General features: G+C 75.6%; 55 protein-coding genes (1 of these 55 only partly in view). 30 read left to right on the plus strand and 25 right to left on the minus strand.

Features of this window, described 5'->3' with window-relative positions:
• Positions 1-38: 38 nt before the first annotated feature.
• The 8 genes from FHN55_RS07450 to FHN55_RS07485 all read left to right on the plus strand — a co-directional run bounded on the left by FHN55_RS07450 (position 39) and on the right by FHN55_RS07485 (position 8223).
• Entirely contained in the window at positions 39-1190 is a 1152-nt protein-coding gene (locus tag FHN55_RS07450; protein ID WP_139711691.1) for a hypothetical protein, read from the plus strand.
• Between the two features lie 18 nt (positions 1191-1208).
• Positions 1209-1769, plus strand: coding sequence for a DUF4126 domain-containing protein (locus tag FHN55_RS07455; RefSeq protein WP_139711692.1), 561 nt, complete (start codon positions 1209-1211; stop codon positions 1767-1769).
• Entirely contained in the window at positions 1766-2443 is a 678-nt protein-coding gene (locus FHN55_RS07460) for a GntR family transcriptional regulator (RefSeq protein WP_139711693.1), read from the plus strand. The genes FHN55_RS07455 and FHN55_RS07460 overlap by 4 nt, the downstream gene beginning before the upstream one ends.
• A 74-nt stretch (positions 2444-2517) precedes the next feature.
• A complete protein-coding gene (gene atzF / locus FHN55_RS07465; protein ID WP_218974434.1) occupies positions 2518-4284 on the plus strand; it encodes an allophanate hydrolase in 1767 nt (588 codons plus the stop codon).
• A gap of 21 nt (positions 4285-4305) precedes the next feature.
• Entirely contained in the window at positions 4306-4989 is a 684-nt protein-coding gene (locus FHN55_RS07470; RefSeq protein WP_139711695.1) for a cysteine hydrolase family protein, read from the plus strand.
• Positions 4990-4999: 10 nt separating this feature from the next.
• Positions 5000-6655: a regulator gene (locus FHN55_RS07475; RefSeq protein ID WP_218974435.1), complete on the plus strand. Its 1656-nt coding sequence runs from the start codon at positions 5000-5002 to the stop codon at positions 6653-6655.
• A gap of 39 nt (positions 6656-6694) precedes the next feature.
• Positions 6695-7591 (plus strand): DMT family transporter, encoded by an 897-nt coding sequence (locus FHN55_RS07480; protein WP_139711696.1) that lies wholly within the window; start codon positions 6695-6697, stop codon positions 7589-7591.
• Positions 7588-8223, plus strand: coding sequence for a GntR family transcriptional regulator (locus FHN55_RS07485; RefSeq protein WP_139711697.1), 636 nt, complete (start codon positions 7588-7590; stop codon positions 8221-8223). The genes FHN55_RS07480 and FHN55_RS07485 overlap by 4 nt, the downstream gene beginning before the upstream one ends.
• Here the strand turns inward: FHN55_RS07485 and FHN55_RS23645 are convergent.
• Both FHN55_RS23645 and FHN55_RS07490 read right to left on the minus strand, forming a co-directional pair.
• Positions 8210-8422 (minus strand): hypothetical protein, encoded by a 213-nt coding sequence (locus tag FHN55_RS23645; RefSeq protein WP_257570773.1) that lies wholly within the window; start codon positions 8420-8422, stop codon positions 8210-8212. The two genes, FHN55_RS07485 and FHN55_RS23645, sit on opposite strands and share 14 nt — an antisense overlap.
• The gene (locus FHN55_RS07490) at positions 8395-8793 is read right to left on the minus strand and encodes a cyclase family protein (RefSeq protein ID WP_257570774.1); all 399 of its coding nucleotides are present in this window, start codon (positions 8791-8793) and stop codon (positions 8395-8397) included. Before FHN55_RS07490 ends, FHN55_RS23645 begins: the two co-directional genes overlap by 28 nt.
• Positions 8794-8811: 18 nt before the next feature.
• Between FHN55_RS07490 and FHN55_RS07495 the strand changes: the two genes are divergently transcribed.
• Genes FHN55_RS07495 through FHN55_RS07505 form a run of 3 tightly spaced genes read left to right on the plus strand, consistent with a single transcriptional unit; the run spans position 8812 to position 11610 of the window.
• Positions 8812-9714, plus strand: coding sequence for a 3-methyladenine DNA glycosylase (locus FHN55_RS07495; protein ID WP_218974436.1), 903 nt, complete (start codon positions 8812-8814; stop codon positions 9712-9714).
• Entirely contained in the window at positions 9711-10763 is a 1053-nt protein-coding gene (locus tag FHN55_RS07500; protein WP_139711699.1) for an alpha-hydroxy acid oxidase, read from the plus strand. The genes FHN55_RS07495 and FHN55_RS07500 overlap by 4 nt, the downstream gene beginning before the upstream one ends.
• Entirely contained in the window at positions 10756-11610 is an 855-nt protein-coding gene (locus tag FHN55_RS07505; RefSeq protein ID WP_139711700.1) for a DNA-formamidopyrimidine glycosylase family protein, read from the plus strand. The genes FHN55_RS07500 and FHN55_RS07505 overlap by 8 nt, the downstream gene beginning before the upstream one ends.
• Here FHN55_RS07505 and FHN55_RS07510 read toward each other — a convergent pair.
• The 8 genes from FHN55_RS07510 to FHN55_RS07545 all read right to left on the minus strand — a co-directional run bounded on the left by FHN55_RS07510 (position 11597) and on the right by FHN55_RS07545 (position 20976).
• Complete coding sequence (locus FHN55_RS07510; protein WP_257570775.1) at positions 11597-11941, minus strand: helix-turn-helix transcriptional regulator; 345 nt, start codon at positions 11939-11941, stop codon at positions 11597-11599. The two genes, FHN55_RS07505 and FHN55_RS07510, sit on opposite strands and share 14 nt — an antisense overlap.
• Positions 11942-12063: 122 nt before the next feature.
• Positions 12064-12576 carry a CinA family protein gene (locus FHN55_RS07515; protein ID WP_139711702.1) on the minus strand — a complete coding sequence of 171 codons (513 nt, stop codon included), beginning with the start codon at positions 12574-12576 and terminating at the stop codon, positions 12064-12066.
• Positions 12566-13159, minus strand: coding sequence for a CDP-diacylglycerol--glycerol-3-phosphate 3-phosphatidyltransferase (pgsA, locus tag FHN55_RS07520; RefSeq protein ID WP_139711703.1), 594 nt, complete (start codon positions 13157-13159; stop codon positions 12566-12568). The genes FHN55_RS07515 and pgsA overlap by 11 nt, the downstream gene beginning before the upstream one ends.
• Positions 13156-14622, minus strand: a complete 1467-nt coding sequence (gene rimO, locus FHN55_RS07525; protein ID WP_139711704.1) for a 30S ribosomal protein S12 methylthiotransferase RimO — start codon at positions 14620-14622, stop codon at positions 13156-13158. The genes pgsA and rimO overlap by 4 nt, the downstream gene beginning before the upstream one ends.
• A 33-nt stretch (positions 14623-14655) precedes the next feature.
• On the minus strand, positions 14656-17406 hold the full coding sequence (locus tag FHN55_RS07530; RefSeq protein ID WP_139711705.1) for a DNA translocase FtsK: 2751 nt from the start codon (positions 17404-17406) through the stop codon (positions 14656-14658).
• 55 nt (positions 17407-17461) lie between these two features.
• Entirely contained in the window at positions 17462-19186 is a 1725-nt protein-coding gene (locus FHN55_RS07535) for a ribonuclease J (RefSeq protein ID WP_139711706.1), read from the minus strand.
• Positions 19183-20046, minus strand: a complete 864-nt coding sequence (dapA, locus tag FHN55_RS07540) for a 4-hydroxy-tetrahydrodipicolinate synthase (RefSeq protein ID WP_139711744.1) — start codon at positions 20044-20046, stop codon at positions 19183-19185. The genes FHN55_RS07535 and dapA overlap by 4 nt, the downstream gene beginning before the upstream one ends.
• A 66-nt stretch (positions 20047-20112) precedes the next feature.
• Positions 20113-20976: a 1-acyl-sn-glycerol-3-phosphate acyltransferase gene (locus FHN55_RS07545; protein ID WP_139711707.1), complete on the minus strand. Its 864-nt coding sequence runs from the start codon at positions 20974-20976 to the stop codon at positions 20113-20115.
• 77 nt (positions 20977-21053) lie between these two features.
• Here FHN55_RS07545 and FHN55_RS07550 point away from each other — a divergent pair, with 77 nt between their 5' ends.
• On the plus strand, positions 21054-21839 hold the full coding sequence (locus tag FHN55_RS07550) for a carboxylesterase (RefSeq protein ID WP_139711708.1): 786 nt from the start codon (positions 21054-21056) through the stop codon (positions 21837-21839).
• Entirely contained in the window at positions 21836-22384 is a 549-nt protein-coding gene (locus tag FHN55_RS07555; RefSeq protein ID WP_139711709.1) for a hypothetical protein, read from the plus strand. Before FHN55_RS07550 ends, FHN55_RS07555 begins: the two co-directional genes overlap by 4 nt.
• A 9-nt stretch (positions 22385-22393) precedes the next feature.
• Here FHN55_RS07555 and FHN55_RS07560 read toward each other — a convergent pair whose 3' ends face one another.
• A complete protein-coding gene (locus tag FHN55_RS07560) occupies positions 22394-23374 on the minus strand; it encodes an ROK family glucokinase (RefSeq protein ID WP_139711710.1) in 981 nt (326 codons plus the stop codon).
• Between the two features lie 79 nt (positions 23375-23453).
• Here FHN55_RS07560 and FHN55_RS07565 point away from each other — a divergent pair, with 79 nt between their 5' ends.
• The gene (locus FHN55_RS07565; protein ID WP_257570776.1) at positions 23454-25283 is read left to right on the plus strand and encodes a long-chain fatty acid--CoA ligase; all 1830 of its coding nucleotides are present in this window, start codon (positions 23454-23456) and stop codon (positions 25281-25283) included.
• Here FHN55_RS07565 and FHN55_RS07570 read toward each other — a convergent pair.
• The gene (locus FHN55_RS07570; protein WP_139711712.1) at positions 25265-26431 is read right to left on the minus strand and encodes a glycosyltransferase family 4 protein; all 1167 of its coding nucleotides are present in this window, start codon (positions 26429-26431) and stop codon (positions 25265-25267) included. The two genes, FHN55_RS07565 and FHN55_RS07570, sit on opposite strands and share 19 nt — an antisense overlap.
• Positions 26428-27885, minus strand: coding sequence for a hypothetical protein (locus FHN55_RS07575; RefSeq protein WP_139711713.1), 1458 nt, complete (start codon positions 27883-27885; stop codon positions 26428-26430). Before FHN55_RS07575 ends, FHN55_RS07570 begins: the two co-directional genes overlap by 4 nt.
• 69 nt (positions 27886-27954) lie before the next feature.
• Between FHN55_RS07575 and FHN55_RS07580 the strand changes: the two genes are divergently transcribed.
• The gene (locus tag FHN55_RS07580; protein ID WP_139711714.1) at positions 27955-29688 is read left to right on the plus strand and encodes a DEDD exonuclease domain-containing protein; all 1734 of its coding nucleotides are present in this window, start codon (positions 27955-27957) and stop codon (positions 29686-29688) included.
• A 16-nt stretch (positions 29689-29704) separates the two neighbouring features.
• Positions 29705-29986 (plus strand): Lrp/AsnC family transcriptional regulator, encoded by a 282-nt coding sequence (locus FHN55_RS07585; RefSeq protein WP_139711715.1) that lies wholly within the window; start codon positions 29705-29707, stop codon positions 29984-29986.
• Positions 29987-30000: 14 nt separating this feature from the next.
• Here FHN55_RS07585 and trpD read toward each other — a convergent pair whose 3' ends face one another.
• Positions 30001-31080, minus strand: coding sequence for an anthranilate phosphoribosyltransferase (gene trpD / locus FHN55_RS07590; RefSeq protein WP_257570777.1), 1080 nt, complete (start codon positions 31078-31080; stop codon positions 30001-30003).
• A gap of 147 nt (positions 31081-31227) precedes the next feature.
• Between trpD and FHN55_RS07595 the strand changes: the two genes are divergently transcribed.
• The 4 genes from FHN55_RS07595 to FHN55_RS07610 all read left to right on the plus strand — a co-directional run bounded on the left by FHN55_RS07595 (position 31228) and on the right by FHN55_RS07610 (position 35551).
• Positions 31228-31860, plus strand: coding sequence for a heme-copper oxidase subunit III (locus tag FHN55_RS07595; RefSeq protein ID WP_139711717.1), 633 nt, complete (start codon positions 31228-31230; stop codon positions 31858-31860).
• 91 nt (positions 31861-31951) lie between these two features.
• On the plus strand, positions 31952-32740 hold the full coding sequence (locus FHN55_RS07600) for a c-type cytochrome (RefSeq protein ID WP_218974442.1): 789 nt from the start codon (positions 31952-31954) through the stop codon (positions 32738-32740).
• Positions 32741-32801: 61 nt separating this feature from the next.
• A complete protein-coding gene (locus FHN55_RS07605) occupies positions 32802-33872 on the plus strand; it encodes a ubiquinol-cytochrome c reductase iron-sulfur subunit (RefSeq protein WP_257570778.1) in 1071 nt (356 codons plus the stop codon).
• Positions 33869-35551: a cytochrome bc complex cytochrome b subunit gene (locus FHN55_RS07610; RefSeq protein ID WP_257570779.1), complete on the plus strand. Its 1683-nt coding sequence runs from the start codon at positions 33869-33871 to the stop codon at positions 35549-35551. Before FHN55_RS07605 ends, FHN55_RS07610 begins: the two co-directional genes overlap by 4 nt.
• Positions 35552-36051: 500 nt before the next feature.
• Here FHN55_RS07610 and FHN55_RS07615 read toward each other — a convergent pair whose 3' ends face one another.
• The 7 genes from FHN55_RS07615 to FHN55_RS07645 form a co-directional block, all read right to left on the minus strand.
• The gene (locus FHN55_RS07615) at positions 36052-36450 is read right to left on the minus strand and encodes a cytochrome c oxidase subunit 4 (RefSeq protein WP_139711718.1); all 399 of its coding nucleotides are present in this window, start codon (positions 36448-36450) and stop codon (positions 36052-36054) included.
• A gap of 7 nt (positions 36451-36457) precedes the next feature.
• Positions 36458-38188: a cytochrome c oxidase subunit I gene (ctaD, locus tag FHN55_RS07620; protein WP_139711719.1), complete on the minus strand. Its 1731-nt coding sequence runs from the start codon at positions 38186-38188 to the stop codon at positions 36458-36460.
• Positions 38185-39165 (minus strand): cytochrome c oxidase subunit II, encoded by a 981-nt coding sequence (coxB, locus tag FHN55_RS07625; RefSeq protein WP_218974437.1) that lies wholly within the window; start codon positions 39163-39165, stop codon positions 38185-38187. The genes ctaD and coxB overlap by 4 nt, the downstream gene beginning before the upstream one ends.
• 145 nt (positions 39166-39310) lie before the next feature.
• Positions 39311-39922 carry a leucyl/phenylalanyl-tRNA--protein transferase gene (gene aat, locus FHN55_RS07630; RefSeq protein WP_218974438.1) on the minus strand — a complete coding sequence of 204 codons (612 nt, stop codon included), beginning with the start codon at positions 39920-39922 and terminating at the stop codon, positions 39311-39313.
• Positions 39923-40029: 107 nt separating this feature from the next.
• Positions 40030-40380 carry an iron-sulfur cluster assembly accessory protein gene (locus FHN55_RS07635; protein ID WP_139711749.1) on the minus strand — a complete coding sequence of 117 codons (351 nt, stop codon included), beginning with the start codon at positions 40378-40380 and terminating at the stop codon, positions 40030-40032.
• A 79-nt stretch (positions 40381-40459) separates the two neighbouring features.
• Positions 40460-41608, minus strand: a complete 1149-nt coding sequence (locus tag FHN55_RS07640; RefSeq protein ID WP_139711721.1) for a glycerate kinase — start codon at positions 41606-41608, stop codon at positions 40460-40462.
• 1 nt (position 41609) lies between these two features.
• A complete protein-coding gene (locus tag FHN55_RS07645) occupies positions 41610-43028 on the minus strand; it encodes a M20/M25/M40 family metallo-hydrolase (RefSeq protein WP_139711722.1) in 1419 nt (472 codons plus the stop codon).
• A gap of 66 nt (positions 43029-43094) precedes the next feature.
• Here FHN55_RS07645 and FHN55_RS07650 point away from each other — a divergent pair, with 66 nt between their 5' ends.
• Together FHN55_RS07650 and FHN55_RS07655 are read left to right on the plus strand one after the other, a co-directional pair.
• Positions 43095-44138, plus strand: coding sequence for a cation diffusion facilitator family transporter (locus FHN55_RS07650; RefSeq protein ID WP_139711723.1), 1044 nt, complete (start codon positions 43095-43097; stop codon positions 44136-44138).
• A 14-nt stretch (positions 44139-44152) separates the two neighbouring features.
• A complete protein-coding gene (locus FHN55_RS07655) occupies positions 44153-44752 on the plus strand; it encodes a DUF3043 domain-containing protein (RefSeq protein WP_139711724.1) in 600 nt (199 codons plus the stop codon).
• Between the two features lie 12 nt (positions 44753-44764).
• Here the strand turns inward: FHN55_RS07655 and FHN55_RS07660 are convergent, their stop codons facing one another.
• Complete coding sequence (locus FHN55_RS07660) at positions 44765-45007, minus strand: hypothetical protein (protein WP_139711725.1); 243 nt, start codon at positions 45005-45007, stop codon at positions 44765-44767.
• A gap of 36 nt (positions 45008-45043) precedes the next feature.
• Here FHN55_RS07660 and FHN55_RS07665 point away from each other — a divergent pair, with 36 nt between their 5' ends.
• The 4 genes from FHN55_RS07665 to FHN55_RS07680 are packed head-to-tail and all read left to right on the plus strand — an operon-like array spanning position 45044 to position 49556.
• Positions 45044-45661: a hypothetical protein gene (locus FHN55_RS07665; protein ID WP_139711726.1), complete on the plus strand. Its 618-nt coding sequence runs from the start codon at positions 45044-45046 to the stop codon at positions 45659-45661.
• A 7-nt stretch (positions 45662-45668) separates the two neighbouring features.
• Positions 45669-47315, plus strand: a complete 1647-nt coding sequence (locus FHN55_RS07670; RefSeq protein ID WP_139711727.1) for an ABC-F family ATP-binding cassette domain-containing protein — start codon at positions 45669-45671, stop codon at positions 47313-47315.
• Positions 47315-48034: a M50 family metallopeptidase gene (locus FHN55_RS07675; protein WP_139711728.1), complete on the plus strand. Its 720-nt coding sequence runs from the start codon at positions 47315-47317 to the stop codon at positions 48032-48034. The genes FHN55_RS07670 and FHN55_RS07675 overlap by 1 nt, the downstream gene beginning before the upstream one ends.
• Positions 48035-48059: 25 nt before the next feature.
• Positions 48060-49556 carry a leucyl aminopeptidase gene (locus tag FHN55_RS07680; protein WP_218974439.1) on the plus strand — a complete coding sequence of 499 codons (1497 nt, stop codon included), beginning with the start codon at positions 48060-48062 and terminating at the stop codon, positions 49554-49556.
• Here the strand turns inward: FHN55_RS07680 and FHN55_RS07685 are convergent.
• Positions 49553-49909, minus strand: a complete 357-nt coding sequence (locus FHN55_RS07685; protein ID WP_139711729.1) for an oxidoreductase — start codon at positions 49907-49909, stop codon at positions 49553-49555. The genes FHN55_RS07680 and FHN55_RS07685 overlap by 4 nt on opposite strands.
• Positions 49910-50004: 95 nt before the next feature.
• On the opposite strand from FHN55_RS07685, the gene lpdA reads away from it, so the two are divergent.
• From lpdA to FHN55_RS07700, 3 genes are read left to right on the plus strand one after another with little or no spacing between them, the layout of a single operon-like run.
• On the plus strand, positions 50005-51381 hold the full coding sequence (lpdA, locus tag FHN55_RS07690; protein ID WP_139711730.1) for a dihydrolipoyl dehydrogenase: 1377 nt from the start codon (positions 50005-50007) through the stop codon (positions 51379-51381).
• A gap of 54 nt (positions 51382-51435) precedes the next feature.
• Positions 51436-53343 (plus strand): 2-oxoglutarate dehydrogenase, E2 component, dihydrolipoamide succinyltransferase, encoded by a 1908-nt coding sequence (gene sucB, locus FHN55_RS07695; RefSeq protein WP_139711731.1) that lies wholly within the window; start codon positions 51436-51438, stop codon positions 53341-53343.
• Between the two features lie 16 nt (positions 53344-53359).
• Positions 53360-54250, plus strand: coding sequence for a TIGR01777 family oxidoreductase (locus FHN55_RS07700; protein ID WP_139711732.1), 891 nt, complete (start codon positions 53360-53362; stop codon positions 54248-54250).
• Between the two features lie 18 nt (positions 54251-54268).
• On the opposite strand, the gene FHN55_RS07705 is transcribed toward FHN55_RS07700, so the two are convergent.
• Complete coding sequence (locus tag FHN55_RS07705) at positions 54269-55675, minus strand: protein kinase (RefSeq protein WP_180357699.1); 1407 nt, start codon at positions 55673-55675, stop codon at positions 54269-54271.
• Between the two features lie 69 nt (positions 55676-55744).
• Between FHN55_RS07705 and FHN55_RS07710 the strand changes: the two genes are divergently transcribed.
• Positions 55745-57028, plus strand: coding sequence for an NAD(P)/FAD-dependent oxidoreductase (locus tag FHN55_RS07710; protein WP_218974440.1), 1284 nt, complete (start codon positions 55745-55747; stop codon positions 57026-57028).
• On the opposite strand, the gene FHN55_RS07715 is transcribed toward FHN55_RS07710, so the two are convergent.
• Positions 56997-57429: the final stretch of a Gfo/Idh/MocA family protein gene (locus tag FHN55_RS07715; protein ID WP_139711734.1), read on the minus strand. 605 nt of this gene lie beyond the right edge of the window; 433 of the gene's 1038 nt are visible here — the last part of the coding sequence; its start codon lies beyond the right edge, outside the window — the gene reads right to left on this strand; its stop codon occupies positions 56997-56999. The two genes, FHN55_RS07710 and FHN55_RS07715, sit on opposite strands and share 32 nt — an antisense overlap.

Genomic DNA, 57429 nt, shown 5'->3' on the forward strand with positions numbered 1-57429 from the left:
ACCAGCCTGATCAGCCTGATCAGCCTGATGAGCGCACGTTGGGTGCTCACTGCTTCGACGCCGCGGTCAGCGCCCTGGCCGGTGCGCGGCCGGCGGCGTTGGACGCCACCAGCGCGGGGTGGACTGCTGGCACGAACGTGGAGATCCGCATCAGCCTGCCGGGGCTGGTCGGGGTGGAGGATGACCCCGGCTACATCGAGGGGTACGGGTGGGTGCCGGCGTGGCTGGTGCGCACCGTGCTGGGCTGGGGGCGGTGCCGGTTGCGGCGGGTGCTGACCGATCCGTTCACCGGGGACCTGGTCGCGGTGGACGGGCACACCTACCCCGCTTCCTGGCTCACCGACCCCGGTGACCCCGACCCCGGCTCCGAGGAGCCCGACGACACCGGTGGTCCCGGCTCCGACGACGCCGGCGGCCCTGGCCCGCAATCCGGCGCTCCCCGTGGCGGCGACGGCGCCGGAACCCATCCCGGTCGTGACGCCGGTGCTGGTGCGGGCCTCGGCAAGACCCGCTCACCAGCACCGGGGGCTGCCCGGCCACCGGGGGCTGCCCAGCCACCGGGTGGTGCACGGCCGGGGTTGTTCAAGGGCCGGCCCCTGCAGCAGCTGCCACCACCACCGGCGGGCCTGGGCCCCGACCTGCCCGACGACCTTGAAGACCTCGCCGGTGACCCCGGCGACCCGTGCACCGCGGGGACCTGTGAGCCGGTCGACCCCGCCGCCTGCCCGCTGGGCGCCATCGGTGGTGGACTGCACGACCCGCCCGAAGCGCTGCGCCGTCACCTGACGGCGTTGTGGGGCACCTCCACCGGGCCCGGTGACCGCCTGCCCGCGCACCGGGCCGACCTGGACCACGTCACCCCCTGGGGGTCCCTGCCCGGTCAGGGTGGCAGCACGTGCGGGTGCAACCTGGACCCCAAATCCCGCCGCTGGCACCGGCGCAAGCACGCCGGGGATGCCCGCAGTGCTGCCAGCGTCCCGTGGTCGGCGCGCTGGCAGCACTGGCGCTGCAGCGCTGGGCACGCCCACTGGCGCTCCCCGCTGGGCCTGGACCACATCACCCGCCCGAAGCCCTACACCGACCCGATCGCGCGCTACCGCCCCTGGGCGCCGCCGCCGCGGGTGCAACCGCCCCGGCCGCCCAAGACCACCAGCAGCGCGCTGCGCTTCACCGAGCCGCCACCCTTCTGAAGCGCGCAGGATGGTGGCGTGGAGGTGCTCGTCGGCCTGGGCCTCGCGTCAGCCGCAGGGCTGAACGCGTACCTGCCGCTGCTCCTCCTCGGCGCGCTCGCCCGCTTCACCGACCTCGTGCCGCTCCCGCCGGAGTGGTCGTGGCTCTCCGACCCGGTCGCCCTCACCGTCCTCGCCCTCCTCCTGGTGGTGGAGGTGGTGGCCGACAAGGTCCCTGGCGTCGACCACCTCAACGACGTGCTCGGGGCCGTGGTGCGCCCGGCCGCCGGTGGCATCGCCGTCGGGGCGGGCACCGCCAGCACCAGCGGGGACGGCCAGTGGTGGTCCGTCGTCCTCGGCGCCGTCGTCGCCCTCGTCGTGACCGTCGCGAAGTCCGCGGGACGGGCCGCCGTCAACGCGACGACGGTCGGCACCGGAGCTCCCGTCGCCTCGACACTGGAAGACGGCGCGAGCCTCGCCCTGACCCTGTCCGCCCTGCTCGCACCGGTCCTGGTGCTCGTGGCGCTGGTGGCCTCGGCGCTGGCGATCGGGTTGGCCGTCAGACGCGTCGCTCGGCGCCGCTCTACGATCGCCCGGTGAGCGCAGCGGCTGAGGGCCTCTCCCAGCCGAGCCTGGTCGAGCTGGCCACCGCGCGCCTGCGCGAGGAGATCCTCTCGGGGCACCTCGCCCCCGGCGAGCGCATCGTCGAGGAGCAGGTGACCGCCCGGTTCGGCACCAGCCGTGCGCCGGTGCGCGAGGCGCTGCGGCTCCTCGCCGAGCAGGGCCTCGTCGAGCACCTCCCGCGCCGCGGTGCGCGCGTCGCCGTCTGGTCCCCCGAGGACGTGAGCCAGCTGTTCGAGGTGCGTCACGCCCTCGAGCAGTACGCGGTGCTGTCGGCGCTGCCCCTGCGCGACCGCGGGACCGGCAGCGCGACCGGCACCGACCCCCTCGCCCGCGTCCGGGAGCACCTGGCCGCGATGGAGCGCGCCGAGGACGCCGGGGACGCCCTCGCCAAGGACGACGCCCACCGCGCCTTCCACGCCGCCGTCGTCGGCCTGGCCGGCAACCGCCAGCTCGAGCTGGCACTGGCCCCGGTGCTGCTGAAGCTCCAGCTCCCGATGGCGGTCAACCTCCGCCGGGAGGCCCAGGCCGCCTCCCCCGAGCGCGGCCTCGCGCGCCACCACGCGCTCCTCGACGCGCTGGAGACCGACGACCCCCAGCGGGTGCTCGCCGCTCTGCGCGACCACGGGGAGCTGACCTACCTGCCGCTGTGATGCGCACACAGACGTAACACGACCGTTCCACGCGCGTCACCAGCCACTCGCCACGTTTGTCGGCAATCGACCGCGTGCTCACCACCGCGACGCTGCTGGCCGACCTCCGCGCCGGACGCACCACCCCGGCGGCCGTCGTGGAGCAGGCGCTGGACCGCATCGCCGAGCGCGGCGACGACGGCACCTGGATCACCGTCCAGCAGCGCGACGTGCTCCTCGCCCGCACCGCCGCCCTCGAGGCAGACCCCTCCGCACGCCGCCTCCCCCTGTACGGCGTCCCCTTCGGTGTGAAGGACTCCATCGACGTCGCCGGGCTCCCCACCACCCTGGCCTGCCCCGCCTACGCCGACTCGCGCGGCGTGCCCACCACCAGCGCCGAGGTCGTGCTCCGCCTCGAGGCCGCCGGCGCGGTGTGCCTGGGCAAGACCAACCTCGACCAGTTCGCCACCGGCCTCAACGGCACCCGCACCCCGTACACCGTGCCGCGGAGCACCTTCGGCGGCGGCCTCATCAGCGGCGGCTCCAGCTCCGGCTCCGCGCTGGCGGTCGCAGGCGGGGTCGTCGCCTTCGCCGTCGCCACGGACACCGCCGGATCGGGCCGCGTGCCGGCAGCCCTCAACGCCGTCCTCGGGTACAAGCCCTCGCGCGGCCTCATCAGCACCGTCGGCCTCGTCCCCGCGTGCCGCTCCCTCGACTGCGTGACCCTCATCGCCAGCTGCGCCGACGACCTCCGCCGCGTCATGGACGTCGTCGCGAGCGCGCCGGACCAGCGCGACCCCTGGAGCCGGCCCCGCTCCTCGGCCCGCCCGCCGCGCGTCCGCATCGGGCTGCCGGACCCCGCCGACCTCCCCTTCGGCCACGCCGGGCACGACGACGGCGACCTTCGCGCCGCCCACGTCGCCGCGACGGGGGCGCTGGAGGCCGTCGGAGACGTCGTCCCCGTGACCCCGGACCCGTTCCTCCAGGCCGGCGAGCTCCTCTACGCCGGCCCGTGGGTGGCCGAGCGGACCCTGGAGTTCTCCAGCTTCCTCACCGAGCACCGCGACGACGTCCTCGACGTCGTCGCGGGCATCATCGACAGCGGCAGCCGCTTCAGCGCCGTCGACGCCTTCGCCGCCCAGTACCGCCTCGCCGAGCTGAGGGCGGCAGCGGCCCGCACCTGGGAGCAGGTCGACGTCGTCGTCCTCCCCACGATCCCCACCACCTTCACCGTCGAGCAGGTGCTGGCCGACCCGGTGGCGACCAACACCACGCTCGGCACGTACACGCAGTCGGGCAACCTGCTGGACCTCTGCGGCGCCGTGGTCCCCGCGCCACCCACCGCTGACGGCCGGCCGGTCGGTCTCATGGTGCTCGGCCCGGCCCTCGCCGACGAGGCCGTGCTCCACGTGGCCGAGCGGCTCGCGGAGCTCTTCGGGCCGCAGGCGCCGGTCGAGCGGACGGACCTCCTCGTGGCCGGGCACCACCTCGCCGGCGGCCCGCGCAACCACGAGCTGACCGAGCGGGGCGCCCGCCTGGTCACCGCCACGCGCACCGCCCCCAGCTACCGGCTGCTGCGGTTCGACGACGACGCCGGCCGCAGCGTGCCGGCCCTGCTGCGCGACGCCGGGTCGCCGTCGCAGGACAGCGGCGGCATCTCGGTGGAGGTGTGGTCGGTGCCCACCGACCAGCTGCCCGGGTTCCTCACCGGCGTCCCCGACGTGCTCGAGCTCGGCGAGGTCGAGCTGGCCGACGGCCGCACGGTCGCCGGGCTCGCCTGCGCTGCTGGCGCCGACCCGGCCTCCGCCACCGACATCACCGCCGACGGCGGGTGGCGCGCCCACCTCGCCCTGACCGCCTGAGCCCCACCGAGGAGGAGCCCGATGCCCACCGTCCCGGCCGAGCCCGGCCCGTTCCCGTTCGAGGTGGGCAGCACCGCGCTGCTCGTCATCGACATGCAGCGCGACTTCCTCCTGCCCGGCGGGTTCGGGGAGTCGCTCGGCAACGACGTCGGGCAGCTGGCCCGCGTGGTCCCGCCGCTGGCGGCCCTGCTCGCCGCGGCCCGCGAGGCCGGGATGCTCGTCGTCCACACCCGGGAGGGCCACGAGCCGGACCTGTCCGACTGCCCGCCCGCCAAGCTGCGCCGGGGCGCCCCCAGCCTGCGGATCGGCGACCCCGGCCCCTACGGCCGGATCCTCGTGCGCGGCGAGCACGGCCACGACATCGTCGACGAGCTCGCCCCGCTGCCCGGCGAGGTGGTGCTCGACAAGCCCGGCAAGGGCGCCTTCTACGCCACCGACCTGCAGCAGCTGCTCACCGGCGCCGGGGTGACCCAGCTGCTCGTCACCGGCGTCACCACCGAGGTGTGCGTGCACACCACCGTCCGCGAGGCCAACGACCGCGGCTACGAGTGCCTCGTCGTCTCCGACTGCGTCGGCTCGTACCTCCCGGAGTTCCAGCGGGTCGGCCTCCAGATGATCGCCGCCCAGGGCGGGATCTTCGGCTGGGTCGCGCCGTCCTCCGCCGTCGTCACCGCACTGTCCCCCGCCACAGCGACCGTCGCCTAGGAGCCCCGCCATGTCGAGCACCGCCGTGTCGAGCACCGCCACTGCCAGCCGGGTCCCCCTGTGGACCCGGGGTGACACCAACGCCTTCTTCGGGCTGGCGTTCAACATCCTCGTCAACGTGCTCACCCTGACGGGGCTCATGATCGCCGTCGTCGGGCTCGCCGCCGACGACGTGCTCGGCACGGTGCTGCCCGCCATCGGCGTCGCGATGGTGCTCGGCAACGTCTTCTACACGGTCCTGGCGCTCCGGCTGGCCAAGCGCGAGGGCCGCTCGGACGTCACGGCGCTGCCGTACGGGCCGAGCGTGCCGCACATGTTCATCGTCGTCTTCGTCATCATGCTGCCCATCGCCCTGGCGACCGGCGACCCCGTGAGGGCGTGGGAGGCGGGCCTGGCCTGGGCGTTCGTCATCGGGATCATCGTGCTCATCGGCGCGTTCGTGGGGCCGTGGATCCGCCGCGCCACCCCGCGCGCGGCCATGCTCGGCACCCTGGCGGGCATCTCCCTGACCTTCATCGCCATGCGGCCCGCCGCCCAGATCTGGGAGGCCGCCTGGATCGGGCTGCCGGTGCTGGCGGTCATCCTCATCGGCTTCGTCGCCGGGGTGCGTCTGCCGGGCGGGGTGCCCGTCGGGCTGGCGGCGCTGCTGCTCGGCACGGCCATCGGCTGGATCGGCGGGTACATGTCCGTGCCGGACGTCACCGCCGCCGCCCGGGACATCGCCCTCGCCGTGCCCCACCAGCGCGTCGACCTGCTGCTCGCCGGGCTGTCCGACCTCGCCCCGCTGCTCGCCACCGCCATCCCCCTGGGCGTCTACAACTTCACCGAGGCCATGAGCAACGTGGAGTCCGCCGCGGCTGCCGGTGACGACTACGACCTGCGCAGCGTGCTCCTCGCCGACGGCGCGGGCGCCGTGGTGGGCGCGGCGCTCGGGTCCCCGTTCCCCCCGGCCGTCTACATCGGGCACCCCGGTTGGAAGGCCGCCGGCGGTCGGGTGGGGTACTCCATGGCCAGCGGCCTGGTCATCGGCCTGCTGTGCTTCCTGGGCCTCTTCGGGCTGCTGTCGGCCCTGCTGCCGCTGCCCGCCATCGTGCCGATCCTGCTCTTCATCGGTCTGCTCATCGGCGCCCAGGCCTTCCGCGCGACCCCGAGGGTCCACGCGGCGGCGGTGGTCATCGCCATCGTCCCGAACGCGGCGTCCTGGGCGTCCGGCCTGGTGGACAACGCCCTTGCCGCCGCTGGGACCAGCGCCGCCCAGGTCGGCAGCGCCGCGCTGGCCAGCGCCGGCGTCGTCTACGACGGCCTCCTCACCCTCGGCCACGGCGCCGTGCTCGCGGGCATGGTGATGGGCTCCATCACCGTGTTCCTCATCGACCGGCGCTTCGCCGCCGCGGCGGTCGCCTGCGGGGTGGGCGCCCTGCTGAGCTTCGTCGGGCTCATCCACGCCGCCCAGGTCGGGTGGGCCGCGGCTCCCGCCGTGGCACTGGGCTACCTGCTCTTCGGCCTCGTGGCGGCGGGGTTCTGGTGGCTGCAGAAGGCCCGCGGCGAGCAGCCGACCCCGGCGCCGGAGGTGGACGAGAACGGCGACCCGGTGGTCCCGTCCCCGCGCGGCGAGGTGGACCTGACCGCCGGCCGCGACCGGGAGACGGCACCCGCCGGCCCGTGACGCCGGGGACGCACCCTTGGATTGTGTAACAATCCAGGGGTGCGTCCCGTCGTGCTCGTGCTGCTCGCCGCCGTCTGCTTCGGCTCCACCGGCACCGCGGTGGCGCTCGGCGCGTCCGGCTCCTCGCCCCTCGCGGTCGGCGCGGCCCGCATCGCCGTGGGCGGTGCGCTGCTCGCGGCGGTCGCGGCGTGGCCGCTGCTGCGGCGCGGCAGCGGCGTGACCGCTCCCTCCGCGCGGCTGGTGGGCGTCGTGGTGGTCGGGGCGGTGGGGGTGGTCGCCTACCAGCCGCTCTTCTTCGCCGGCACCCGCACCAACGGCGTCGCCGTCGGCACGGTGGTGGCGCTGGGGTCCGCACCGCTCGTCACGGGCCTGCTGGCGTGGGTGCTCACCGGCGTGCGTCCCGGTCGGCGGTGGACCGCCGCCACCGCCGTCGCCGTCGTCGGGCTGGCGCTCCTCGCCGTCAGCGCCGGCGAGGACGCCGCCGCCTCGCCGCTGGGCCTGCTGGCCTCGGTGGGAGCAGGCGCCAGCTACAGCGTCTTCGCGCTGGTCACCAAGCGCCTCCTCGACGCCGGCTGGGGCCCCACCGGCAGCGTCGGGGCGGTCTTCGGCCTGGCCGCTGTGCTGAGCGTCCCGGTGCTCCTCGTGACCGGGGTCCCCGCCGGCGCGGGCGGCCTGGCGGTGGCCCTGTGGCTGGGAGTGGTCACCACGGCCCTGGCGTACGTGCTGTTCTCCACGGGGCTGCGGGAGCTGACCGCGCCCACCGCGGCCACGCTGACGCTCGCCGAGCCGCTCACCGCCACCCTGCTCGGCCTGCTCGTGCTCGGCGAGCACCTCACCGCGGCGCAGGCCGCCGCGCTGCTGCTGGTCGCCACGGGCCTGGCGGTCCTCGCCGCCCCCACGAGCCGTCGGCCCCGCCGTGCCAGGGTGCCGGCGTGAGCCCGCGCCGCGCCGACGACCTGCACGCCGTGCTGCGCGACCGGGTGCTCTCCGGCGAGCTGCCCCCCGGCACGCCGCTGCGCGAGGAGGCGCTGGCCGAGGAGCACGCCGCCAGCCGGCACACCGTCCGCACCGCGCTGGCAGCCCTCGTGGCCGAGCGGCTGGCCAGCGCCGCCCCGTTCGCCGGGGTGCGGGTGGCCGCGCTGGACGACGACGACGTGCGCTCCCTGCAGGACCTGCGCCGCGCCGTCGAGTCGGAGGCGGTCAGGCTCGCGGGCGAGCGCTGGGGCAGCGCGTGGCCCACCGAGGTGGTCGCGGTGCTGGACGAGCGCGCGGACGCCCTCGAGCGCGCCGTGCGGGGGGCAGCGGCGGAGCCGCTGGCGGTGCTGCGCGAGCACGCGGCGCTGCACGAGGCGCTCGTGGCGGTGGCCGGGTCGCGTCGGCTCACCGAGGCGGCTGCCGCCCTGGGGGCGGAGGTGCGGCTCTTCACCGCCCACCTGCAGCTGCACCGCTCCCCCGCTGCGCTGGCCGAGCAGCACCGCGCCTACCTGCGCGACGTCCGCGAGCGCGGGCCGGTGGCGGTGCGCGAGCACCTGGCGGCCTCGCAGGACGCCCTGCTCAGCGGCCGGTAGCCACGGCCCGGACGGGGGCGCCGTCACCGCGGGCGAGGCGCAGCGGGAGCAGGTGCACCTGCGGGTCGGTCAGCCGGGCGAGCTCCCCGAGGCCCCGGAGGTTCTCCGCGAGGACCCCTCCCGCGCCCAGCCACGCCCGGTGGAAGTCCAGGTGGTGGAGCGGGTCCGGGCTCAGGGTGTCGACGCCGAGGGTGCGCACGCCCGCTGCCAGCAGGCGCCCGGCGGTGCCGGGCGCGAGGTGCGGGTGCCGCTCGCGCCGGCCGCGAGGGCCCCGGCGTGGGGCGCGAACGGCTCCCAGCCCACGGCGGCGCCGGGCGCGTGACCGCGGGCGTCCACGACGAGCGCGGGACCGGTGAACAGGGCCAGGTCCAGCTCGTCGAGCGTGGGCCCGCCGGGCACCACGTGGGAGGGCGCGTCGACGTGGGTGCCGCTGTGGGAGCCCAGGTGCAGCGACGTCACGGCGCACCCGTCGGCGGCGAGGTCCAGCGCGGGCGCCAGCGAGACGGCCGGGTCGCCGGGGAAGACGGGCATGCCCGTGGTGACGGGGTGGGTGAGGTCGACGACGCGCACGTCAGCGATCCTGGACCCGTGGAGGTGGCGGACTGGCGCGAGCGCGCCGCGGCGCACGGTGCGCGCGCCGACGCCCTCACCGCCGGGCGCCGCGCGCGCCGCTCCCACGGGGCGTCGGCCGGCTCCGTCGACGCCGTCGACGACTTCCTCTACGACTACTACTCCCTGCGGCCCGGCCAGCTGCGGCGCTGGCACCCCGGCGCGGGCGCCGTGCTGGTGGACGCCGCGGACGCCCCGCACGCGGACTGGCGGTGGTACGTCCGGGTGGGCACCGGGCGCGTCGCGCTCGACGTCCAGGGGTTCGGGGCGGACCGCGGTCGCGCCGTGGCGACGACCCACCGGCTGCTGGGCGCCCTGCGGGACCGGACACCGCACCTGGGGTGCTTCGGCCTGCACGAGTGGGCCATGGTCTACCGCTCCGGCGACGCCGTGGGCGGTCCGAGCACCGGCGGGGCGTCCCCGGCGGGGCGCCGGCACGCGCTGCCGCTGCGCCTGGGCCAGGCCGGCACCGACGCCGTGGTGGAGGCGCACCCGCTGCGGTGCAGCCACGTCGACGCCTACCGCTTCTTCACCCCCGAGGCCGTGCCCCGCAACGCCGCGGTGCTCACGCGGGAGACCCAGGCGGCGTCCGACCAGCCCGGCTGCGTCCACGTGACGATGGACGTGCTGCGCCACGCGGTCGCGCTGGGCCCCGCGTGCCCCGGCGACCTGCTGCTGGACTGCTTCGAGGCCGCCCGGTCCGCGCGGGAGGTCGACATGCGCGCCTCCCCGTACGACGTGTCAGGCTCGGGCCTGGCCCCGATCCGGATCGAGACCCGCGACGGCAAGGCGGCCTACGCCGCCGCCCAGCGCGAGCTGGCCGCGGCCGCGGCGCCGCTGAGGGAGCGTCTGCTCCGCGTGTGCGAGGAGGTCCTGGCATGAGCACGACGACGACGGCGCTGTTCGCCGAGCTCGAGGCGCAGGCCCGGCCGCTGCTGCCCGCCCACGTGGCCGGGTACGTGGCCGCGACGGCCGGCGCCGGCCAGTGCCACGCCGAGGGGCTGCGGGACTGGGCCGCGGCACGGCTGGTGCCCCGCGTGCTGCAGGGCCGCGAGGTGCCGGACGCCGAGCTCGCGGCGACGACGGTGCTCGGGACGCCGCTGCGGACCCCGGTGCTCGTCGCTCCGATGGCGCAGCAGGTGGCCGCCCACCCCCGCGGGGAGGCCGAGACCGCCCGCGCCGTGGCCGCGGCGGGGTCGCTGCTCGGGGTGTCCACCAACACCGCGGTCCCCTTCGACGCCGTCCAGGCCGCCGGGGCGCCCTGGTGGTACCAGGTGTACGTGCTGCGCGACAGGTCGCTCACCGGGCTGCTGGTGGACCGCGCGGCCGCTGCCGGCGCCACCGCGCTGGTGCTCACCGTGGACACCACGGCCCTGACGGACGTGCGCCCCGGTGAGCAGAGCATCGAGCCGACCGCCTGGCCGCAGGGACCGGGACGCGCACGGCTCACAGCGCTGACCAGCGCTGACCTCGGCGACAGGGAGGCGGGGGCCGCGTCCCCGGCCTTCGACGTCGGCCTCGACACGATCGGCTGGCTCGCCGAGAGGACCGGCCTGCCGGTGGTGGTCAAGGGCGTGCTCCACCCCGACGACGCGCGCGCCTGCGCCCAGGCCGGGGCCGCCGGCGTCGTCGTCAGCACCCACGGCGGACGGCGGCTCGGGGAGTCCGTCACCTCCGCGGCGGCGCTGCCCGGCGTGGTCGCCGCCGTCCGCTCCGTCAGCGACGAGGTCGAGGTCTACGCGGACTCCGGCGTCCGCAGCGGCGCAGCGGTGGCGTGGGCGCTGGCGCAGGGCGCTCGCGCCGTCTTCGTGGGCCGGCCCGCGTGGTGGGGCCTGGCGGCGCGCGGCGCCGACGGCGTCGCCGCCGTGCTCGACGCGGTCACGAGCGAGCTGGTCACGGTGCTGCGCCAGTGCGGCGACGTGCGTGCCTGAGGGCGACGTCGTCTGGCGCTCCGCCCAGCGCCTCCACGCGGCGCTCGCCGGGCGCCGCGTCGTGCGGAGCGACCTCCGCTGGCCGTCGCTGGCCACCGTCGACCTGACGGGCCGGGTGGTGGCGGAGGTGGTCAGCCGGGGCAAGCACCTGCTGGTGCGCCTGGGTCCTGGTGGAGGGTCCGAGCAGCCGCTCACGCTGCACAGCCACCTGCGCATGGAGGGCTCCTGGCACGTCCACGCCACCGGGCAGCCGTGGCGCACCGCGCGGGCCGCGCACGGCGTGCGGGCGGTGCTCGCGAACGCCGAGTGGACCGCCGTGGGCCACCGGCTCGGGATGCTCGACCTCGTCCCGACGAGCGAGGAGGCGCGGCTCGTCGGCCACCTCGGGCCGGACGTGCTCGGGCCCGCCTGGGGCCCGGACGCGGTGGCCGCGGTGGTGGGCGCGCTGCGCGCGCGGCCGGCGCGGGAGGTGGGCGAGGCCCTGCTCGACCAGAGCGTCCTCGCCGGCGTCGGCACCTACTTCATGGCCGAGGCCCTGTTCCTGCGCGGGCTGTCGCCGTGGACACCGGTGGAGGCGCTGGACGACGACGCCCTGCGGGCGCTCGTCGAGCTGGAGCGGCGGCTGCTGCTCGCCGGGACGAAGGACGTCGCCCACGGCTCCCTCGGGTACGTCCACGCCCGGTCCGGTCTCCCGTGCCGGCGGTGCGGCACCGCGGTGCGGGTGGCCCCCATCGGCCGGGCGCCGCAGGAGCGGTCCGCCTTCTACTGCCCCCGCTGCCAGCCGGGGCCAACACCCACGGACGACGGGTCGCCGCAGGCGCCCCTCGGCGCGGTCAGGCGGCGCTGACGAGGCCGTCGCGGGTGATGACCACCGGCGGGATGCCCAGGTCGGCGACGGGTGCGGCCGGGACGGTGGCGACGGCGGACGCCGGGGGTGCGAGGCCCTCGGCAGCGGCCACGCGGTCGCTGACAGCGCGCAGCACGGTGGACATCGGCACGGCCAGCGCGTCGCAGATGGACGACAGCAGCTCGGAGGAGGCCTCCTTCTGGCCGCGCTCCACCTCGGACAGGTAGCCCAGGGAGACGCGGGCGGCGCCGGAGACCTCGCGCAGGGTCCGGCCCTGCTGCTGGCGGGCGGAGCGCAGCACGTCGCCGATCTCGCGTCGCAGCAGTGGCACCTGGCGCCTCCCGTCCGTGTTCGGCGGTGACGCCGAGAGACCACGGTACCCCGTCGGGGCCGAGGGCGGGCGGCTGGAGGAGGGACGGCGGGTCGGAGGGCGGCGGACCGAGGTGCTGGTCATCAGTTCTTCCAACGCTCCGGGGTCCCGTCTCGTTCCTCACGGTCCGTGAGCACCCGGGCCAGGAGGTCGAGGGCTCCCCGCACGGCGCCCTCCCGGACCGCGGCGCGGTCGCCGGGCAGGCGCAGCACCTCGGCGGCCAGGCCCGCGGAGCTGGACACGGCGACGACCACGGTGCCGGCGGGGTGTCCGTCGTGCGGGCCGGGGCCCGCGACGCCCGTGGTGGCCACGCCGACGTCGGCGCCCAGCAGACGGGCCGCGCCGCTGGCCATGGCCTCCGCGACGGCGCGGTGGACGGGCCCGGTGCGCTCCAGCTGGTCAGCGGACACGCCGAGCACCGAGGCCTTGACCTCCGTGGCGTAGGAGACGACGCCGCCGCGGAGCACGTCCGAGGCACCGGGCACGTCGGCCAGGCGCGCGCTCACGAGACCGGCGGTGAGGGACTCGGCGGTGGCGACGGTGAGCCCGGCCTCGCGCAGCAGCGCGACGACGCGGTCAGCGCCCTCAGCGTCCACGCCGCACCAGCCGGTAGGCGCGGACGAGGTAGTCCACGCCCGTGACCAGCGTCACGGCGGCGGCGGCCAGCACCAGCACCAGCAGGACCCCGTCGACGACGTCCAGCGGGGTGCCGGACAGCCAGGAGGCCCACGGCAGCAGCAGCAGGCCCGCCGCAGCGATCTGGAGCACCGTCTTGAGCTTGCCGCCCGGCGAGGCGGCGATGACGCCGTAGCGGATCACCACGAAGCGCAGGAGCGTGATGCCCACCTCGCGCACGAGGATCACCACGGTCACCCACCACCACACCTCCCCGAGCAGGGAGAGGCAGATGAAGACCGCGCCCAGCAGCAGCTTGTCGGCGATGGGGTCGGCGATCTTGCCGAAGTCGGTCACCAGGCCGCGGGCCCTGGCGATGTCGCCGTCGATCTTGTCGGTGATGCTCGCGGCGGCGAAGGCCGCGAAGGCCCCCAGCCGGAACCACGCGTCGTCGCCGTCGCGGGCCAGCAGCAGCCACACCACCAGCGGCACCAGCACGATGCGGAGCACCGTGAGGTAGTTGGCGATGTTCCACGGCGAGACGCGCGCCGGCTGCGTGGTCATCGGGGCCGGGCGATCAGGTCGACGCCCTCGCTGCCCGTGATGACGACGGGGACGAGCGCGCCGACGGGCGGCAGCTCGCCACCGGGCGCGAGCTCGAGCCGCGTGGTGCCGTCGACGTCGGGCCCCTGGAAGCCGGTGCGTCCGACCGCGTGGACCTGCCCGCCGTCGTCGTCGTGCTCCTCGACCAGGACGACGTCGCGGGAGCCCACGCGCTGCGCGGCCCGCTCGTCGACCAGGGCCTCCACGAGCCGGGAGACCCTGTCGACGCGCTCGGCCACGACGTCGTCGCTGAGCTTGCCGTCGAGCCCCGCGGCCTCGGTGCCGTCCTCGTCGGAGTAGCCGAAGACCCCCACCACGTCGAGGCGGGCGGCCTCGAGGAAGCGCTCGAGCTCGGCGACGTCGTCCTCGGTCTCCCCCGGGAAGCCGACGATGACGTTGGAGCGCACGCCGGCCTCGGGCGCGAGGGCGCGGACCCGGTCCAGCAGGCCGAGGAACTCCTCGGTACCGCCGAAGCGGCGCATCCGCCGCAGCAGCGCCGGCGCGGAGTGCTGGAAGGACAGGTCGAAGTAGGGCACCACGCCGGGGGTGCCGGCGATCGCCTCGAGCAGCCCGGGGCGCACCTCGGCGGGCTGCAGGTAGCTCACCCGCACCCGCTCGAGCCCGTCGACGGCGGCCAGCTGCGGCAGCAGGGACTCCAGGGCGCGCAGGTCGCCGAGGTCCTTGCCGTAGGAGGTGGAGTTCTCGGAGACGAGGAACACCTCCTTCACCCCGTTCTCGGCGAGCCAGCGGGCCTCGGTGAGGACGTCGGCCGGCGGGCGGGAGACGAAGCTGCCTCGGAAGGCGGGGATCGCGCAGAACGAGCAGCGCCGGTCGCAGCCGGAGGCCAGCTTGAGCGGCGCCCACGGGGCGGAGCCGAGGCGGGCGCGGACCACGGGCGGACCGGAGTCGGGGACCTTCTCCAGCTGGGAGCTGCTGAGCTCCCCCAGCCCGGGCAGGGCCACCGCGCCGCTGCGCGCGGCGGCCTGGCGCTTCGCGGGGCTGACCGGGAGCAGGGTGCGGCGGTCCCGCGGGACGTGGGACTCCGGCCGCTCGCCGTGGAGGATCCCCTCGAGGTGGGTGGACAGGTCGGTGTAGCTGTCGAAGCCGAGGACGGCGTCGACCTCGGGCAGCTCCTCGGCGAGGTCCTTGCCGTACCGCTCGGACATGCAGCCGACCGCCACCACGGCCTGCGTGCGCGAGGCCTCGTCGTCGCGGAGCTCGGCGACGTCGAGGAGCACGTCGACGGAGTCCTTCTTCGCCTGCTCCACGAAGCCGCAGGTGTTGACGACGGCGACGTCGGCGGCGGCCGGGTCGTCCTCGAGGCGCCACCCGGCGGCGGCCAGGCGGCCGGCGAGCTCCTCGGAGTCGACCTCGTTGCGGACGCACCCGAGGGTGACCAGAGCTACCGACCTCACGGACGGCAAGGGTACGGGGCTCCCCGACCGCCGGCTGCTGGCTCAGTACCTGTCGGTGAGCTGCCAGGCGTCCTGGGAGTCCTCGGAGGGCTCGTCCACGCCGTCGTCCCAGCCGTCGCCGTCCGCCAGGTCGACGACCTGGGTGGCGCCGTCCGGCACGTGCACGGGCTCGCGGGCCGCGTCTCCGCGCAGGCGGGCCAGGGCCTCGTCCATGTCGTCGGGCTTGACGTAGACGTCGCGGGCCTTGGAGCCCTCCGAGGGGCCCACCACGCCGCGCTGCTCGAGCAGGTCCATGAGCCGGCCCGCCTTGGCGAAGCCCACCCGCAGCTTGCGCTGCAGCATCGAGGTGGAGCCGAACTGCGTGGTGATGATGTGCTCGGCGGCGGCCAGCATGAGCTCGAGGTCGTCGCCGACGTCCTCGGCGATCTTCTGGGCGTTGCTGGGGGCGACGACGTCCTGCACGTAGTCGGGCGCGGCCTGCGCCTTGACGTGCTGGACCACCTTCTCGACCTCGGACTCGCTGACCCAGGCGCCCTGCACGCGGGCCGGCTTGGAGGAGCCCATCGGCAGGAAGAGGGCGTCGCCCTGGCCGATGAGCTTCTCGGCCCCCGGCTGGTCCAGGACCACGCGGGAGTCGGCGAGGGAGGACGTCGCGAACGCCAGGCGCGAGGGCACGTTGGCCTTGATGAGGCCGGTGACCACGTCCACCGAGGGGCGCTGCGTGGCCAGGACCAGGTGGATGCCGGCGGCGCGCGCCAGCTGGGTGATGCGGACGATGGAGGCCTCGACGTCGCGCGGGGCGACCATCATGAGGTCGGCCAGCTCGTCCACGACCACCAGGAGGTACGGGTAGCGGCGCAGGGCGCGCTCGCTGCCCTCGATCGGCTCCACGCGGCCCTCGTCGATGGCGGCGTTGAAGTCGTCGACGTGCTTGAACCCGTACATCGCCAGGTCGTCGTAGCGGCGGTCCATCTCCTGGGTCACCCAGTCGAGCGCCTCGGCGGCCTTCTTGGCGTTGGTGATGATCGGGCTGAGCAGGTGCGGGATGCCCTCGTAGGCGGTGAGCTCCACGCGCTTGGGGTCCACGAGGATCATCCGGACCTGGTCGGGCGTGGCCCGCATGAGGATCGACGTGATCATGGAGTTGATGAAGCTCGACTTGCCGGCGCCCGTGGCACCCGCGACGAGCAGGTGCGGCGTCTTGGCGAGGTTGGTGATGACGTAGCCGCCCTCGACGTCCTTGCCGATCCCCATGACCATCGGGTGGGTGTTGCGCTGCGCGACGTCGCTGCGCAGCACGTCGCCCAGGACGACGACCTCGCGGTCGGTGTTGGGGATCTCCACGCCGATCGCCGACTTGCCGGGGATCGGGCTCAGGATGCGCACGTCGGCGCTCGCCACGGCGTAGGCGATGTTCTTGGACAGGGCCGTGACCTTCTCCACCTTGACGCCGGTGCCCAGCTCCACCTCGTAGCGGGTGACCGTCGGGCCACGGGTGAAGTCGGCGACGCGCGCGTCGATCGAGAAGTTGTCCAGGACCGCGGTGAGGGCGTCGACCACGCGGTCGTTGGCCTCGGTGCGGGTGGCGTGGCCCTCGCCGTGCTTGAGGACGTCGTCCGGCGGCATCTCGTAGCTGCCGGTGAAGGCCAGCGCCATCTGCTCCACCCGGTGGGGCAGCTGCGTGGTGGGCGGCGCCTGGAGCGCCGGGGCCGGGGAGGGCGCGGAGCCGCGGGCGTGCGCGGTGACGCCCGCGGCGCTGGAGCGGCGCGGGGCGTCCGGCTCGGGCTCGTCGTCCTGCTCGACGGCGACGGCCGCGGTGGGCTCGCTGCCGAAGTCCTTGAAGGGGTCGAAGACCTCGTCCGGGACGGCCGGGGCGGCCGGGGCCTCCTGCTCGGCGAAGGCGGGCCTGTCGTCCTCGACGGCGCCGCGCCTGCGGCGCTTCGGCTTGGGCTCGGCCTCGCGCTCCATGGCCTGCTCGTAGGCCTCGTCGCCGTGGCGGTCGCCGCGGGCACGGCCCAGCTGGCGGCGCTCGAGCTCGCCGTCGGGGTCGTCCTCTCCGCCGGCCCAGCGGGAGCCGTGCACGTCGTCGCCGCCGGTGAGCGTGCGGTACAGCAGGCCCAGGCGGTGGGGCACGAGGTGCACGGGCGTCGCGGTGGTCACCAGCACGCCGAACACCGCGAGGATCGCGAGCAGCACGTACGTCAGCGCCTCGCCGACGGCGGCGTGCACGGGGGTGGCCACGAGGTAGCCGAGCACGCCGCCCGCCTCGCGGATCCTCTCCAGCGCGCTGACCGGGCTCGCGCCGATCGCCCCGCCGAGGTGGAGCATGCCCGCCACCGCCACGGTGATGGCCCCCAGCCCCACGACGACGCGGCTGTTCTCGCTGCCGGCGTCGGGGCGCAGCAGCAGGCGCAGCGCCAGCAGGAAGAGGGCCAGCGGCAGGGCGAGGCTGACCTTGCCGACGGTGCCCGCGACGACCGCGTGGACGACGTCGCCGAAGGTGCCCGGCATGCCCCACCACTCGCGGGCGGCCACGAGGATGCCCGCGGCGAGCAGCGCGAGGCCGATGCCGTCGCGGCGGACGTCCGGGTCCAGCTCGGCGCTGTCGGGGCGGCCCTTGCGGGCGCTGCCGCCCACGGCGTGGGCGAGTCCCATCCAGGTGCCGCGGACGGCCCGCACGGGCCACGGCGCGCGGGTCCGCGCGTGGGCGGCGCCGCGCGCACCGCCCTTGGGGGCGGCCTTGGCCCCGGCGCGAGGCTTCGCGGGGGTGCGCGACGACGTGCGGCTGGCCATGCGGCCACGCTATCCGCTCGTCACATCCCTCACACAGGCCCCACGCCGGGAGGAACTACGCCTCGACGACCACCGGGATGATCATGGGGCGGCGGCGCAGCGACGTGCCGGCCCAGCGGCCGACCACCCGGCGCACCACCTGCTGCAGCTGGTGGGTGTCCACCCCGCCGCCGCCCTGGGACGCCTGCGCGACGGCCTGGGCGAGCGCGTCGGCGACCCGCGGCACGATCGACTGCAGCGTGCTCGTGTCCTCGGCCACGCCCCGGGCGTGCACCTCCGGACCCGCCACGACCTTGCCGGTGGAGGAGTCGACGACGGCGAAGACCGAGATGAAGCCCTCGTCGCCGAGGATCCGGCGGTCCTTGAGGTCCGCGTCGGTGATGGAGCCGACCGACGAGCCGTCCACGTACACGTAGCCGCAGGGCACCTGGCCGGTGATCTTCGCCCGGCCGTCGCGCAGGTCCACCACGGTGCCGCAGTCGGTGATGAGCACCCGCTCGCGCGGCACGCCGGTCTTGACCGCCAGGTCGGCGTTGGCGTGCAGGTGGCGCACCTCGCCGTGCACCGGCATGGCGTTCTTCGGCTTGACGATGTTGTAGCAGTACAGGAGCTCGCCGGCGCTGGCGTGGCCGGAGACGTGCACCCGGGCGTTGCCGGAGTGGACCACCGTGGCGCCCAGGCGCATGAGGCCGTTGATGACGCGGTACACGGCGTTCTCGTTGCCCGGGATGAGCGAGGAGGCCAGGACGACCGTGTCGCCCGGGCCGACCTGCACGCGGTGGTCGTGGTTGGCCATCCGGCTCAGCGCGGCCATGGGCTCGCCCTGCGAGCCGGTGCACATGAGCACGACCTTGGCGTCCGGCAGGTCGTCGACCTGCTTGAGGTCGACCAGGACGCCCTTGGGCACCTGCAGGTAGCCGAGGTCGGCAGCGACGCCCATGTTGCGGACCATCGAGCGCCCCACGAAGGCGACCTTGCGGCCGTGCTTGTGGGCGGTGTCGAGCACCTGCTGCACGCGGTGCACGTGCGAGGCGAAGCTGGCCACGATGAGGCGGCGCTGCGCCGTCGCGAAGACCCGGTCCAGCACCGGGGTGATCTCGCGCTCGGCGGTGGTGAAGCCGGGCACCTCGGCGTTGGTGGAGTCGACCATGAACAGGTCGACGCCGCGCTCGCCCAGCCTCGCGAAGGCGCGCAGGTCGGTGATGCGGCCGTCCAGCGGCAGCTGGTCCATCTTGAAGTCACCGGTGTGCAGCACCGTGCCGGCGCTGGTGCGCACGGCGACCGCCAGGGCGTCGGGGATGGAGTGGTTGACCGCCACGAACTCGCACTCGAAGGGGCCGAGCTGCTCCACCTGGCCCTCGGAGACCGCGAGGGTGTACGGCTGGATGCGGTGCTCCTTGAGCTTGGCCTCCACGAAGGCCAGCGTCAGCGTGGAGCCCACCAGCGGGATGTCGGGGCGCAGGCGCAGGAGGAACGGCACCGCGCCGATGTGGTCCTCGTGGCCGTGCGTGAGGACCACCGCGACGACGTCGTCGAGGCGGTCGGCGATGTAGCTGAAGTCCGGCAGGATCAGGTCGACGCCGGGCTGGTGGTCCTCGGGGAACAGGACGCCGCAGTCGATGACCAGCAGCTTCCCGTCGATCTCGAGGACGGCCATGTTGCGGCCGACCTCCCCCAGACCGCCCAGCGGGACCACCCGCAGGGTGCCGCGGGCGAGCTTCGGCGGGAGCCCGAGGGGCTGCGCCTCGGTCTGGGTGGGCTGGGCGGTGGGTGCTGTCACAGCAGGTCTGCTCCTCGCAGGTCGGAGCTGAGCTGCTCGACCTGCTCGTCGGTGGCCTCCACGAGGGGCAGGCGCACGTGGCGGTTGGGGATGGCTCCGGTGAGCTCCAGCGCCGCCTTCACCATGATCGCGCCCTGCGTGCGGGTCATGATCGCGGTGACGGCGGGGAGCAGCCGGGTGTGCAGTGCTCGTGCGGCGGGCAGGTCGCCCGCGTCGACGGCCGCGACCATCGCGGCGTACTGGGCGGCCGCCACGTGGGCGACCACGGAGACCATGCCGGCGGCGCCCTGCGCGAGGTGCGCGAGGTTCAGCTGGTCGCTGCCGGAGTAGTAGGCCAGGCCGCCCTCGCCGCCGGCGGCGGCCATGACCTGGGACGAGGCGAAGAGGTCGTCCTTGGCGTCCTTGACGGCCACCAGGCGCGGGTGCTCCGCCAGGCGCAGGAGCACCTCGGTGGAGACCGCGGTGCCGGTGCGGCCGGGGATGTCGTAGACCATCACCGGCAGGCCCGTGGCGTCGGCCACGGCCGTGAAGTGCCGGTACAGGCCCTCCTGCGGGGGCTTGTTGTAGTACGGGGTGACCACGAGCAGGCCGTGCACGCCGGTCTTCTCGGCCGCGCGGGCGCGGCGCAGGGTGTGGTCGGTGTCGTTGTTGCCGCAGCCGGCGATGACGTGGGCCCGCGAGCCCACCGCCTCGACGACGGCGGCGAGCAGCGCGTCGTGCTCGTGCTCGGCCAGCGTCGGGGACTCCCCCGTGGTGCCGGCGACGACGAGGCCGTCGTTCCCCTCCTCGACGAGCCGCTCCGCGAGCGCCTGCGCGGCGGGGACGTCCAGCGCGCCGTCGGCGGTGAACGGCGTCGCCATCGCGGTGAGCACCGCCCCGAACGGCCGGTGGACAGCGGGGGCGGTCGGGTCGGGCACCGGGAGAGGCTACCGGGCGGCGTCCGCCGGGGGGTCCGCGGGCAGGGCCGTGCCGACGTCGCCCAGCTCCTCCGGCCCGAGCTCCGGCTCGTGGGCCCGGCGCGTCGTGGAGTCGGCCGTCGGACCGGCGCCGAGCACCTCGGGCCCCGCGGTCTCGGGCTTCATCGCCTTCGCGGCGGCGCGGCGCTCCTTGGCCGTGGCCGACAGGCGGTCCTTCATCGTGGTCGCGTAGACGTCGACGTACTCCTGGTTCGACAGCCGCATGATCTCGTAGGTGATCTCGTCGGTCACCGAGCGCAGCACGAACCTGTCGTTCTCCATGCCCTGGTAGCGGGAGAAGTCGAGCGGGGCGCCGATGGTGATGCCCACCCGGCGGATGCGCGGGATGCGGCGCCCGATGGGCTGCACGACGTCGGTGCCGTGCATGGCCACCGGGAGCACCGGCACGCCGCTGGTCAGCGCCACGCGGGCCACGCCGGTCTTGCCGCGGTACAGGCGGCCGTCGGGGCTGCGCGTGCCCTCGGGGTAGATGCCGAACAGCTCGCCGCGGTCGAGCACCTGCAGCGCCAGGTCGATCGCCGCCTGGCTGGCCTTGCCGCCGGAGCGGTCCACCGGGAGCTGCCCGATGCCCTTGAAGAAGCCCGCCGTGAGGCGGCCCTTCACACCGCGGCCCGTGAAGTACTCGGCCTTGGCCATGAAGCTCACCCGCCGCGGGACCACCAGCGGCAGGAAGAAGGAGTCGGACACCGACAGGTGGTTGCTCGCGAGCACCGCCGGCCCCGTCAGGGGCACGTGCTCCAGACCCTTGACCTCCGGCCGGAACAGCGACGTCAGGACGGGGTAGAGCACCGCCTTGAACAGCCAGTAGAGCACCCGTCCTCCTCGTCAAGCGGTTCTGGCTCAACCATAGGGGCGGCCTCGACCGGCCCGCAGCGTGCGACGATGGTGGCGTGGGTGTGCTGGCCGGCGCTGAGGCCTTCTCCTCCGGCGGCGCGGCCGGCGCGCAGGCCCCCGCCTCGCCCGCGGTCCTGCTCTGCCACGGCTTCACGGGCAGCCCCCAGGGGCTGCGCGGGTGGGCCGAGGACCTGGCCGCCGCCGGGGTCGCGGTGAGCCTGCCCCGGCTGCCCGGGCACGGCACCCGGTGGCAGGAGCTGGCGCGCACCGGCTGGGCGGACTGGTCGGGCGCCCTCCGGGCGGAGCTGGAGCGGCTGCGCGGGCTCGGGCACCGCGTCGTCGTCGGCGGTCTCTCGATGGGCGGCGGCCTGGCGCTGCGGCTCGCGGCCGACCACCCCGCCGACGTCGCCGGCCTGGTGCTCGTCAACCCCGCCGTGCGCCTCGGCGACCCGCGGACGGCCTCGCTGCCGCTGCTGCGCCGGCTGGGACTGCTCGGCCGCCCGGGGCGCGAGCGCACCGCACCGGCCGTCGGCGGGGACGTCGCGAAGCCGGGGGCGGTGGAGCTCGCCTACGACCGGGTGCCGCTGACCGCGGCCGCCGAGCTGGTGCGGGGCCTGCGCGGCGTCCAGCGGGACCTGCCGCTGGTGCACCAGCCCGTGGTGCTGCTGCGCTCCGCCGTCGACCACGTCGTGCCCGCCTCCTCCAGCACGCTGGTGCTGGAGCGCGTCGGCTCGGCCGACGTGCGCGAGGAGGTGCTGCCCCGCAGCTTCCACGTGGCCACGCTCGACCACGACGCGCCGCGCATCAGCGCAGCCACCCTCGAGCTGGTGGGCCGGCTGTGACCGCCGCTCCCCCGCCCGGTGGCGGCGACCCCGAGGGCGTCGACGTCGACGCCGCGTGGGCGCAGATCCTCGCCCACTGGGACGACCCGGCCGCCGAGCCCGACCGGCCGGCGGGTGCCGCGGCCCCGCCCGCGCAGCCCCCTGCACCTCCCGCGCCGCCCGTGCCCCCCGTGGCGCCGACGGAGCTCCGCCGCCGCCGCACGGACCCCCCGGCCGAGCCCGCCCAGCCCGCCCAGCCCGTCCAGCCCGCCGGGCCGCGGCTGCCGGACGGGCGCGGCGGCACCGAGGCCGACCCCCTCGCCGAGGAGCACTGGACGCCCCCGGAGCCTCCGCCGATGCCCCGGGGCAGCTGGAGGACGTGGCTGCCGTGGCTGGGCGTGCTCGGCGTGCCGTTCTTCTTCGTCGTCGTGGTGGTCGTGCGACCGCCGCTGCCGCCCGTCGTCGTCCTCGTCGCCGTGCTGGGGTTCGTGGCGGGGTTCGTCACCCTCGTCCTGCGGCTGCCGAGCCACCGCGAGGACGACGGCGACGACGGCGCCCGGCTCTAGCGGTCCGGGCTAGCCGATCCGGGCGAGGTCGGCCACGCCGATCATCCCGGCGTCGTTGCCCAGCGAGGCCAGCTCCACGGGGATCGCGGGGCGGTGCCCGCGCGCCGTGAGCTGGCGGGCGAAGGCGGTGCGGGCCGGGGCGAGGAGCAGGTCGCCGGCCTCGGAGACCCCTCCGCCGACGACGACGAGCGACGGGTCCAGCGCGGCGACCACGCTGGCGGCGCCCTCGCCGATCCACCGGCCGAGGTCGGCGAGCAGCTCCACCGCCGCCGTGTCGCCCTCGAGCGCGGCCTTCGTGACGGTGGGCCCCTGGATCGCCTCCGGGTCGTCCCCCACCAGCTCGAGCAGGTGGGCCGCGAGCGGGGAGCCGGTGCGGGCCATCGCGCGGGCCTCCCGGACCAGCGCGCGGCCCGAGGCGTACTGCTCCCAGCAGCCGCGGTTGCCGCAGCCGCAGGGGTGGCCGTCGGGGACGACCCTGATGTGGCCGAGCTCCCCCGCGAAGCCGCTGGCGCCCCGCAGGAGGCGGTCGCCGATGACGATGCCGCCGCCCAGGCCGGTGCCGATGGTCAGCAGCACCATGTCGTGGACCTCGTGCCCGGCGGTGCTGGCGCTGCGCCCCGTGCCGTGGGCGAACTCGCCCCAGGCGGCGGCGTTCGCGTCGTTCTCCACCACCACCGGCAGGCCCAGCGCGCCCTCGAGGTCGGCGCGGACCGGCTCGTCGCGCCAGGCGAGGTTGGGGGCGAAGGTCACCACGGAGCGGCTGGCGTCCACGAAGCCGGCGGCCGCCACGCCCACGGCGGCGACGTCGTGCTGGCGCCGCAGCTCGCCGACGGCGTCCACCACGGCCGAGGCGATGGCGCCGACGTCGCGGGCGGGGGTCTCGCGGCGGGTGCGGGCCACGACGCGGCCGTCACCGTCGACGACGCCCGCCGCGATCTTGGTGCCGCCGATGTCCACGCCGACGGTCAGTGCGCCGGAAGGGGTGCTCACGGCGCTGGACGCTACCCGCCTCGCTACAGTCGGCAGGACCCGCCGACCCGCTGAGCCAGCGTCGACTCAAGGGAGTGCAGTGATCGAGCGAGCCGAGCCCCTGGCCGTCCAGGTGGACCCGTCCCAGTCCGTCACGGACCTGCTGGTCGAGGTGGCCGCCGAGGCCCCCGAGCTGCCGCTGCTCGCACGCCCCGCGGGCGACGGGTGGGAGCAGCTGGGCGCCGCCGAGGTGGTGCGGCGCGTGAAGGCGCTCGCCGCCGGGCTCGCCGCCAGCGGCGTGGCCCCGGGCGACCGGGTGGCCCTCCTGAGCCGCACCCGGCTGGAGTGGACCCTCGTGGACTACGCCATCTGGTGGGCCGGCGCCGTGACGGTGCCCGTGTACGAGACGTCCTCGGCGGAGCAGGCCGCGTGGATCATCTCCGACTCCGGCTGCACCGCGGCGGTCGTCGAGCAGCCGCGCCACCGCGACCTGCTCGCCTCCGTGGCCGCCGAGACCCCCGAGCTCGACCCGTCGCGCGTGTGGGTCATCGACGACGGCGGCCTCGAGGCCGTCGAGGCGCTCGGGCGCGACGCGTCCCTGGCGGTGGAGGAGGCCGAGCTGGAGCGCCGTCGCGCCGCGGTGACGGGCTCCGACCTCGCGACGATCATCTACACCTCGGGCACCACGGGCCGCCCCAAGGGCTGCCAGCTGACCCACGCCAACTTCGTGGTGCTCTCGCGCAACGCCGTGGCCGCCATCCCCGACGTCTTCGCCGCCGGGGCCTCCACGCTGCTCTTCCTGCCGCTGGCGCACGTGTTCGCGCGGTTCATCCAGGTGCTGTGCCTGGCGGGCCGCTCCACGCTGGCGCACACGCCGGACTCGAAGGACCTCTCCCGGGACCTGGCCACGTTCCGGCCCACCTACGTGCTGGCGGTGCCGCGCGTGTTCGAGAAGGTCTTCGCCAGCGCGGAGCAGAAGGCCATCGAGGGCGGCAAGGGGAAGGTCTTCGCGAAGGCGGCGGCCGTCGCCGAGGCGTTCAGCCGCGCCCAGGACTCCGCGCGAGACGGCGGCCGCGGGCCGGGCCTGGGACTGCGGGCCCAGCACGCCGTCTTCGACAGGCTCGTCTACGCCAAGCTGCGCGCGGCCCTCGGCGGGCGGGCGGAGTACGCCGTCTCCGGCGGCGGGCCGCTGGGCGAGCGGCTCGGCCACTTCTTCAAGGGCGTCGGCATCACGGTGCTGCAGGGGTACGGCCTCACCGAGACCACCGCCCCCACCACGGTCAGCCGCCCCGAGCGGGTCAAGGTGGCCTCGGTGGGCCGCCCGCTCCCGGGCTGCTCGGTGCGCATCGACGCCGACGGCGAGGTGCTGGTCAAGGGGCCCCACGTGTTCTCGGGGTACTGGCACGACCCGGCGGCCGACGCCGAGGCCTTCGACGCCGACGGGTGGTTCCGCACCGGCGACCTCGGCGCCCTCGACGACGAGGGGTTCCTCTCCATCACCGGCCGCAAGAAGGAGATCATCGTCACCGCCGGCGGCAAGAACGTCGCCCCCGCGGTGCTCGAGGACCGGCTGCGCGCCCACCCCCTCGTCAGCCAGGCGCTCGTGGTGGGCGACGGCCGGCCCTACGTCGGCTGCCTGCTCACCCTCGACCCCGACGTGCTGCCCGGGTGGCTCCGCGCCCGCGGCATGCCCGTCCTGGACGTCACCGCGGCCGCCCGCGACGAGGGCGTGCGCGCGGTGCTGCAGGAGGTGGTCGACCAGGCCAACGCCGCGGTCTCCCGCGCCGAGTCGATCAAGCGCTTCGCCGTGCTGGAGTCCGACTTCACCGAGGCCAACGGCCTGCTGACGCCGTCCCTGAAGCTGCGGCGCCGCCAGGTCCTGGCCGCGCACGCGGACGCCGTGGAGGAGCTCTACAGCTCCAGGAGCTGAGCCAGCCGGGCGGCGCGCTCGTCCCAGCCCCACTGCGAGCGCACCCACCGCTGGCCGGCCGCGCCCAGGGCGCGGGCGCGGGCGGGGTCGCCGAGCAGGGACGCCGCCGCGGCCGCGACGGCGGCGGGGTCGGTGCCGTCCACCAGCAGCCCCGTCTCCCCGTCGCGCACCGCGTCCGGGGCCCCGCCCGAGCGGCCCACCACCACCGGGCGCCCGCTCGCGGCGGCCTCGAGGAAGCAGATCCCCAGGCCCTCGGTCTCCAGGCCGGCGAGCCGGTCGCGGCAGGGCATGGCGAAGACGTCCGCGGCGGCGTGGGCGGCGGCCAGCTGGCCGTGGGGCAGGCGACCTGTCACCACGACGTCGCCGCCGGGGCCCCGGCGCAGGCCCAGGTCGTCGGCCAGCCGCTCCAGCTGGCGGCGGCGCGGTCCCTCCCCCACCAGCACGAGGGCCGTCCCGGGCACGGCGCCCTGGACGGCCGGCAGGGCGCGCAGCAACACGTCCTGCCCCTTGCGGGCCACCAGCCGCGAGACGCACAGGAGCACGGGCCTGCCCGCGAGGCCCCACTCCTCGCGGAGGGCGCGCGCGCCGTCGTCGTCCTGCGGGCGGCCGAAGGCCGACGGGTCCACGCCCGGCGAGAGCGTCGTGACGCGGGGGCGCAGGGCGTGCGGGAGGGCGGCGGTGATCGGCGCGCCGGTGGCCGGGCCGAGCACCGTGAGGACGTCGTTGCGGGCGGCCACGGCCCGCAGCGCGGCCCGGGAGCCGGGCAGCCGCGCCCACCACACCTCGTGGCCGTGGGTGGTGGCCACCGTGCGGCGCACCCCCGCCCGGCGCAGCGCCGGGGCGAGCAGGCCCAGCGGCGCCGCGGCGCCGAACCAGGCCCGGTCGCAGCCGTGCTCGCGGGCCGTGGCGCTGACGCGGGCCGCGAGCGCCGGGGTGGGCAGCAGGAGGGTGCGGGGGTCGCGGACGACGACGACGCCGAGCGCCGCCAGCTCCGCGTCCAGCTCGCGCTGCGCGGCGGCCAGCGCCGGGTGGCGGCGGGTGTGGACCACCACCCGCCCCGGCAGCCGCCGCACGAGGTTCTCCACGAGCGACTCGATGCCGCCGGCGCGCGGCGGGAAGTCGTTGGTGACGACGAGGGTGCCGGTCACCGGGCGAGCCCGGCCAGCTCGGCGCGCCACAGGCGGACCACCTCGGCGCGGTCGGTGCCCAGGGTGGAGGCGAGGGCGGCGTCCAGGGCGGCGTCGGCGTCGGCGTCGCCCGGCTCGGTGGAGGCGGTGCGGTACAGCTGGACCACGCGGTCGTCGCCGTACCGCTGCGCGAGCGCCGTGACGGCGAGCCAGGCGCTGGAGTACGACGGGCCCACGTCGGCCGTCGTCGCGGGGTCGAAGTCGTCGGCGGTGGGCAGCTCCTGCGGGGCCCGGCCCGCGCGGACCCGTGCCGCCAGGTCAGCGGCCACGGCCTGCTCGGGCAGCCCCGTCCCGCGGTAGCCGACCCAGTCCGCGAACCCCTCCGACAGCCACAGCGGCACCGCGCGGGAGGCCCCGGACCGGGTCGCCACGTGCGTCAGCTCGTGCGTGAGCACCACCTGCTGGCCCAGCGGCGCCAGGGCGCCGAACCCGCTGGGGTTGACCACCACGTGGTCCCCGCGGGTCGCGCCGTTCCCCCCCACCAGCTCCCCGGTGGTGACCGCGGCGATCTGGTCCAGCCCGGCGTCGTCCTCGCGGCCCAGCAGCCTCGCCATCTGGTCCTGGTCGGCCGGCACCTCCACCACGGTGCTGCGGGGCCAGGAGGTCCCCCACACCTCGTCGACGGCGCGGGCCGCGGTGGTGGTCAGCTGCGCGGCGCGGTCCAGCTCGGCGCGGGCCGCCGTGCCGATCACCACCGCGCGCGGGGAGGTGACCACCTGCACGGGGGCCAGGTCCCACAGGTCCGGCACCGTCTCGCCGTCGGCGTCGTCCACCACGGCCCAGCCCTCGCCGGCGGGCACCACCGTGAGGTCCTGCTGGCGGCGCACCGGGTCCTCCCCGGCCCCCTCCACCGACCAGACCAGCGTGGTGCGCGCCACCCAGCTGCCGGCCGGCAGCTGCTGGCTCCGCTCGGCGGGCAGGGCCGGGCCGCTGCCGGTCACCTGCCAGGACCAGGTGCCCAGCGGCACCGGCTCGAGCCTGTCGAACACCGCCGCCGTCCGCTCGCGGTAGGCGTCCAGGGCCGGGCGCGCCGCGGCGGTCGCGTCCGCGTCGGGGAGGACGGCGGCCTCCCAGCCGCTCTCGTCGCGGGCCAGCAGCGCGGCCGCGCGCGCGTCCAGCAGCGCCTGCACGGCGCGCAGGGAGGACGGCGCGCCGGCGGTGGAGTCGCCGCGGGTGGCCGCGGCCGACGGGAGGACGGGGGCGCTGGCAGGGGCGGCGACCGGGCCGGGCTCGTCGAGGAGCCGGACCGCCGCGGTCCCGAGCACGGCGGCGGCGGCCAGCGCGAGGGCCCCGCTCAGCAGGCGGGTGGCCCCCGTGCGGACGCCGGCGCGCCGGCGGGCGCGACGGACGGGGCGGTGCAGGTCGCGCCGGCGGGGCGGGGGTGGCGCGTCGGCCGCGCTGTGCCGTCCCGCCACGGCACCGATGCTACGGGCGCCGGGGCCGGCGCGGGCCCGGTGTCGGTGGTGGCGCCTACCGTCCGCCGGGTGGCGCTTCCCGCTCCCTCCACGCTCCCCCTCTGGGACGACGACGCGTCGTCGTCCTCCCCCGTCGCCCTCGGCGGTCTGGACCCGGACACGCCGCTGCACGAGGTGGACTTCCTCGTGCTCGACTTCGAGACCACCGGCGCCTCGGCCGCCACCTGCGCGATCACCGAGGTGGGCGCGGTGCGGGTGCGCGGCGGGGAGGTGGTGGGCGAGCTGGGCACCCTGGTCCGGCCGCCGGGACCCATCCCGCGGGAGATCACCGCGCTCACCGGCATCTCCGACGCGATGGTCGCCGGCGCCCCGACCATCGGGCAGGTGCTCGCCCCGCTGCTCGAGCTGCTGCGGGGGGCCGTGCTCGTGGCCCACAACGCCCCCTTCGACGTGTCCTTCCTGCGGGCCGCGTGCGCCGCGACGGACCGCGAGCGGCCCGCGCCCGCCGTGGTCGACACGCTCCGCCTGGCCCGGGCGGTGCTGGCCCGCGGTGAGGTGCGCGACCACAAGCTCGGCACCCTCGCCCGGCACCTGGGGGCGCGCACCACCCCCACCCACCGCGCCCTGGACGACGCGCGGGCCACCGTCGACGTGCTGCACGCGCTGCTGGCGCGGGTGGGGTCCCTGGGCGTGACCACCCTGGGAGACCTGGCCAAGGTGGCGCCGGCCGTGCCCGAGCGGGTGCGCCGCAAGCGCACCCTGGCCGACGGGCTGCCGTCCGCGCCTGGGGTGTACCTGTTCAAGGACGCCCAGGGGCGGGTGCTCTACGTCGGCACCAGCGGGGACCTGCGCGCGCGGGTGCGCAGCTACTTCACCGCCGCCGAGCGCCGCACCCGGATGGCGGAGATGGTGCAGCTGGCCGCCTCGGTGACCCCCGTGGTGTGCGCCACGCCGCTGGAGGCGCAGGTGCGCGAGCTGCGGCTCATCGCCGAGCACGACCCCCACTACAACCGCAGGTCGCGCCGGCCGGAGCGGCTGCCGTGGGTGAAGCTCACGGCGGAGCCGTACCCGCGCCTGTCGGTGGTGCGCGAGGTCCGGGACGACGCCGCCGCGGGCGCCGCGTACCTGGGGCCGTTCTCCTCCTCGCGCTCGGCGCAGGCCGCCGTCGAGGCCGTCCAGGACGCCCTGCCCCTGCGCCGGTGCTCCGGGCGCCTGCCGCTGCGCCCGGCCGCCGGGGCGTCCGCGTGCGCCCTCCACGAGATCGGCAGGTGCGGTGCGCCCTGCACCGGGGCCCAGTCGCCGGTCGCCTACGGGGAGGTGGCGGACCTCGCCCGCGGCGCCATGGTCTCCGACCCGGCGCCCGTGCTCGCCGCGGCACGGGCCCGCCTCACCGAGCTCGCGGCGGCGCAGCGCTATGAGGAAGCGGGCCAGGTGCGCGACAGGTCGGTGGCCTTCCTGCGCGGCGCCGCCCGCGCGCAGCGCCTGGCACCGCTCGCCGCGGCCGCCGAGGTGGTGGCCGCCCGGCGCCGGCCCGGTGGGGGCTGGGAGCTGGTGGTGGTCCGCCACGGCCGCCTCGCCGGCACCACCACCACGCCGCCCGGGGCGGACCCGCGCCCAGCGGTGCAGGCCCTGCGGGCCACGGCCGAGGAGGTGGCGCCCCCCGTGCCGCCCGAGCCCGCGTGCTCCGCGGAGGAGGCGGAGCGCGTGCTGGCCTGGCTGGAGGGGGACGGAGTGCGGCTCGTCAGCGTGGAGGGGACGTGGGCCTGCCCGGTGCGGTCGGCGCTGGGCGCGGCCCTGTCATGAGTGGTGGGATGTGACGGTGATCACCGCCATCGTGCACGTCGACGTCGAGGTCTCCCAGGTCCCCGAGGCGGCGTCGGCCATCGCCGACGTCGAGGGGGTCAGCGAGGTGTACTCGGTCACCGGCGACACCGACCTCGTCGTCATGGTCCGCGTCGCGCAGCAGGAGGCGCTCGCCGACGTCATCGCCGACCGCATCGGCAAGGTGGCGGGCGTGCGCGCCACCCGGACGTACCTCGCCTTCCGCGCCTACTCCCGGCACGACCTGGAGGCGGCCTTCGCCATCGGCGCCGACGAGTAGGCCGGCGAGCCCGGTCAGCTCGAGGTCGCCGCCACCCAGCGCTCGAGGACGGCGGCGGCGGCGCCGCTGTCCACGGCGGCGGCGGCCACGGCCAGCTGGCGGCGCAGGGCCTCGTGCAGGTCCCCCTCCAGGCCGTCCGCGGCTGCCAGGGCGGCCGCGGCGTTGAGCAGGACGGCGTCGCGCACCGGCCCGGTCCCCCCGCCGAGGACGCGGCGGGCGACGGCCGCGTTGTGGGGTGCGTCACCCCCGGCGAGGTCGGCGAGCGTCGACGGCGGCAGGTCGAGCGCCCGGGGGTCGACCTCCAGCTCCTCCACGGCACCGCCGCCGACGCGCCAGGCCGAGGAGGGGCCGGAGGTGGTGAGCTCGTCCAGGCCGTCCTCCCCGCGGAAGACGAGCGCCCGCGTGCCGCGGTGCGCCAGCACGCCCGCCACGAGCGGCGCGAGCCGCGCGTCGGCCACCCCGATGGCGGCCGCGCCGGGGCGCCCGGGGTTGGTCATGGGGCCGAGGACGTTGAAGGCGGTGGGCACACCGAGCCCGCTGCGGGCCTCGGCGGCGTGGCGGAACGCGGGGTGGAACACCCGCGCGAAGGCGAACGTGATGCCGACCTCCCCGGCGACCTCCCCGACCCGCTGCGGGGGCAGGTCGAGCCGCACGCCGAGCTCCTCCAGCAGGTCGGCGGAGCCGCACTGGGAGGAGGCGGCGCGGTTGCCGTGCTTGACCACCGTGCGCCCGGCACCGGCCACCACCAGGGCGGCCATGGTGGAGATGTTGACGGTGCTGGTGCCGGTGGCCGAGCGGTCACCGCCGGTGCCGACGACGTCGACGGCGGCCTCCCGCGGACCGGCCGCCTCGGGGAGGTGCAGCGGCACCGCGTGGGCGAGCATCTCGTCGGCCAGCCCGGTCAGCTCCGCCACCGTCTCGCCCTTGGCGCGCAGCGCCACGAGGAACCCCGCCAGCGGAACCGCCGGGGCCTCGCCCGCCATGACCCGCGCCATGGCCCAGGCGCAGTCGTCAGCGGTGAGGTCGCGCCCGGCGACCAGGGCCGAGATCAGGGACGGCCAGGTGCGCGCACCGGAGGGTCCGAGGGCTGCCACGCCCGACACCCTGCCAGGTGGGGACGGCGATCCGGCAGCCCGGGCCCAGCCGCCGCACAGGCGCGGGTGGTGTGATCGTGACCGCATCGTGTCCGCGCGGCGGGTCCCGGACGTCGCACCCCGGGGACCGGACGCCATAATGGCGCCGTGTCGAGCACAGCAGCCCTGCCGCACGCTCCGGCGGCCGTCAACCGGCCAGACCCCGTGTCGGTCGGCACCATCGTCTGGCTCTCCAGCGAGCTCATGTTCTTCGCCGGGCTCTTCGCGATGTACTTCACGGTGCGCGCGGTCGTCCCGGAGCTCTGGCAGACCGAGCCCCAGCTGTTCAACATGCCGTTCGCGATCACCAACACGACGATCCTCGTGCTGAGCTCGCTGACCTGCCAGTTCGGGGTGTTCGCCGCCGAGCGCTACCAGAAGGCCCGCACCGGGTCGCTGCTGCAGGTCAACCGCTGGGGCATGCGCGAGTGGTACGTGCTGACCTACCTCATGGGCGCCTTCTTCGTGTCCGGCCAGGTCTTCGAGTACGCCGAGCTGGTGCACGAGGGGCTCACCATCGCCTCCACGCCGTACGGCTCGGTCTTCTACCTCGCCACCGGCTTCCACGGCCTCCACGTGACCGCCGGGCTGCTGGCGTTCCTGCTGGTCATCGGCCGCAGCTTCGCGGCGCGCCGGTTCGGCCACCAGGAGGCCACCAGCGCCGTCGTCACCAGCTACTACTGGCACTTCGTCGACGTGGTGTGGATCGGGCTGTTCTTCATCATCTACATCCTCCGGTGAGCGCGATGACCTCCCGCGTGAGCCTCGTCACGTCCCCGGCGCGCCCTGTCGCGCTCCACCCCGCAACGTTGAGGATGTCTTCGTGAAGGCTGTGAAGGCTCGCGGCGCCCGCCGCCGCCACCCCCTCGGTGGTGTGGTCGTGATGCTGCTGGCGCTGCTCGTCGTGGGCGGCGCCTACTCGGTGCTCACACCGTCCACGGCGTCGGCCGCCGGGGCCAGCACCGAGGACGTCCAGGCGGGCCGCGAGCTCTTCCTGGCCAACTGCTCCAACTGCCACGGCCTGCAGGCCCAGGGCACGGGCGAGGGCCCGACCCTGATCGGCGTCGGCGCCGCCTCGGTCGACTTCCAGGTGGGCACCGGCCGCATGCCGCTGTCGGCCAACCTGCCGCAGGCCATCGAGAAGCCGGTGCAGTTCTCCGACGAGCAGATCGCCCAGATGTCCGCCTACGTCGCCTCGCTGGCGCCGGGCCCGGCCATCCCCGCCGAGGAGTTCCAGTCCTACACGGACGACCCCGAGCGCATCTCCAAGGGCAACGAGCTCTTCCGCACCAACTGCGCGATGTGCCACAACGTCGTGGGCGCCGGCGGCGCCCTGACCCGCGGCAAGTGGGCCCCGAACCTGCAGGACGTCTCGGCCAAGCACGTCTACGAGGCGATGCTCACCGGCCCCCAGTCGATGCCCGTCTTCAACGACGCGAACATCACCCCGGAGGAGAAGCAGGACATCGCCAGCTACCTGCACTTCGCGGGCACCGAGCCGTCGCCGGGCGGCCTCACGCTCGGCTCGCTGGGCCCGGTCTCCGAGGGCCTGTTCGTCTGGGTCGCCGGCATCGCGGCCCTCATCGGCTGCGCCGTCTGGCTCGGGGCGAGGGCCTCGTGACCCGCGCGACGCTCGTGAGCCGGTCTTCCACCACCAGCACCGACACCCGGGAGGACCGGCCGTGAAGGACTCCCCCACCACGGGGCACAAGGACGCCGGCCCCAGCCACGGCGGGCCCGGCACCGACCTGGCGGCGCCCGAGGGCCAGGCCCTCGAGAACCGCTTCGCGAACCCGGGCCTGCCGGCCCACCGGTTCCGCACCACCGACACCGACCCGAAGGCCGCGAAGAACGCGGAGCGGCAGGTCTCGACGATCTTCCTGCTCTCGGCCGTCGGCACGATCGTGTTCATGGTGGGCTACTTCGCGCTGCCCATCGACGACGACAAGAGCTTCGGCCGCCTCCAGCTGTCGACGCTCGTGCTGGGCCTCGGCCTGGGCTTCGCGATCTTCTGCATCGGCATCGGCCTGGTCCACTGGGCCAAGACGCTCATGCCCGACCACGAGCAGGTCGAGCTCCGCCACGACATCCGCGGCACCGACGAGGAGCGGCGCGACGCGTCGAACATCATCCTCGACGGCGTCGAGGAGAGCGGCGTCATGCGCCGCACCGTCATCCGCAACTCCCTCATCGCCGCGCTCGGCATCCTGCCGATCCCCGCGGTCGTGCTCTTCCGCGACCTCGGCCCGCTGCCCGGCACGGTGCTGCGCGAGTCGCTGTGGGAGGAGGGCGTCCGCCTCACGCGCGACCCCGACGGCACGCCGATCCGCGCGGCCGACGTCACCTTCGGCTCGGTCTTCCACGTCATCCCCGACGGGCTCGCCGAGTCCTCCCACCCCATCGAGGAGAAGGCCAAGGCCGCGGTCCTCCTCATCAGGATCCAGCCGGAGGAGGTCCAGCCGGACGCCGAGCGCGAGGGCTGGGACTACGGCGGCATCTACGCGTACTCCAAGATCTGCACCCACGTCGGCTGCCCCGTGGCGCTCTACGAGCAGCAGACGCACCACCTTCTCTGCCCGTGCCACCAGTCGACCTTCGACCTGACGCAGCACTGCAAGGTGATCTTCGGCCCGGCCAAGCGGCCGCTGCCGCAACTTCCGATCACGGTGGACAGCGAGGGGTACCTGGTCGCCAGCGCTGGCTTCCCGTACCCGCCCGGTCCGAGCTACTGGGAGCGAGGTGGATCAGAGTGAGCTCGATCCTCACGGACAAGAGGACGGCGACGGTCGCCGGGTACCTCGACGACCGCGTCGGCGCCTCGAAGATCGTCAAGACCTTCGCGCGCAAGATCTTCCCGGACCACTGGTCCTTCATGCTGGGCGAGGTCTGCCTCTACACGTTCGTCGTCCTGCTGGTCTCGGGGACGTTCCTGACGTTCTGGTACGACCCGAGCATGTCCCTGACCACCTACGAGGGCAGCTACGCCCCGCTGGTCGGGCAGACCGTGTCCCGCGCCTACGAGTCGACGCTGCACCTGAGCTTCGACATCCGCGGCGGCCTGCTCATGCGGCAGATCCACCACTGGGCGGCGCTGCTGTTCGTGGCCGGGATCCTGGCGCACATGGCCCGCGTCTTCGTGACCGGAGCCTTCCGCAAGCCCCGTGAGCTGAACTGGCTGGTCGGCGTCGCCCTGGCGATCCTGGCCCTGGCCGCCGGCTTCACCGGCTACTCGCTCCCCGACGACCTGCTCTCCGGCAACGGCCTGCGGATCATCTCGGGCGTCATCCAGGCCATCCCGGTGGTCGGCACGTACCTGGCGTTCTTCATCTTCGGCGGGGAGTTCCCCGGCGAGATGATCATCCCCCGGCTGTTCATCCTCCACGTGATGCTCATCCCGGCGGCGCTGCTGGCCCTGATCGGCATCCACCTCGGGCTGCTCGTGCTGCACAAGCACATGCAGTTCCCCGGCCCCGGCCGCACCAACACCAACGTGGTCGGCTACCCGGTGCTGCCGGTGTACGCCGCGAAGGCCGGTGGCTTCTTCTTCATCGTCTTCGGCGTCGTGGTGATCATGGCCGCCACAGTGACCATCAACCCGATCTGGAACTACGGGCCCTACGACCCGTCGCCGATCGGCGCCGGCACGCAGCCGGACTGGTACATCCTCTTCGTCGACGGCGCGCTGCGGCTCATGCCCGGCTGGCTCGGGCCCATCCCGACGGAGTTCTCGACCTTCGGGTACGTGTGGTCGCTCAACATCCTGCTGCCGGGTGCCGTGGTGCCGGGCCTCATGATCATGGCGCTCATCGCCTACCCGTGGATCGAACAGTGGCTGACCGGTGACACCCGCGAGCACCACCTGCTCGACCGTCCCCGCAACAAGCCCACCCGCACCGGCCTGGGCGTCGCTGCCCTGGTCTTCTACGTGGTCATGGCTCTCGCGGCCACCAACGACCTCGTGGCGACGCACTTCCACATCTCCATCAACGACATGACGTACGTGCTCCGCGCGCTGTTCTTCGTCGGTCCGCCGATCGCCTTCTGGGTGACCAAGCGGATCTGCCTGGGCCTGCAGCGCCGCGACCGGGAGCTCGCGCTCCACGGCCGCGAGACGGGGCGCATCGTGCGTACCGCTGACGGTGAGTACTTCGAGGTGCACGAGCCCCTCGACGTCTACGAGCGGTGGAACCTGGTCCAGCACGAGGACGACCTCCTGGTGCCGCTCCCCCAGGGCAAGGCCTCCGGCCTGGACAAGGTGCGGGCACGCTTGTCGGCCTTCTTCTTCGAGGACCACGTCGCCGCTGTCACCCCCGCTGAGCTCGAGGCCGCCCACGGCCACGACGAGGGGCACGGCCAGGCGATCGAAGGTGACACCGACCCGCACGCCGTCGGCGCCGTCGGTCGAGGCGCGGAGACGAGCCATGGCCACTGAGGTGCCTGCGCGTCGCTGACGCCGTCCCGCGAGGGGCGGGTCCCGGAACACCGGGACCCGCCCCTCGCGGCGTCTGGGCCCCTTCGCGCCCTCCGCAGCGCGTGCCAACCCCCGGCGTCCGGCTGCGACTGGAGGGGGGCCGGCCCAGCTCGGCCGCCGCGAGCCGGGAGAGGGTCCTCGACGCGCGTGCTCGGCCGCGAGTCCTGACCACCCCCGGCTCTAGACGCAGCCGAGCGCCTGGCTGCGGTCCAGCAGCCCCCAGGACCGCAACCAGGCGCCCGGCTGCGGTGGCGAAGGCGTCCCAGCTCGGCCGATGCGCACCTCGTCGGCAGCTCTGGCGCACTTTCCGCGGGAAGTGCGCCACCCGGCGTCTCCTTGGCGCGCTCTCCGCGGAAAGTGCGTGAGCCGTCACCGCCGAGCGGCCGGTTGCGGTAGCCGACGACGACGAGGGCCCCGGAGCGTGGTGCTCCGGGGCCCTCGTCGTCAGGCGGTGACGCGGCTCAGTGCGCGTGCGCCCCGCGGTAGAACTCGAACAGCCAGCCGACCAGGCAGACCATCGCGAGGATGCCGCCCAGCAGGGACATCCACCAGCCGACCGCCAGGCCGCAGACGACCAGTGCGATGCACAGGCCGATGGCCAGCGGCCACCAGGAGTGGGGCGGGAACACGCCCTGCTCGCCGGCACCGTCCGCGATCTCACCGAAGGCGTCGTCCTCGGGGCGCGGGTCGATGCGCCGCGAGGTCAGCCACAGGTAGGCGCCCATGAGGCTGGCGAGGCCGCCGGTGAGGAACAGGCAGACGGTTCCGACGGGCTCCCAGTCGGACAGCACGCCGTACACGACGGCCAGCGGGAGGAAGAAGAACGCCCCGCCGCCGAAGGTCCAGAACTCGGTCTTCACGGGTGCCTCACTTCCCCCGGAGGTCGGGCTCGCCGACCAGCTTGTCGAGCAGGTTCTGGTCGGGCGTGGCGCGGTCTGCCGCTGCCACCTCCGGGTGGTGCAGGTCGAAGGCGGGCGACTCGCTGCGGATGCGGGGCAGCGACGTGAAGTTGTGGCGCGGCACCGGGCAGGCCGTGGCCCACTCGAGCGAGCGGCCGAAGCCCCACGGGTCGTCGACCTCGACCTTGGGCGAGCGCACGCCCTTGTAGACGGCCCACAGGAACGGGATGAAGGAGGCCGCGAGGATGAAGGAGGCCACGGTCGACACCTGGTTCATCCACGTGAACTGGTCCGTCGGCGAGTAGTCCGCGTAGCGGCGCGGGAAACCGCGCACGCCCAGCCAGTGCTGGATGAGGAACGTGCCGTGGAAGCCCACGAACAGCAGCCAGAAGTGCCACTTGCCGAGCTTCTCGTCGAGCATCCGCCCGGTCCACTTCGGCCACCAGAAGTAGAAGCCGGCGAACATCGCGAACACCACGGTGCCGAACACCACGTAGTGGAAGTGCGCCACCACGAAGTAGCTGTCCGAGACGATGAAGTCCAGCGGCGGGCTCGAGAGGATGATGCCGGTCAGGCCGCCGAACAGGAACGTGATGAGGAAGCCGATCGACCACAGCATCGGCGTCTCGAAGGTGATCGAGCCGCCCCACATGGTGCCGATCCAGTTCACGAACTTCACGCCCGTGGGCACCGCGATGAGCATCGTGGTGAAGGCGAAGAACGGCAGCAGCACCGCGCCGGTGACGTACATGTGGTGCGCCCACACCGCCACCGACAGGCCAGCGATCGCGATGGTCGCGTAGACCAGCGACTTGTAGCCGAAGAGCGGCTTGCGGCTGAAGACCGGCAGGACCTCGCTGATGATGCCGAAGAACGGCAGCGCGATGATGTACACCTCGGGGTGCCCGAAGAACCAGAACAGGTGCTGCCAGAGGATGGCGCCGCCGTTCTCGGGGTTGAACACCTGCGCCTGGAAGATGCGGTCCGCGGCGAGCGCGAACAGCGCGGCGGCCAGGGCCGGGAAGGCCATGATCACCAGGACGCTCGTGATGAGCACCGTCCAGGTGAACAGCGACATGCGCCACATGGTCATGCCGGGCGCGCGCATGCAGATGATCGTGGTGATGAAGTTGACGGCGCCGAGGATGGTGCCGAACCCGCTCATCGCCAGGCCGAGCACCCACAGGTCACCGCCGATGCCCGGGGTGAAGGAGTCGTCCGAGAGCGGGCTGTAGGCGAACCAGCCGAAGCTCGCGGCGCCGGCCGGGGCGAGGAAGCCCGCCATGACGATGAGCGAGCCGAACAGGAACAGCCAGAACGACAGCATGTTGAGGCGCGGGAACGCCACGTCGGGCGAGCCGATCTGCAGCGGCATGATCGCGTTGGCGAAGCCGGCGAACAGGGGCGTGGCGAAGAGCAGCAGCATCACGGTGCCGTGCATGGTGAAGAGCTGGTTGTACTGCTCCGCCGTCTGCACCACCTGCAGGCCGGGCTCGAACAGCTCCGCCCGGATGAGCAGCGCCATGACGCCGCCCATGAGGAAGAAGATGAAGCTGGAGATCATGTACATCGCACCGATGACCTTGTGGTCGGTGCTCGTGACCCACTTGACGACGATGCGGCCCATCGACTCGCGGTCGCTGATGGCGCGTGACCGCGAGGCGGCGGCGACGCCGCCGGCCTCGTAGTAGGTGGTCATCCGTTGCTCCCCTCAGCGTTCTGACCGCCGGCGTTCTCGCCCTGCTGGTCCTCGACCTGGTCGCCGCCGCCCGGCACGTTGCTGTCCTCGCCCAGGCTGTGCGCCGGGCCGATCTCCGGCCCGAGCTGGCCGACGTTGCCGGCGGCGCGCAGCTCCTCGAGGCGCTGCTGGTAGGCCTCCTGCGACACCACCGCGACCTTGAAGATCATGCGGCTGTGCCCCTCACCGCAGAGCTCGGCGCAGCGGCCGATGAACGTGCCCTCCTTGGTGGGGGTGATGCTCATGTAGTTGGTGCGCCCGGGGATGACGTCCTTCTTGTAGGAGAAGGCCGGCACGTAGAAGTCGTGGATGACGTCGCGCGCGGTGAGCGTCAGCTCGATCTTCTCGTTCACGGGCAGGTACAGCGTGGAGATCGTGCCCGGCGCGTCGAAGTCGAGGCCGTCGGGCGTCTCCTGCGCCTGGATGCCGGCGTCGAAGACGCCCGCGTCCGTGTAGTTGAAGTCCCAGCCCCAGCGCTTGCCGACCACCTCGATGTTCACCGCGGGCTCGTCGTAGCGGTTCTCGAGGATGTGCTGGTCGCGGGCGGTGAAGTAGAAGAGCACGCCCACCATGAACAGCGGCATGATCGTGAAGAGCATCTCGACCGGCACGTTGTAGCGCAGCTGCGGGGGCAGGCCCGCCTCGCCGCGACGCCGCCGGAACTTCACGATGCAGTAGATGATCAGGCCCCAGGTGATGACCCCGACCGCGAGCGCGGCGATCCAGGAGCCGACCCACAGGTTCTCCGACAGGTCCGTCGTGGTGGTGGCGCCCTCGGTCTCCGGCGGCAGCCAGCCCCGCGCGACGTCGGCGTTGACGGCGGCGGTGCAGCCGGTGGTCACGAAGGTGGCGGAAGAGGCGATGACGGCCCAGGCGACGGCCGCCTTCGCGGTCCCCGACCTGCTCCTCGTCGTCCGCGTGCGGTGCTGCTGCGACACGTGCGCTCCTGCTCGTCTGGAGGCCCTGGTGCCACCCGCCGCGTGGGCGCCGCGGCGAGGACCCGGATCGACGGCACAGTACCGCGCGGTCACCCTGGCAGCCCCGCCTGGGGCGCCCCCGCGACGCACCTGTGACCTGCCCCACTCACCACGCCGGGTGGGGAGCCTCCAGCGCCGTCCGCAGCCGCGCCGCGTACTCGCGCCGCGAGACCTCCACCACGCCGAGGGAGGCGAGGTGGTCCGTGCGCCACTGCACGTCGAGCAGGCGGCGCGGGTCGCCGTCCGCGCGGAGCACGGCCACGAGCCGCACCAGCGCCACCTTGGAGGCGTCGGTGGCGCGCGAGAACATCGACTCCCCGGCGAACAGGCCGCCCACGGACACCCCGTACAGGCCGCCCACCAGCCGCTCCCCCGGCGACCCGTCCCAGACCTCCACCGAGTGCGCCCAGCCGAGGCGGTGCAGGCGCCCGTAGGCGCGGGCGACCTCCGGGGTGATCCACCGGTGCGGCCGCGCGGGGTCCGCGCACCCGGCGACCACGTCGTCGAAGGCGGCGTCCACCGTGGTGGCCAGGCGCACCACCGAGCGCCGCAGCGAGCGGGAGACGCGCAGCCCGTCCAGCGGCAGCACGCCGCGCGGGTCGGGGGTCCACCAGCCCAGCGGGCCGGCCCCTCCCCCACCCAGGCCCATGGGGAACATCCCCAGCCGGTAGGCCGCGAGCAGCGTCCCGGGCTCGAGGTCCCCCCCGGTGCCGGCCACCTCGCCGACGTCGTCCCCGGCCAGCGCTGCGGCCTCCAGACGCGCGAGAGCCGCCGCCAGCCCCGCGGCGAACGGGGACGGCGGCGGCTCCAGCGGGAGCGTGCGGCTCAGTGGAAGGAGTCGCCGCAGGCGCAGCTGCTCTGCGCGTTGGGGTTGTCGATGGTGAAGCCCTGCTTCTCGATCGAGTCGGCGAAGTCGATGACCGCGCCCTCGAGGTAGGGGCGGCTCATCTTGTCGACGATGACCTCGACCCCGCTGAAGTCGCGGGCGGCGTCCCCGTCGAGGAAGCGCTCGTCGAAGTACAGCTGGTAGATCAGGCCCGAGCAGCCACCGGGCTGCACGGCGACGCGCAGGCGCAGGTCGTCACGGCCCTCCTGCTCGAGCAGGCTGCGCACCTTCTCCGCGGCGACGTCGGTCAGCTCGACGCCGTGCTCCTTGGTGGTGGGCGTGTCAGCCAGTTCGGTCACGGGTCCTCCTCGCACAGGGGCTTGTCTGCGGGCTGCAACGCCGAGCGCGGCACCGCTGTTCCCGGCCAGGCTACGCCCGCTGCGGCCAGGTCAGGGCCACCTGGGCGGTCCTGGCGGCCAGGGCCGGGCCCGGCGCCGCCAGCGACGCCTCCAGCTCCTCCGGCCGCTCCACGACGGCGCGGGCCAGCGCGAGCCCTCCCGCCGCCGCCTGCGCGGCGTCCAGGCGGACCTGCCCCGCGACGACGACGACGGGGACGCCCGCCCCCGCTGCGACCTCCGCGGCCTGCGCGACGACCTTGCCGCGCAGGGACTGCCAGTCCAGGCAGCCCTCCCCGGTGAGCACCAGGTCGGCGGCGGCCGCGCGCTCGGCCAGCCCGACCGCCCGCGCCACGGCCCGCGCACCCGCCTCACGGCGGCCGCCGAGGACGAGCAGGCCGTGGCCGAGGCCGCCCGCCGCGCCGGCGCCGGGCAGGTCCGCGAGGCCGGCCGCGGCGGGGCACGCTTCCTCGACGGCGTCGCGCCAGGCCGCCAGCGCCTCCTCGAGCAGGTCGGCGTCGGCGGGCGAGGCGCCCTTCTGCGGGCCGAAGCCGCGGGCGGCGCCGTGCGGGCCGAGCAGGGGGACGTCGACGTCGGTGGCGGCGACCAGGTCGACCCCGGCCCAGGCCTCGCGCAGGTCGGCCAGCCAGGCCAGGTGATCGCCTCGAACCCCGCGCAGGCTCCCGCCGCCGGAGGCGAGCACCGCGTCGGGGGCGCCGGCCAGGGTGGCCAGCGCCCCGGCTCCCCCGTCGGTGGTGGCGCTGCCGCCCAGCCCCACGAGCACCCGCTGCGCCCCGGCCCCGCAGGCGGCGGCCAGCAGCGCCCCCACACCGGCGGTGGTGGCGGCCAGCGCGTCGCGCTCCGCGGCGGGACCGGGCGGCAGCAGGGCGGTGCCGCAGGCCAGGGCGGACTCGACCGCCGCCGTCGTCGTCGTGCCCCCGAGGAGCAGGACGGGCGCGGTGACGGGCCCGCCCAGCGGCCCCGTGGTGGGCACCTCGAGCCTGCGGGAGGCCGGGGCGGCGGCCTCGAGCACGTCGAGGAAGCCGGGGCCGCCGTCGGACAGGGGGCACAGGTCCACCTCGTCGCCGGGGCGCGCGGACAGCCAGCCGTCCGCCAGCGCCCGCGCCGCCTCGGGGGCGGACAGGGTGCCGGTGAACCCGTCCGGGGCGACCAGCACCCTCACCTCAGCGCTCCGGTGACAGGGAGTCCAGCAGCAGCGCCTCCGCGAACAGGGCGCGCTCGAAGACGGCCAGCGAGAGCGACTCGTCGTGCCCGTGGGCGCGGGTGTCGGGGTCCTCCACACCCGTGACCAGCACGGTGGCGCCCGGGAACGCCTCGACCAGCTCGGCGATGAAGGGGATCGACCCGCCGACGCCCGCGTGGACGACGTCGTCGGCGGAGGCCAGCCCCCACGCGCGGGCCAGGGCGGAGCGGGCGGCGTCGTACACGGGCCCGTCGACGTCGCCGGAGAAGGCCCGGCCGGACTCGTCCAGCTCCACCTCCACGCGCGCACCGAGCGGCGCGGTGGCGAGCAGGTGGTCGCGCAGCAGCCCGAACGCCTCGGCCGGCGCGAGACCCGGCGGCACGCGCAGGGACAGGCGGGCGCGGGCGGAGGGGGCCAGCGTGTTGGAGGCCTTCTCGATCGGCGTGACGTCCACCCCGATCACCGTGAGCGCGGCCCGGTGCCACAGGCGCTGGGCGAGGGGCCCGGAGCCGAGCAGGGCCACGCCGTCCAGCACCCCGGCGTCGGCGCGGAAGCGCTCCTCGGTGACCTCCGGAAGGCCGGTCGGCTCCGGCCCGTCGGTGGGGCGCAGGCCGGGCACGGCGATCGCGCCGTCGTCGTCGCGCAGGCGGTCCAGCAGCCGCACCAGCGCCGTGGTGGCGTCGAGCGCGGGGCCGCCGTACATCCCCGAGTGGACGGCGTGGTCGAGCGTGCGCACGGTGACGGTCGCGTCGACCAGCCCCCGCAGGCTCGTGGTCAGCGAGGGGGTGTCGACCGACCAGTTGTCGGAGTCGGCGACGACGACGACGTCGGGCCCGGCCGAGCCCGACCCGCCCGCGAGCGCCTCGCGGTGCTCGGCGAGGAAGGCCGAGAAGGACGGCGAGCCGACCTCCTCCTCCCCCTCGACGAAGACGACGACGCCGACGCCCTCGTCCGGGCCCCAGGTCGGCAGGAGCGCGCGCAGCGCCCCGACGTGCACGAGCACGCCCGCCTTGTCGTCGGCGGCGCCGCGGGCGAACAGGCGGCCGTCCCGCTCGGTCGGCTCGAAGGCGGGGCTGGCCCAGCCCTCCGGGGTGCCCGGCGGCTGGACGTCGTGGTGGGCGTAGAGCAGCACGGTGGGCGCGCCGGCGGGGGCGGGCCGGCGGCCGACCACCGCGGGCATCCCCGGGCTGCCGTCGGGCCGGGCGGAGGAGAGGACCCGCACGTCGTCGAGGCCGGCGGAGCGCAGGAGCTCCACGACGGCGGCGGCGCTGCGGTGCACCTGCTCGGGCGAGGTGGCGGAGACGCTCGGGATGCGGACCAGGGCCTCGAGGTCGGCGCGGACGCCCGGCAGGATCGTGCGGACGGCGTCTTCCACGCTGCGCGTCTGGGGGCTCGTCATGCACCCGACGCTACGACCGACGCCCCTCGGCGCGCGGAGCGGTCCGAGCAGGAGCAGGCTCAGCGCGTGCCTCAGGACACCGCTGCACCCTCCGCGCCCGCGTCCGACGGGCGACCCGGTGGCGAGAGCACGATCACCGTCCTCGTGGCCCTGGGCGCGAACCTCGCCGTGGCGGTGGCCAAGGGCGTGGCGGCCGTCATCACCGGCTCCGCGTCGATGGCGGCGGAGACGGCGCACTCCTTCGCGGACACCCTCAACCAGGTCTTCCTGCTCATCGCGCTGAAGGGCAGCACCAGGCCCGCGGACCGCGCCCACCCCTTCGGCTACGGCCGCGTCCGCTACTTCTGGGCGCTGCTGGCGGCGGGGTCGATCTTCGTGACGGGCGCGCTTTACTCCGCCTACGAGGGCGTGCACGCGCTGACGTCGGGCGAGCACGACGTCGAGTCGCCGCTCATCAACTACGTGGTGCTGGGCGTCGCCTTCGTCCTCGAGGGGGTCTCGCTGCTGCGCGGGCTGCAGCAGACCCGCGGCGAGGCCCGCCAGCACCGCCTCGGCTTCCGCGACTTCCTGCGCACCAGCGACGACCCGACCGCCACCACCGTGGTCTTCGAGGACTCCGCCGCCCTCATCGGCCTGGTGCTCGCCGCGGCCGGGAACGTCCTGCACCAGGTCACCGGCCACGCGTACTGGGACGGCGTCGCCTCGCTGGCCATCGCCGTGCTGCTCGCCGCCGTGGCCCTGCGCCTGGGGCTGGCCAACAAGCGCCTGCTCACCGACGTCCAGGCCGACCCGCGCCTGGTGCGCGCCGTGCTGGTGCACCTCGGCGACGAGCCCGAGGTCGAGGCCGTCGTCGACCTGCTCACCCTCACGCTCGGCACCGACAGCGTCCTGGTGTGCGCGCGCCTCGACCTGGACGACGACCTCGGCGCGGCGGACGTCGAGCGCGCGACGGTCCGCATCGGCGACGGGGTCAGGGAGGCGTTCCCCGACGTCGCCGAGGTCTTCCTCGAGCCCGTCCCGCGCCACGACCAGGGCGTGCGCGAGCGGGTGCGGTCGCGCTACGGCGACCGCCTGGCGGAGTACATGGTCCACGAGGCCAGCGGCTCTTGACCTACTCTTGACCCGTGTTCGGACGGACGAAGGAGCCGGCTGCGCCCGCCCAGCCGGCGGAGCAGCCCACGGCCACCCCGGGGCAGGGCAAGGGCCGGCCCACGCCGACCCGCGCCGAGCGCGAGGCGGCCAACCGCCGTCCCCTGGTCCCGACGGACCGCAAGGCGGCCAGCGCCAGCTCCAAGGAGGCCCTGCGGGCCGAGCGCCGCCGCGTGCAGCTGGGACGCGTCAACGGCGAGGAGAAGTACCTCGCCCTGCGCGACCGCGGCCCCGTCAAGCGGTTCGTCCGCGACGTCGTCGACGCCCGCCGCAACCTCGGCGAGTACTTCCTGCCGTTCGTCCTCGTGCTGCTGCTCGTGCAGCTGGGCGTGAGCAGCTCGGGCAACAACGTGCTGTTCCTGGCGTCCTACGCGCTGCTGTACGTCGGCCTCATCGCCGTCGTCGTCGACTCCCTGCTGCTCCGCCGGAAGGTGCGCCGGCTGGTGGAGGCGAAGTTCGGCCCCGAGGCCCTCGTGCGCACCGGGGTGGTCGGCTACGCCGTCATGCGCGCGCTGCAGCTGCGGCGCAGCCGCATCCCCAAGCCGCAGGTCGCCCGCGGCCAGCAGGTCGGCTGAGTCCCCGAGGGACTACTCGGCGGGTCGCAGCGGCATCGGGCCGTAGACCCGCGCGCCGTCGCGCAGCAGCACCGCCCCCTCGGCGCCCTCGCCCAGCAGCGCCCGCCACTGCAGTCCCACCCACGACTCCGCGTCCGCCTGGGCGCCGAACCCGGCCTCGGGCTGCTGCACGCCGGCGGGGGTGACCGGGCCCCCGTCGGCGTCCTCGAAGGCCCACGTCCACCGGGTCTGGGCTGAAGCGGGTGCGGCGCTCATGCCGCCACGCTAGGTCCGGCTGCGAGGATGTCGCGCGTGGGGCTGGGAGGCGGGCCGAGCGAGGCCGACGACTACGAGTGGGTCGACCTGTCGGCGCTGCGCGCCCGCAGGCCGCGGCGCCAGGAGGTCCCCGCTGCACCGGACCCGCTGGCGGACGCCCTGTGCGCGCTGCTCACCGACCGTCCGCTGTGGATGTCGCTGCCCGTGAGGCGCGTGCTCCTCGTGGACCTCGACAACCTCCGCGCCGGGCCCGCCCGCTGGCGGGCGCGGATGGCGGCCGTGGTGACCCTCGCCCGCCAGGCCGACACCGCGCACCTGGCCGGGCAGGCCGGCGCCGTGGAGCGCGCCCGCCCGCACCTCGCCGAGTTCGCCAGCCGCGCCGTGCCCGTGGCCGACGGCTCCGACGTGGCCGACCACGTGCTGCTCGAGGCCGCGGCGGCCGACGCGCGCGCCGCCCTGGACGCCGGCGAGGACGGTCCCCAGGTGCTCGTGGTCAGCAACGACGGCATCTTCGCCGCGCTCGCCGAGACCGGTCCGCTGCTCGTCCTGTCCCCCGGCGTCGACGCGCTGTCCGACCGCCTCGACGACGCCGCCACCGACGTCCTGGACCTGTCGGGGCTCGAGGCCGACGTGGTCTCCGAGCTGGCGGTGTGACGCAGCGGTGAGCGCGACCCTCGTGGCCCGGGGGCTCGCCGCCGGCCACGCCGACCGGACCCTGTTCAGCGGCCTGGACCTCGTGGTGGCCCCCGGCGACGTCGTCGGCCTGGTCGGCGCCAACGGCGCCGGCAAGTCGACGCTGCTGCGGCTGCTGGCGGGCGTCGACGACCCTGCTGCCGGCTCCGTGGTGCTCTCGCCCCCCGGCGCCGCGGTCGGCTGGCTGCCGCAGGAGGTCGACCGGCGGCCGGGCGAGACCGTGGCCGCGCACCTGGCCCGTCGGACGGGCGTGGCCGCGGCGCAGGAGGGGCTCGACGCGTCCCTGGCGGCCCTCGAGCGCGGCGACGCCGGCTCCGACGACGCCTACGCGGCGGCGTTCGAGCGGTGGATGGCCCTCGGCGCGGCCGACCTGGAGGACCGCGTCCCGGCGGTGCTGGCCGGCCTGGGCCTGGACGTGCCCACCGACGCCCCCATGACGTCCCTGTCGGGCGGTCAGGCGGCTCGCGCGGGCCTGGCGGCGCTGCTGCTGTCGCGCTTCGACCTGCTCCTGCTCGACGAGCCCACCAACGACCTCGACCTCGCCGGCCTCGCACGGCTGGAGCGGTTCGTGGCCGACCAGCGCGCCGGCGTCGTCGTCGTCAGCCACGACCGCGAGTTCCTCACCCGCACCGTGACCACCGTGGTGGAGCTCGACCTCGCCCAGCAGCAGGTCGGCGTCTACGGCGGCGGCTACGAGGCCTACCTCGAGGAGCGCGCCGTGGCCCGCCGGCACGCGCGCGAGGCGTACGAGGAGTACGCCGGCACGAAGGCCGGTCTGGAGGAGCGCGCCCGCACGCAGCGCGCCTGGATGGACAAGGGCGTCAAGAACGCCGTCAGGAAGGCCAAGGACCCCGACAAGGTCTCCAGGGCCTTCAAGCGGGAGTCCACCGAGAAGCAGGCCGCCAAGGCCCGCCAGACCGAGCGGCGCATCGAGCGCCTGGAGGTGGTGGAGGAGCCCCGCAAGGAGTGGGAGCTGCGCTACTCCATCGCCGCCGCGCCGCGCGGGTCGTCGGTGGCCGCGGTGCTGTCCGGTGCCGTGGTGCGCCGCGGGGGCTTCGCCCTCGGGCCGGTGAGCGCACAGGTGGACGCCGGGGACCGGATCGGCATCACCGGTCCCAACGGCGCCGGGAAGACCACGCTGCTCGCCGCGCTGCTCGGCCGGGCCGAGCTGGCCGGGGGGACGGCCTCCCTGGGCGCCAGCACGCAGGTCGGTGAGGTGGACCAGGCCCGCAGGTCGCTGGGCTCCCGGTCGGCGGGCCCGCTGCTGGAGGCCGTGCGCGCGCAGCTCCCCGACGAGCCGCCGCCGGCGGAGGTGCGGACGCTGCTCGCGAAGTTCGGCCTCAGGGGCGACACCGCGCTGCGGCCGGCGAGCACGCTCTCGCCGGGCGAGCGCACCCGCGCCGCGATGGCGGTGCTGCAGGCCCGCGGGGTCAACCTCCTGGTGCTGGACGAGCCGACCAACCACCTCGACCTGCCGGCCATCGAGCAGCTCGAGGAGGCCCTGGAGGCCTACACCGGCACGCTGCTGCTGGTCAGCCACGACCGCCGGCTGCTCGAGGCGGTGCGCCTGACCCGCCGCTGGCACGTCGAGGCCGGTCGGCTCAGCGAGCCGTGATGTGGCTGGCCGAGGCGTGGTCGCGCGCGACGGCGCTCGCGCCCGCGCTGCCGCTGCAGACCGCGGTGGTCACGGGCCTGGTGGCGCTGGCCGTGGTGGCCTGGCGGCCGAGCTGGCGGGCCTGGCGCACCGCCCTGGTGCTCGCGCACGAGGGCGGGCACGGGCTCGTCGCCGCCCTGTCCGGGCGCCGGCTGCGGGGCATCCGGCTGCACCCCGACGCCTCCGCGGTGACGGTGTCCGTGGGGCCGGCGCGCGGCCTCGGCGTGGTGGCGGTGCTGCTGGCGGGCTACCCCGCCCCAGCGCTGGTGGGCCTGGGCGCCGCGGCGCTGCTGGCCGCGGGACGCCCGGCGGCGGTGCTGTGGGCCGTGCTGCTCGCGCTCGCGCTGCTAGCGGTGCAGGTGCGCGGGTGGCGGGCGGTCGGTGCGCTGGCGGCCACCGCCGTCCCGACGGCCGCGGTGACCTGGTGGGCTCCGGCGCCGGTGCTGCAGGCGGTCGCGGCGCTGCTGGCGTGGGGCCTGCTGCTCGGCGCGCCGCGCGGCGTGGCCGAGCTGGCGCGGTCGCGCCGCGGCGGGCGGTCCCCCAGCAGCGACGCCGACCAGCTGGGCCGGCTGACGGGCGTGCCGGGCGTGGTCTGGGTGGGCCTGTTCGCGCTGGTCGTGCTCGTCGCGGCGGCCTGGGGCGGGTCGCTGCTGCTGGACCTGCCCCTCGTGCCGCGCTGAGAGGTCCCGGCTAGCCTCGGCTCGCGTGACGGAGATGCGCGCCTCGACCACCGCCCCCGCCCGCGCCAAGGCCGACGCGCTCGTGCTCGCTGTGGCCCCCGGGCCGCAGGTGCTGGGCGCCGAGGCCCTCCCGCGCCCCCTGCGCGCCGCCCTGTCCACCGACGCGCTGACCGCGCTCGGCGTGACCGGCAAGGCCGACGAGGTGGTGCGCGTCCCCGCCGGGGAGGGCGTGCGGGCCGCCGTCGTCGTCCTCACCGGCACCGGGCCGCTCCAGGCCGGCGCGGCCGGGGCGGAGCAGCTGCGGCGCGCCACGGGCGCCGCCGTGCGCACGCTGGCGGGTGTCGGGTCGGCGGCGCTGGCCCTGCCCGCCGACGACCTCGCCGCTGCCACCGCCGTCGCCGAGGGCGCGCTGCTGGGCGCCTACGCCTACCGCGCCCAGCGGGCCCGCACCGCGGAGAGCTCGAAGGCTCCGGTGGCGTCGCTGGAGCTGCTCACCCCGCTGGCCCGCGACAAGGCCCTCGCGGCCGCGCTGCAGCGCGCCGCCGTGCTCGCCGACGCCGTCTCCAGCGTGCGCGACCTCGTCAACGCCCCGCCGAACGAGCTCTACCCCGAGACCTTCGCCGCGTTCGCCCGCGACGCCGTCAAGGGGACCAGGGCGAAGGTCACCGTGCTCGACGAGGAGGCGCTGGCGGCCGGCGGGTACGGCGGCATCCTCGGCGTGGGCCAGGGCTCCGAGCGCCCGCCGCGCCTGGTCAGGGTGGAGCACGCCCCGACCCGCCCGAAGGCGCACCTGGCGCTGGTCGGCAAGGGCATCACGTTCGACTCCGGCGGCCTGTCGCTCAAGCCGCCGACCGGCATGGTCACCATGAAGTGCGACATGGCCGGCGCCGCCGCCGTGCTCGCCGCCGTGGTGGCCGCCGCCCGGCTCGACCTGCCGGTGCGCGTCACCGGCTGGCTCGCCCTGGCCGAGAACATGCCCTCCGGCACCGCCCAGCGCCCCTCCGACGTGCTCACCACCTACGGCGGGCGCACCGTCGAGGTGCTCAACACCGACGCCGAGGGCCGCCTCGTCATGGCCGACGCCCTCGTCGCCGCCGGGGAGGAGCAGCCCGACGCCGTCGTCGACGTCGCCACGCTCACCGGCGCCCAGGTGGTGGCGCTGGGATCGCGGGTCAGCGCCGTCATGGGCGACGACCCCCTGCGCACCGCCGTGCTCACCGCCGCCGAGCGCGCCGGGGAGCAGTTCTGGCCGATGCCGCTGCCGGAGGAGCTGCGCGCCTCGCTCGACTCCCCCGTGGCCGACATCGCCAACATCGGCGACCGCAACGGCGGGATGCTCGTCGCCGGCCTGTTCCTGCGCGAGTTCGTGCCCGCCGGGGCCGACGGCGAGCGGATCCCGTGGGCGCACCTCGACATCGCCGGGCCCGCCTTCAACGAGCACGGCCCGCACGGCTACACCGGCAAGGGCGGCACCGGGCACGCCGTGCGCACCCTCGTGGCCCTCGCCGAGGACCTCGCCTAGGCCCCGCCCTCCTCGCGGCGCTTGCGGGCGGTCCACTCCCGCATGCGCTGCGGGTAGCCGGTGAGGTTCACGTCGTACACGGGGATGCCGGTGCGGCGGGCGAAGTCGCGCGCGGTGGCGGGGTCGGGCACCCGGCGCCGCGTCCACTCGCCGTCCTGGGCGACGAGCACCAGCGTGGTGGGCGTCACGTTGGTGGCCGGCTCCACGTAGGCCTCGACGCCCGTGCGCGTGGCGGCGAACTCCGCCAGGTGCGCGGAGTCCGGGCCGGTGGGACGCCGACCGCCCCGGCCGGACCCACGGGAGGACGCCCGGGACGCCGAGCGTCCCAGGCCCAGGCGCGAGAACAGACCCACGCGGCACACGGTAACGGCGTCTGGGAGCATGTCAGGCGAGCGCGGCGCGGCAGGGATGCCGCCGTGCCGCCGACACGCGAGTGGAGGAGCCTCTGGTGGCCGAGACTGTCTACGACGTCGTCGTCCTGGGTGGTGGCAGCGGCGGGTACGCCGCGGCCTTCCGCGCAGCGGAGCTGGGGCTGAGCGTCGCTCTGGTGGAGAAGGACAAGCTCGGCGGGACCTGCCTGCACCGCGGGTGCATCCCGACCAAGGCCCTGCTCCACGCCGCGGAGGTGGCCGACGCCACCCGCGAGAGCGAGCAGTTCGGCGTCCGCGCCACCTTCGAGGGCATCGACATGCCGGCCGTCAACAAGTACAAGGACGGCACCATCGGCCGCCTGTACAAGGGCCTCCAGGGCCTGGCCAAGGCGCACAAGCTGACGCTCGTCGAGGGCGAGGGCAAGCTCGTCGCCCGCGACACCGTCGAGGTGAACGGGCAGCGCTACACCGGCAAGAACGTGGTCCTGGCCACCGGCTCCTACTCGCGGTCGCTGCCCGGCCTGGAGCTGGGCGGGCGCGTCATCACCAGCGAGCACGCGCTCCAGCTCGACCACGTGCCGGACAGCGTGATCATCCTCGGCGGCGGCGTGATCGGCGTGGAGTTCGCCAGCGCCTGGAAGTCCTTCGGCGCCGACGTCACCATCGTCGAGGCCCTGCCCCGGCTGGTGCCGGTCGAGGACGAGGCCGCCTCCAAGGCCCTCGAGCGCGCCTTCCGCAAGCGCAAGATCGGCTTCAAGACCGGCGTGCGCTTCTCCGGCGTCACCCAGGACGACTCCGGCGTCACCGTCTCGCTGGAGTCCGGCGAGCAGCTCAAGGCCGACTACCTGCTCGTGGCCGTCGGTCGCGGCCCGGTCACGGCCGGGCTGGGGTACGAGGAGCAGGGCGTCAAGGTCGAGCGCGGCTTCGTCATCACCGACGAGCGCCTGCGCACCGGCGTCGAGGGCCTCTACGCCGTCGGCGACATCGTCCCCGGCCTGCAGCTGGCCCACCGCGGCTTCGCCCACGGGATGTTCGTGGCCGAGGAGATCGCCGGCCTCAACCCCGTCCCCGTGGTCGACTCCGGCATCCCGCGCGTGACCTACTGCGACCCCGAGATCGCCTCGGTGGGGCTCTCGCAGAAGCAGGCCGAGGAGGCCTACGGCGACGACCAGGTCGAGTCCCTCGAGTACAACCTCGCCGGCAACGGCAAGAGCCAGATCCTCGGCACCCAGGGCTTCGTCAAGCTCATCCGCCGCAAGGACGGCCCCGTCGTCGGGTTCGTGGCGGTCGGCGCCCGCATGGGCGAGCAGGTGGGCGAGGCCCAGCTGATCGTCAACTGGGAGGCCTTCCCGGAGGAGGTCGCGCAGCTCGTGCACGCGCACCCCACCCAGAACGAGTCGCTCGGCGAGGCGCACCTGGCGCTGGCCGGCAAGCCGCTCCACTCGCACGCCTGAGCCGGCTCCCCCAGCCAGCACGAGCTCGACACCAACTTCGAGGAGACAACACACATGCCGTCCGTGGAGATGCCGGCGCTCGGCGAGAGCGTCACCGAAGGCACCGTCACCCGCTGGCTCAAGAGCGTCGGTGACACCGTCGAGGTCGACGAGCCGCTGCTCGAGGTCTCGACCGACAAGGTCGACACCGAGATCCCGTCGCCCTTCGCGGGCACCCTGACCGAGATCCTCGTCCAGGAGGACGACACGGCGGAGGTCGGCGCAGCGCTGGCCGTCATCGGCGACGCGTCCGAGGGCACCTCCTCGGGCTCGTCCTCCGGCGGCGCCTCCGAGCCCGAGCCGCAGCCCGAGCCGGAGCCCGAGCCCGAGGAGGCCCCGGCGCCGCAGGCCGAGGCGCCGAAGAGCTCCGGCGGTGCCTCCGGCGGTGGCGGCTCCCAGGCGGTGACGATGCCCGCGCTCGGCGAGTCCGTCACCGAGGGCACCGTCACCCGCTGGCTCAAGAGCGTCGGTGACACCGTCGAGGTCGACGAGCCGCTGCTCGAGGTCTCCACCGACAAGGTCGACACCGAGATCCCGTCGCCCTTCGCGGGCACGCTCACCGAGATCCTCGTCCAGGAGGACGAGACCGCCGAGGTCGGCGCCGAGCTGGCCCGCGTGGGCAGCGGCTCGGGCGGCTCGGACAGCTCGGACAGTGCGGGCTCCGGCGGCGAGGAGGGCGCCGACAGGGCGGCCGGCTCGCTGGCCGACGAGGTCGAGGAGCGCGAGAAGGCCGAGCAGCAGGCGATGGACACCGAGTCCGGCTCGTCCAGCTCGTCCAGCCCGTCCAGCTCGTCGCAGCAGTCGTCGTCGAAGCCCTCCCAGCAGGACGTCCCGGACCGCCAGGTGGCGCCGGAGGCGCCCGCCACCGCGAGCGGCGCCGAGCAGGCCAGCGAGGACTACAACAGCCCCGCCCCCCAGACCGGTGGGGGCGTGACGCCCCCCGTCGACCCGGGCAGGACCGCGCCGAAGGCGCCGGCCGACGTGTCGGCCTACGTCACCCCGCTGGTGCGCAAGCTCGCGGCCAACGAGGGCGTGGACCTGTCCACCGTGACGGGCACCGGAGTCGGCGGGCGCATCCGCAAGGAGGACGTGCTCAAGGCCGCCGAGGCCGCGAAGGCGAAGGCCGCCCCGGCGCCGGCTGCGCCGTCGTCCTCGTCGTCCTCCTCGTCGGCGCCGAAGGCCCCCGCGGCCCCGAGCATCTCCGCCAAGCGCGGCACCACGGAGAAGATGAGCCGCCTGCGCAAGGTCATCGCGCAGCGCATGGTCGAGTCGCTGCAGGTCTCCGCGCAGCTGACCACCGTCGTCGAGGTCGACGTCACGCGCATCGCCAAGCTGCGCGAGCGCGCCAAGGACGCCTTCAAGGCCCGCGAGGGCGCCTCGCTGAGCTACCTGCCCTTCATCACCCTGGCCGCGGTCGAGGCGCTGAAGCAGTACCCGCAGGTCAACGCCAGCATCGAGGGCGAGTCGATCGTCTACCACCCGCAGGAGAACATCGGCATCGCGGTGGACACCGAGCGCGGCCTGCTCGTGCCCGTGGTCAAGGACGCCGGCGACCTCAACCTCGCCGGCATCGCCCGCAAGATCGGTGACCTCGCCAAGCGCACCCGCGACAACAAGGTCACGCCGGACGAGCTCGGCGGCGGCACCTTCACCATCACGAACACCGGCAGCCGCGGCGCCCTGTTCGACACCCCGATCATCAACCAGCCGCAGGTGGCCATCCTCGGCACCGGCGCGGTCGTCAAGCGGCCCGCCGTGGTGACCGGCCCCGACGGGGACGACGTCATCGCCGTCCGGTCGATGATGTACCTGGCGCTCTCGTACGACCACCGCCTGGTGGACGGCGCGGACGCCGCGCGCTTCCTCGTGGCGCTCAAGGCGCGCCTCGAGGACGGCGCGTTCGAGGCCGAGCTCGGCCTCTGACGGGACTGGGAGCAGCGTGAGGATCGTCGCGGCCGGCGCGTCCGGCATGATCGGCGGGCCGCTGGTCCGCTGGTGGCGCTCGGCGGGCCACGACGTCGTCACGCTCGTGCGCCGGGCTCCCACCGCACCCCACGAGGTGCAGTGGGACCCGGCGTCCGGCCGGCTCGACCCGGCCCTGCTGGGCCGGGTCGACGCCGCCGTGAACCTCGCGGGTGCCGGGGTGGGCGACCGCCGGTGGACGGAGTCCTACCGGCGGACCGTCGTGGAGTCGCGCACGTCGTCCACCGCCACCCTCGCGCGGGCGCTGGCCACCCTCGACGAGCCACCGCGCGTGCTGCTGCAGGGCAGCGCCATCGGCTACTACGGCGACCGGGGGGCCGAGGCGCTCGACGAGACCTCCAGCGCCGGGGAGGAGTTCCTGGCCCGCTGCTGCGTCGCGTGGGAGGCGGCCGCCGCTCCGGCGCGCGCCGCCGGCATCCGGACCGTCTCGCTGCGCACCGGCCTGGTCATGGCCTCCAGCGGTGGGGCCTTCGGCCAGGTGCTGCCGCTGGTCAGGCTCGGGCTGGGCGGTCCGCTGGGATCCGGGCGCGACTGGTGGTCGTGGATCTCCCTCGAGGACGAGCTGCGCGCCATCGACCACCTCCTGCACGTCGACGTGTCGGGGCCCGTGAACCTCGTGGCCCCCGACCCCCGGCCGAGCGGCGAGATCATCAAGGCCTTCGCCGCGGCGCTCCACCGTCCCGCGGTGCTGCCGGTGCCCGCCGCCGCGCTGCGCGTGGCGCTCGGGGGGTTCGCCGAGGAGGTGCTCGCCAGCCGGCGCCTCGCGCCGCAGGTGCTGCTGGACAGCGGGTTCCGCTTCAGCCACCCGGACCTGGAGTCCGCGGTGCGCTGGACGCTCGCCCACTGACCACCGCACCCCGGCGGGTCACGCCGTCCCCGCGACCTTCCACTGCCCGTCCTCCCGGAGGAGCAGCAGCCGCGAGGTGACGGGCCCGCTCTCGGGCACGTCCACCGCCCGGTCGCCGGTGAGCACCCGGTGGGCGCTCACCTCCGTCACCACCCGCACCCACGCCCGGTCCCCGTCGCGCGCCTCCACCGCCGCGGACAGCACCCGTGCCGTGGCGCCCTCGAGAGTGCTGCCGGCCAGGCCCGCGATCAACCGGGCGTCGGCGCGCGCGGGCTCGGAACCAGCGACGTCGACGCGGTCCAGCAGGGCCTGGTCGTGCTCGAGCACCGCCCTCCACCGCAGGTCGGCGAGGGCGTGGACGGCGTCGGCGGGGTCGGCCGAGGTCAGGCCCGGCTCCGGGCGGGGCACCGCTCCCAGCGCTGCCGCTCCCCCGGTCACCAGGGCCAGGGCGACCAGGCCGCCCGCCCAGCGCAGCGGGTGGCGGGCCAGCGCCCCCGTCAGCCGGCCGCGCAGTCCCCGGGGTGCGTCCGCTGCCGCGGTGCCGCCCGGCGCGGGAGCGGTGCGCACGGCCGTGCGCCGGATCCGCTGGGTGATGGCCGTCCCCGCCGCGCCGGACGGTGCGGCCACGGACCCGGGTGAGCCGATCGGCACCGGACGGGCGACCTCCCAGCAGGCACGGGCGAGGTCGCCGGCACCCGCGCCTGACGGCTCTGCGACCAGCGCCGCCCGCAGCAGCTCCGCGAGCTCCCGCCGCTCCGCGTCGTCCGCGGCCTGGTCACTGGGAAGCTGACCGAGCGCCTGCAGGCCGAGGCGGGCGAGGTCGCGCACGTCGTCGCCCGGCCGGTGGGCGGGCTGCCGGGGCCGGGCATCCCCGGCGCGCCGGCGCAGCTCGCGGCGGCGCAGGCCCTCGGGAACGGCGGATCGAGCGCCGCCCCAGCCGAGCAGGAGCGGCAGGCCGGCGTGGTCGAGCAGCACGCCCTCGGCGCAGACCTCCCCGTGCACCAGACCCGCCTCGTGGAGGACGGCCAGCGCGCTGCCCACCCCCGCGACCAGCACCGCCACCTCCCCCGGCAGCAGGTGCAGCCGCTCGGCCAGCAGGTCGGCCAAGGACCCGCCGGCCACCGGGCCGAGCACCTGCACGGCACCCTCGCGGCAGCGCACCACCCGCTGCAGCGGCAGGAGGTGGGGGTGCACCAGGCGCCGCCGCAGCGTCGCCTCGTCGAGGCTCGCCAGGGGCCCCGTGCCGCCCGCGGGACGCACCCGCTGCACCAGCACGTCCCGCCCGTCCTCGTCCAGCGCCCACCAGGCCGCGGGGCGCCCGGGCACCGGGGGTGCGAGCAGCACGCCCACCAGCAGACCGGGGACCTGCGGTGCCGAGGGCACCGAGGACCCCGCCGGGGATCTGCGGGCGCGCGAGGTGATCACCGGCCCACCCTGCCCGCCGCACGCCACCTCCCGCTGGCGCCGACGGCGAGCCTGTGGACAACTGGGGCCGTGGATCACGAGCGGGACGTGGTGGTGGTCGGTGCGGGCCTGGCGGGTCTCGCGTGCGCGCTGCGGGTGGCCGGCACCGGTGCCGACGTGCTCGTGCTGGAGGCCGGTGACGGCCCCGGAGGCCGGGTGCGCACCGACGACGCCGGCGGGTTCCGCGTGGACCGCGGCTTCCAGCTGGTCAACCCCGCCTACCCGGCGCTGCGCCGCGTGCTCGGCGAGGACGGGATGGCGGACCTGGCCCTGCAGCCCTTCGGCGCGGGCGCCGCGGTGGCCATCGGGGGGCGCCGCCACGTGCTCGCCGACCCGCGGCGACTCCCGACGGCGGCGCTGTCGTCCGTGCTGGCCCCGCTCGGCTCTCCGGTCGAGAAGGCCGCCTTCGTCGCCTGGGCGCTGGGCGCCGCGACCGCCGACCCGCGCGCGGTCAGGGACGGCGCCGACGAGCCGCTGGCCAGCGCGCTCGACAGGGCGGGGGTGCGCGGGAGGCTGAGGACGGGTGTGGTGGACCCCTTCCTGGCCGGGGTGCTGGGCGACGACGAGGGGCGCACGTCGGCGTCCTTCGCGCGCCTCGTGGTCCGCTCGTTCGTGCTGGGCACGCCGGGCGTGCCCCCGGACGGCGTGCAGCGCCTCCCGGGCCTGATGGCCCGGCGCCTGGCCGCCCTGCCGGGCACCGAGCTGCGTCCGCGCACCTCCGTGCGCGCGGTGCGCCGGAGCGCCGGTGGGGTGCGCCTGCGGACGGACGACGGCGAGGTGGCCGCCCGCGCCGTCGTCGTCGCCACCGACGCCTGGACGGCGGCCCGGCTGCTGCCCGGGCTCGACGTGCCCGCTCCCCGCGGCCTCACCACGTTCTGGCACGAGGCGCCCGAGCAGCCCGCGGCCCGGTCGCGGGCCCGGCTCCTGCACCTCGACGGCGACCGGCGCGGGCCGGTGGTGAACAGCGCCGTGATGACGGCGGTGGCGCCCGGGTACGCACCGACCGGCCGCCACCTCGTGGCGAGCACCGTGCTGGGCGCGGACGAGGTGGCCGAGCCCGTGGTGCTGCGCCAGCTCGAGCACGTGTGGGGGCAGGGCACCGCCGACTGGGAGCTCGTCACCACCAGCTCGGTGCCCCACGCGCTGCCGGCGCTGCTGCCGCCCCTGCGCGCCCGGCAGGACCCGGACCTCGGCGACGGCGTCTACGTGGCCGGCGACCACCGCGACACCGCCAGCCAGCAGGGCGCGCTGACCTCCGGACGGCGGGCTGCCGGCGCCGTGCTCAGCGCGCTGGGCCTGCGTCCGGCAGCGTGACCACGCGCAGCTCGGCGGCGCTGGCGCGGGCGGCGTCGAGCACCCGGGCCACGTGCAGCGACTCCCGCGGAGGCACGGGCACCGCCGCGGGGTCGCCCTCGGCGACGGCCCGGGCCACGGCGCGGTAGAAGTCGGCGGGCTCGCCCGGCGCGGTCGGCACCGGCCGGCGCTCGGCGCCCGCCACCACCCAGCCCGTGCAGCGCGGCGCGTCGGTGAAGCCGGTGAACGCCGCCGGCTCGCCCTCGAAGTCGGTGACCACGTACGCGCCCGCCGTGCCGAGCAGGCGGGTGCGCGGCCCCGGCGCCCCGACCAGCGAGCCCACCGCCAGGTGCGAGCGCACCCCGCCGGCGTGGGTGAGCGCGAGCACGGCGTCGTCCTCGGACGGCGTCGTGCGCGCGGTG

Source organism: Streptomyces sp. NP160, from assembly GCF_006335115.1.
Classification (GTDB): domain Bacteria; phylum Actinomycetota; class Actinomycetes; order Actinomycetales; family Quadrisphaeraceae; genus Quadrisphaera.

Bases quoted from the DNA above. Each gene is read 5' to 3' on its own strand.
- ctaD (WP_139711719.1), bottom strand. From the start codon at position 38,188: ATGACCACCTACTACGAGGCCGGCGGCGTCGCCGCCGCCTCGCGGTCA.
- pgsA (WP_139711703.1), bottom strand. From the start codon at position 13,159: ATGACCACGCAGCCGGCGCGCGTCTCGCCGTGGAACATCGCCAACTAC.
- sucB (WP_139711731.1), top strand. From the start codon at position 51,436: ATGCCGTCCGTGGAGATGCCGGCGCTCGGCGAGAGCGTCACCGAAGGC.
- FHN55_RS07470 (WP_139711695.1), top strand. From the start codon at position 4,306: ATGCCCACCGTCCCGGCCGAGCCCGGCCCGTTCCCGTTCGAGGTGGGC.
- FHN55_RS07675 (WP_139711728.1), top strand. From the start codon at position 47,315: ATGTGGCTGGCCGAGGCGTGGTCGCGCGCGACGGCGCTCGCGCCCGCG.
- dapA (WP_139711744.1), bottom strand. From the start codon at position 20,046: ATGGCGACGCCGTTCACCGCCGACGGCGCGCTGGACGTCCCCGCCGCG.
- FHN55_RS07645 (WP_139711722.1), bottom strand. From the start codon at position 43,028: ATGACGAGCCCCCAGACGCGCAGCGTGGAAGACGCCGTCCGCACGATC.
- FHN55_RS07530 (WP_139711705.1), bottom strand. From the start codon at position 17,406: ATGGCCAGCCGCACGTCGTCGCGCACCCCCGCGAAGCCTCGCGCCGGG.
- FHN55_RS07500 (WP_139711699.1), top strand. From the start codon at position 9,711: ATGAGCACGACGACGACGGCGCTGTTCGCCGAGCTCGAGGCGCAGGCC.
- FHN55_RS07475 (WP_218974435.1), top strand. From the start codon at position 5,000: ATGTCGAGCACCGCCGTGTCGAGCACCGCCACTGCCAGCCGGGTCCCC.
- FHN55_RS07660 (WP_139711725.1), bottom strand. From the start codon at position 45,007: ATGAGCGCCGCACCCGCTTCAGCCCAGACCCGGTGGACGTGGGCCTTC.